Below are 57,671 nucleotides of genomic sequence, written 5' to 3'. Positions count from 1 at the left end.
TATAACAAAAACTGACTATATGTTACAACTACTAGCAGGTAGCCATACGTACAATACAGATTACGTTAGTTTTTATCGGCCAAGACAACTAAGTTTTATAGAGGGAAGTAAAGGAACATTTATTTACGGAGAGTTATGCACAAAAAGTTTTTCGGGTAGTTATGATGAGATATACTATTACCCGTATGCTGCACTTGGAGTAGTATTTGTAAAAAATACAACCAATGTGAACATAAATAAGACAATGGAATTTGTTGGATCATCGTATTCGAGTACGGAGTATGGGGGAGCAGGATTATTTGTGGGAACACCAGATAATACCAATTCTAATAAATCAAGTATTTCAAAAATAGTATGGAAAAATGTTTACCAATACACGAGTTCTGATAGCAAGTTAGCCGGATCTGGTAATGTGGAGATTCCAGCAGGAAAAACAGTTGCAATATTACTTTACACATCATCTTATCTGTATTCCAGAACACAAGTTAGTCAAGGTATGCTTGCATCAAATTATGTACACAACTATGGTCAATTTATTCAGTGGGGGATTTATAACATACGTAGCAATTTTCTCACCACAGGGCTTGAGGTAGATGTGGAAAGGACGCTCAGGGGTTGGCAATGTCCAGGATTATCTAACACGTATGAGATTTGGAGGTAACAAACAATGTCTATCTACATTAGATTTGAAAATGATAAACAAGTAGAAACAACAACACTTGAAAGCAAGCCAACTGAAAATGATTGGTATGAAGCACCAGAAGATTTTGATTGGCAAAAAAGCTATTGTTTAACAGAAGGAGGAAAAATTGCTCAGCGTACTAAAGAAGATATACAAAAGGAGTTACTGGATAATGCGAAGCTTTGTGCATTTGATAGTATGCGTTTCTATTATGATAATCATACTCACCAATATGCAGGTCATTCTCACCAAAAAGCTAAATCTTATGAGATTCAAGCGGAAGCCGCAAAAAGCATTCTAGCAGCACCAGAATCTATAGATGAAAAGGATAAAGAAATTATAGAACCTTTAGCAAAAGTCCGTGGTATTACGGTTATTGAAATGGCAAGAATAATTGAGGAAAAAGTGAAAAAAGCAGTAAAAGCAATAATTAAATGTGAAGAGCTTGAAGATTTAGCCAAAAGAAAGATTGAAGAAGCCAAAAGTGAAAATGAGCTACAGACTTTGCTAGATGATTTCAGGAAAAAAATACAAAGAAATGGCTGAAGAATTTTTACATGGCGTAAATGTTATTGAGGTAACCTCAGGAGCAAAGACAGTACGTACAGCTAAATCATCAGTGATAGGTGTAATTGGTACTGCACCTGAAGCTGATGAGCAAAAATTTCCACTGAATAAACCAGTACTGATAGCAGGAAGTTTAAAGGAAACAGCAAAGCTTGGAAAGAGTGGCAGTTTACCTTCTGCAATAAATGGAATATTTTCCCAAATTGGTGCAACAGTAGTAGTTATTCGAGTTGAAGAAAGTGAGAACAGCGATCCAAAATTAAAAAAAGAAGAAACGCTGAGAAATGTAATTGGAGGAGTTGATAAAGAAACCGGAGAATATCAGGGAATTGAGGCATTTCTCAGTAGTGAAAGTATAGTCCATGTTGCGCCAAGAATATTAATTGCACCTCAGTTTACTCATCAGTTACCTGAAATAGATGGAGTAAATTCAGTAGTGAGTGCTTTAATTTCCATAGCAGAAAAATTAAGAGCAATTATTGTTGCAGATGGACCAAATACCAATGATGAAGAAGCAATAAAGTGGAGAAAAAGTGTAGGCAGCTCAAGAGTTTACGTAGTTGATCCATGGGTGAAGGTACTTATTGAAGGAAAAGAAGAAATCTTGCCATCGAGTCCATTTGTAGCTGGTTTAATAGCTAAGATAGACAGCGAGCAAGGCTTCTGGCAGTCACCTTCAAATAAAGAGATAAACGGTATTGTTGGAACAAGCAGGCCTATTGATTTTAGCTTAGGTTATGCAAATTGCAGAGCAAACCACTTAAATGAAAATGAAGTAACAACGATAATTCATCAAAATGGCTATAGGCTTTGGGGCAATAGAACATGTTCAAATGACTCAAAATGGGCTTTTTTGTCAGTGAGAAGGACTGCAGATTTAATCAATGATAGTTTACTTCGAGCTCATTTATGGGCAGTTGATCGCAATATTACCAAAACTTATATAGATGATGTGATTGAGGGGGTGAATTCTTACCTTGCAAGTTTAAAAGCGCAAGGAGCTATTATCAGCGGAAAATGTTATGCAACACCAGAGCTCAATACACCGGCAAACATTGCAAGCGGGAAAGTGTATTTTGACTTCGAGTTTACACCACCATATCCGGCAGAACAGATTACTTTCAGGTCACATCTTGTGAGTGGTACAATATTATAAAAATGGGAGAAAGAGATGTTACCGAAGATTTTAAAGAATTTTAATGTATTCGTAGATGGTCGGGGTTATGCAGGAAAAATTGATGAGATAACGCTACCAAAGCTTACCATAAAAACAGAAGAGTACCGTGCTGGTGGTATGGATATTCCAGTAAATATTGATATGGGCATGGAAAAGATTGAAGCAGATTTCACTTTTTCTGAATACGATACAGAGCTCTTTCGGCTATTTGGTCTAATAAATGGGAATTCAGTAGCTTTGACGCTCCGTGGTGGAATGCAAGGTAGTGGAAGTAATGATATTGAAGCAGTAATCATCAACCTCAGAGGCATTTTTAAAGAGTTTGACTTTGGTAATTGGAAACCTGCTGAAAAAGCAACGCTAAAGTGTACTGTAGCTGCCCATTACTACAAACTTACTATAGGTGGTAATGAATTAATAGAAATCGATGCTGAAAATATGATTAGAAAGATAAATGGTGTTGATCAAATGGCCTTGCTGCAAACGGTTTTAGGAATATGAAAACTTACTTGAAATTTTATTTTTTAAGGAGAAGCATATTAAAATAACTTTAAAAGTGTAAAAATATTTTATTTTTTAGGAGAATTTTATGAAAACTATAACACTTAATAACCCAATAACAGTTGATGGAATTTCTGTCTCAGAACTTACCGTTAGACGTCCAAAAGTTAGGGATTATCTAGCTATTGAGAGACTTAATGGTAGTGATCTAAGTAAGGAAGTAACTTTGACTGCCAATTTGACATCAGTTGCAAAAGAAGCGATTGAAGAGTTAGATATTGCTGATTATGTGAAAGTACAAGAGGTATTAAAGGATTTTTTTTCACCAATTATTCAAAAGACTTGAGATTAGAAGTACTCGTGCTTAGCTCTATCATAGGTGGTGGAGTTGAGCACATTCTTGATATGGAATTTAACGAATTTATCTTATGGGCAGAAACAGCAAAGAGGTCTAAATGTCAACGTTATCTATAAAAATCGGAGCAGTCTTAGATGGCAGCTTTAATACTGTAATAAAAGGAAGTAGTAGTCAACTTACTCGTCTTGGTGAGAATATAAGAAAGCTTGATTCATCTTTAAAATCAGTATCAAAATTTAAACAGTTAGGTCATGATGTTTTGACTAGCAAGAGGTCATGGAAAGGTTTTGAAGATCAAGTAAAATCTTTAGCTAAACAAATGAAAGCGATGGAGAAACCGAGCAAAACTTTAAAAGCAGAATTTGACAAGGCCAAAACCTCCGCAATAAAAGCAAAAGAAGCATATTTGAAAAAGAGAGATGCTTTACATTCATTCAATGAAGAAGTAAGAAAAAGTGGCAGAAATATTAAGTCATTAGTAAGTGATCAATATAAACTTGGCTCTTCTATTGAAGTACTAAAAGGTAAGTATGGTAAGCTTGGGTCTGCAATACGTAGTCACCAAAGTTTTTTAGCAAGCAAAGCACATTTTAAGTCACAAATTATAGAGACTGTTGGACTAGGACTTTCACTTGCGGCACCAATTAAAGTTGCGATTGACTTTGAAAGTGCTATGGCTGATGTTAAGAAGGTAGTAAACTTTACTCAGAACACAAATGAGGCCGAAGAATTTGCTCAAAAATTAAAGAAGTTATCTCGTGAAATACCGCTATCAGCTGCAGAGTTAGCACAAATAGCTGCAAGTGGTGGTCAGCTTGGTATCGACAAAGATAAGCTACTTGAATTTACCACAACAGTAGCTAAAATGGCCACAGCATTTGACATGTCTGCTGAACAAGCTGGTGATTCTATTGCCAAACTCGCTAACATTTATGGAATCGCAGTAGAGAAGATGGAAGAAGTTGGTGATGTTATAAATTACCTATCAGATAATACTGCAGCTAAGGCGAACGATATGATTGAAGCACTCGCTAGAGTGGGTGGTAATGCAAAACAATTTGGTTTAGATATTAATCAGACAAGTAGTTTAGTAAATGCCTTCGTTAGTTTAGGTAAACAACCTGAAAAAGCAGCAACTGCTGTCAATGCTCTGCTTTCTAAACTTCAAACTGCTGAAGGGCAAGGAAAAGAGTTCAAAGCAGCATTGGAATCGATAGGTATCACTGCAGAGGAAATGTCACAAAAGGTTGCTGAAAACGGGCAAAACGCTCTACTTCATTTTTTTGAAATTTTAGAAAAAGTAGGACAGGAACGTTCACAAATCCTTCTCAATCTCTTTGGTCAAGAATATCAAGATGATATTGCATTGATAGTTGGGAGTTTGGAAGAATATAAAAAAGCAATAGATTTTGTGGCTGATAAAGAAAAGTATAATAAATCTATGCAAAAGGAATTTAATAACCGTGCAAGTACTACAGCAAATAATTTGCAGCTACTTAAAAATACAATAGCAGAGCTAGGAATGAACTTAGGGTCAGTTATGCTACCTCCTTTAAATTGGATAAGTAAGATTTTGAGGTCAATATCTACAGGTATAGCTTGGTTCGCAGAGAAGTGTCCAATTTTAACTACAGGAGTTATGAGCATAATTTCAGCTCTTATTATTGGCAAGATTGCAGTGGTAGGTTTTGGTTATGCATTTGCATTGGCTGGAGGTGGAATACTAACTTTTAAGGCTATTTTGCAGGGAACACTTTTGCCAGTATTAACTTCGTTATCAGCGCGAGTAATTCCAGCAGTAATCATGGGACTGAAAGCTTTAACGCTAACCAATCCTATAGGAGCTGCTATTGCTGGACTATCAGTTGGTGCAGCGCTTGTAATTGCTAATTGGCAAAAGGTAAAGGACTTTTTTTCAAGTCTCTGGAAATCAATTACAAAATCTATAGAAAATTGGATTGGTATAGGAAAATTTTTTAATGATAGTCCAATAAAAGCATTAGAGAAACCAGTAGAAGCAAAAATAGGCAGTGCAACTAGTGAAAATAATGTTTTTAGTAAAGGAAATCCTTTATTGAATAATAATGCTTTTAGTAGAATTTCGAATAGTAGAACGAATATTGAAAGTGTGATTACAGAAAAAAGTTCTGTAGCAGATAATTCAGAGAAAGTTTTAAAAGACTGTGAAAAGTGTGAACAAAAAATTTTCAATCAAACTTTTACATTTAATATAAGTATAAAAGCAGAACCTAACCAAGATGTACGTAGTCTTGCTGATGCAGTAATAAAAAGAATAAGGGAAAAATCTCGTGATGTTTTATTTGATTCAATAGAACCAATTTACTAATGCTATCACTTGGTCAACATAAGCTTTCTCCAACAAGTGTAAGGTATAGTAAAGAAAATCGTTGGAGTACAATTGAGTGCATTGGTAAAATACCTTCATTACAAAATATTGGTCAAGGTGCAGAAAATATAGACTTAGAAGGAGTAATTTATTTCCATAATCTGAATGATTTAAATCAATTAAAAAGTATGAAAGAAACTGAGAAAAATCATGAACCAAGTATCTTAGTAGACAATTTAGGGAATGTTTTGGGAAGATTTGTTATTGTGCGGTTAGAAGAAAAGCAAACGTCGTATTTTCCCTGTGGATTACCAAAAAAGGTTGAATTTAGCTTAAGTTTAAGGAGTTATGTATGACAGTACATTATATAACCCGAGAAAATGAAATGTTAGATTACATATGTTTTAAGCACTATGGATATAGCTCTGGAGCAGTAGAAATAGTATTGGAGGCTAATCCTGGTCTTGCAGAGTATGGAAGTTTTTTGCCTACAGGATTAAAGATCAGGTTACCTAGAATACAAGAGCAATTAAAAAAATCGAAGTTAAAAGTGTGGGAATAAATGAAACCTGAATTTAGCATTGAAGGAATAAAAGATCATGTAATATCGGTGCATCTTACTGATGAATCTGGTACTATAGATGATGTTGCAGAGGTATGCGTTGATTATGGCAATGAAAATGTGGAAGTTCCAAATGAATTGAACATAGCACTAGGTTATAAGGAATTTGGAATCTTTCCAATGGGTATATATACAGTCAACGAAGTGACTATACAGGGTCCACCTAAGACTCTACTAATCAAAGCTCATGCAACAAATTTAAGAATATCTTTGAAGGCAAAAGTATCAAAAGAATGGCGCCAAATTACCATAGAAAACTTAGTAAAAGAAATAGCCCAAAAACATGGATATGGACATAAAGTTGCTGAGGAATTTAAGAATGTATTAATACCCCACATTAATCAGGTAGATGAAAGTGATATAAGTCTGTTAACAAAGATCGCAACAGAGCGTGAAGCAATGGCCAAATTAGCTGGTGGGTATGTATTGTTTATTTCAAAAAATATGGCAAAATCAGCCACAGGAAAAGCTTTAGGAACAACAACTATTAGACCTCAAGACACAATTAATTGGAAAGTGCATTTTACCGTACGTGATAAGTATAATTCAGTAGTAGCAAAATGGCACAGCTATGAAAAGGGCGAAACTATTAAAGAAACAGTTGGTAGTAGCGAGCCAAGTTATATTATGCTGGAACTTTACTCTAATGCAGAGTCAGCGCTGAGTGCAGCAAATGCCAAGTTGAAACAATTGAAGCGTAACAATGAAACTTTAGATATAACTATGCCTGGTAATCCAGAGTTATTTGCAGAAGCTAAACTTAATCTTATAGGTTTTAATCAAGCGGTAGATGGTGAATGGATAGTTAACAGAGCGGAGCATACTTTAAATAGCTCGGGTTACCTTACTATGTTGTCAGCATCTTTGAGTAAGTAATGTTAAGAAAAAAATGAGTAATGATCTATTTAATATGAAGAAACTGTGTGCGAAATATGAAAAAAATAAAGTCTAATGAAAAATATAAGTTACATTTCGCATGGTTCGCACTATTAATAGTATGTCTTGTTATTACATATTGCTATCAAAAATCTAAAGCTACAGATAATTACAAAACAATCTTACGCATTGCTTCTGAAAATTGTAATCTAGATGTAGTAAAGTTTTCAGTAAAGAACCTATTGAGCATTAACACACAAATTCCTAGATTAACGGCGCTACATTGTGCAGCAGAAGGAAAATGTCTAGAATTAGTAAAATTTCTAGTGAATGAAGGAGTTGATATAAATGATACAGGTAGATATAAAGGATGGACAGTATTACATTCTGCCGCATACGGAGGCAATTTAGAGATAGTTAAGTTCTTATTAGAAAGAGGTGCTAATCCTAATACTAGAGATACAGATGGAAAAAACCCTCGGGATGTAGCTGTAATAGAATCAAGGCACAACAAAGATAAACCTTACAGAGAAATTATTAAGCTACTTGCAAATGCAGAGGAACAGCATAAATCAAAATAGTAGTTACTAAAGTAGCTATCCATAATAAATTCATACTTTAAATCATTATGCAAAATCAAAAAATCCCAATTACATTAATTATCACGTTATTAATCCAAACCGTAGCATTGATATGGTGGTTATCCAAGTTAGACTCAAGGGTACAATTTCACGATAAACTTATTGAATATGGTTTAATGGAAAAAGTGTTAGTACTTGAGGAAAGGGTGAAAAATCTTTCTGAGGAATTAGATGAATTCAAAGATAACTTAAAGTCTGGTGTATAATGCTTAGACTGCGATTGGCGATTTTTCCAATTTTTGACGTATTGTTCAACTAGTGGAGAATCTCCTGTTATGATCAGTAGGTTTTCAGCATTTCTTTGCTGAGCGGCATCTGAAAAGTTAAATGATCCGGTTATGATTTTTTGCTCATCAATAATAATTACCTTGCTATGAGCAATAGCGGGTTTAAAGTCAATCCATATCGGGATTTTGTGCTCAAATAATTCGTTAATTACACTATGTTTTGAACTAGTTTGTGATTCATCTAGAATAACCTTAATATCAACTCCACGCTTTTTAGCTTGAACCAAGGATTCAGCAATAGGCTTTGAGGTAAATTGGTATGCCTGAACCAACAAGGATTTTTTAGCATGACCCACGGAATCAATTATTAGGTTGGTGCAATTTTCTCCAGGCGTGAAGCAGACTGTGGCTTTTGGGCAGGAAACACATCCCGATAAAAGCGAACAAGTTAATAAAATCAATAAATACCTAACCATGGCAAAATACATCCTTTCAATTGACGGCGGAGGCATAAGAGGCATCATACCAGCCATTATTCTAGCAGAAATAGAAAAAAGAACAAGAAGAACTATAGCTGAAATCTTTGATCTAATGGCTGGTACTTCAACCGGTGGGATTGTTGTGGCAGGATTATGTAAAAAAGATAAACCTCAATATTCTGCTAATGATTTAGTCGAGTTCTATCGGGAATATGGACCATATATTTTTAAGTCTTCATTTTTGAGAAGATCAATATTATCTTGGTTTAACTGTACACAATACCCACATAAAAATATTGAGTATGTACTTCATAAATATTTTGGCGATGATGTCTTTAAAAACACTTTAAGTAATGTGTTGATTACGAGTTACGATATTCACAATAACTGCCCATTTTTCTTCAAAAGCTGGAAAGAGGATAGGAATTTTATTAAATTAAGGGATGTATTAAGAGCAGCAACTGCAGCACCTACTTACTTTGCACCTAAATATCTTAAAATTAACCAAAAGGAAATGGTATTAGTGGATGGAGGGGTTTTTGCCAATAATCCAGCGGCTTGTGCATATGCAAGTAGTAAAAGGTTATTTCCAAATGATGATATTGTACTGTTATCGATAGGTACTGGAAGAACAGATAGAAGCATAGAGTATGCCAATTCAAAGAGATTTGGAAAAATAGGCTGGGTAAAACCACTACTACATGTGATGTTTGCCTCAAGTTTAGATGCAGTAAATTACCAACTTGATCAAGTTATAGCTGATAAATATATACGCATACAATCGCAATTGAAAATAGCATCACCTGACATGGATAATATTACATCAAAAAATATCAAATCTCTTCAGCAAGAGGCAAAGGCAATGATAGAGAATAATCAAAAAGTAGTCGATAAATTTTGTAACATTGTGTCTTAATTTACATCAAGTAAAATATAAAGCTTTCATTGAGCCAGAAAAGTAAAATAAGCAAATTTGCCTTGTTGAGAAATCTTATTATCTTTGTGTACTACTTTCTTTTTCACTACTAAAAAATCCACGTAAATGGTTAAAAACCTTTTCAATAAAAAGCTCGCTTTCCTCTCCTGTAAAAGCTTCTTTTATTTCATGCAAACTACTTGTTACCTTATTGCTATTTTTTATGACTGAGTAGCTTTCAATAGCTTGGCAAGCAGACAAAATAGTTATTGCCCCTATTATAGTTGAAACAATTATGGCAATTAAAGGTGCTATTGTTGTAAGTACTGCTGCAATTAATGAGATGCCAACACAAAACGCAATAGCTGAAATGCAAAATGCTACTGTATGTTTCTTTTCATGACTAACCATACACACCTTCTTAATAAATCTGTTAAAAGGATAACTTATTTTTTTAGTACCGTCAATATTTTTAGAAAAATTGGCATACTCAAGATAATCATTTGTGATACCAATGAATTACATTAAGCAAATTCTAATTTAGTTAATTCACTTCAATCTATTTGAACATTATATATTAAACACAGAAGCACAAGAATTTCATTCAGTAATTTAGATATATTAAATATACAATTATTTTTATTGATATTTTAATGTATTATTTATGAGTAAGTAAACTACTGAAATCTTTAATCCAGGTTAAGTTTTGAAAGCATGATTTTCAAGCTCCTCAATAGAAATGTCCAGCATAAGTAGATTATTTGCAACCTTTATCTATATTAAGTATATAACTACTTTTACTTATATCTTTAACACAATTCAATTTTCACACTCATCAGTAGTTAGGCCACTTGCTCGCACAATAATATCAATAGCAACACCTGCCTTTGCTAGATTTTTCGCAACTTTGATCTTTTCTATTTTTTTAACTTTTTTCTTGCCATTTTTCATACTTTCAGATAGAGATTTGACTAGTGATTCTTGTTCTCCGTACTCATCCATTAAACTCAATAGCTTTTTGCTTTCTCTTGTTTTAGGTAGCAGAACTTTAATATTCACTGATAATCCTTCTGCTATTTGATATAATTTGTCAAATGATATGGCAGTGTATCCTATTTCATATTCGTGTATTTCCTTGAGTGTTAAACCAACTTTATCCGCCAAATCTTTTTGAGTATATCTTCTTATCAACCTCCATTCTCTTATTCTTTGCCCTATTCTGTAGTATATAGAATCAGTGCAGACTTCTTTCTCTGTATTATCATACTCGTAAATAGATAAGCCGGTTGCTTGGGAAATTATGTCAACTGAAACTCCTTCTTTAACTAGATTTTTTGCTACTTCTAATCTTGCCTCCTCTTGATTGATTTTCTCGCTAATATGAACAAACCTGATTAATGAAGGTACTATTTTGCCTAACTTTTGATTCTCATATATTTTTGTTAGATAGAGTATTTCTTCGTCTTCATCTTCATACTCTCTTACTGTTATTGGTTTAGGTAATAGATCTACAACATTAACTGACAGTACTCTTGCTATTACATATAGTACTTCAATCGGAATAGGAATATACCCATTTTCATAATTGGTTACTTCTTTATATGCTAATCCGATTTTACTTGCTAACTCTGCTTGAGTACACCTTTGCATTAATCTACAATCTTCTATTTTTTGCCCTATTTTGTAGTGTATAGAACTAACATCTCTTACAGAAACAAACATATATACCTTACTTAGAAATAAATTTTCATGCAATTTGATCAGCGGATAAACCAACTATTTGCAAAATAATATCAATAGAAATTCCCCCTTTTACTAAATCCTTTGCAACTTTGATCCTTTCCGCTTTTCTTACTTTTTCTTCACAAATCCGTATGCCTTCAAACAAAGATTTTATTAGTGCATTACGTAGTTCTTGACTTTCAATCTTTTTGTATTCTTCAATTAAATTCGGTAGTTCATTTTCTACTTTACTACCTTCCTCTATTAGCAGATCTGTAATATTAATCGATAATGTTTCTGCTATTACATATAATTTTCCCAGTGGAGTAGCTACACGTCCTTGTTCATAGTTGCTTATTTCGTGACGGGTTGTATTCATTTTCTTTCCTAAATCTTTTTGAGTATACTCTTTTACTAGCCTCCATTCTTTTATCTTCCTTCCTATTTGGCAGTAAATAGAACCAACTTTTTCTTCAACACATTCATCAGCAGAGAGACTGATTGTTTTTGCAATAACATCAACAGAAACTCCTGCTTCAACCAAACCCTTTGCAATTTTTACTTTCTCTGCTTTCCTACTACTTTTTTCACTAACTTGGACAAATTGGGTTAATAAACAAAACATCTTACGTAACTCCTGATCATTAATCTTTTTATATTCTCTTACTAGATTTAATATTTCTTCTTCCTCATCTTCAAGACAGATTTTTTCATTTGATACAGGAATAAGATCGGTAATACTGATTGATAGTGCCTCAGCTATAGCATATAACCTTTCAATTGAAATTCTACGATTCCCTTTCTCATATTGCAGTATTACCCAGTATTTTACACCAATTTTCTCAGCTAAATCTTTCTTCTTCCTCATCTTCAAGACAGATTTTTTCATTTGATACAGGAATAAGATCGGTAATACTGATTGATAGTGCCTCAGCTATAGCATATAACCTTTCAATTGAAATTCTACGATTCCCTTTCTCATATTGCAGTATTACCCAGTATTTTACACCAATTTTCTCAGCTAAATCTTTCTGAGTATACCCCCTCTCTAACCTCCAACTTTTCACTTTTTCCCCTACTTCATAGTCTAGAATTTTTTCCACGCAAAGAACCATACATATAATATTTTCTACTATAGCTCAAAGGCTCCAGATATAACGGTAGAAAAAACCTCTGGAACCTTAAAGTTTGCTGTAGACGCATTAAAGTTCCCTAAAGGTTTCTTTACTACCTCCACATACCCTATTTACCCATGAAGACAATACTTCATCATTGCTAATCTCTTTTATAGCATACTTTTCATTCCATATGCCACATCTAGTGAAATTACCTCTTTCTACCACTTCCTTAAGCTTCACTCCCCCAAAGAGGCAATTTTTTCCAATTTCTTCGCCTCTTTTTTGTAACTCAGCCCACATTTCCTTGTTTTCTACTCTGACTTGTACTTGATCATATTTTTTTACATCGTGGTACAATATAATATTTAGCTTACCAATGCTTGTAGGAAACTCTAATATAATAGAGCTTTCATCTGACATATCGATATAGTTTCTTATACCTCCCTTCTCACTTTTAACCTCAACTGCATCATTGCCAATTTTTAAAATATTAATTCCTAACTCTCTCAGTATTTTGGCTACCTCTACCTTGCTATCCCCAGAAAATTCTATATACGATGTTGTATTATCTATCTCAACATCTATTAATTCTCCTTCTTGCATAGCATTTTCGCCAGCTTTCTCTAGTTCTTCTAGTCTCTCATCTATCTGTGGCTGAACTTCTGGCTGTAGCTCATTATAGATTTCACCTATTAGTTTATTCTGCAATAAAGTATCATGAAAATCTGCACCACTTAGCATTAATTTACGCATTATCTTTTTTCGATCAGTCTTATCAAATTTATGAAAATGTGTACCCAATACTACATACTCTGCAATGCTCCATTCCCCATCGTTATATGCATTTATTCTTGCTCCAGAGGCTAGTACTTGGTCTATAGTTTTGTGCAATTCATTTACGTTTTTTGCCTCTACCACTTCACTTTTAAACCAGCTCAACTTTTCGCTTTCGCTTATACTTGGCTTTATTTTTTGCAAAGCTGAAGCAAATGGATTTAACCCTTCTGGATAATCTGCTTGATTACTCAAAGGTTTTGTGCCATAAATATAGTCAAATCCTTTCCCATAGTTGATTTGGTTTTCGCGAACTTCTCTACAAGGGAAAGGTACTACTTCTTTATCTCCAAGCTTTTTAGCATTATTAATTTTGCTTACAAAGGTGGATTGCTCCTTAGTACGACCAATTCCTACAATAGCATTTAACATCTCACCTTTTGATAATCTATCAAGATCAACGTTTAACTCGTAAACACCCCCCTCTTTATCACTAAAAGGTACAATTATTTTATTATTCATATTAGCCTCCGCTATTAAATATACTTTCTAAGTGTATAGTTATTATACACTGTATTACTTATTATAAATTATAGTGAGTAGATTTGCAAATACTTTCTGCTATAACAATCCGTTTTCTCTAAAGCTAAAATAGCCACCACTTGTGATGATAATGTGATCAAATAACCTAACGCTTACAGTACTACATGCTGCTGCTAAGCTCTTCGTTACTTCTTGATCTTCTTCTGATGGTTCTAAGCGTCCCCCAGGATGGTTGTGTGACATTATTACTAATGTTGCATTCTTTATTAATGCTTTTCTTATAATTTCCTTTATGTATACTGGTGCTTTTTCCATTTCACCAATATAGGATTCTTCTCCAATTAGTTGACGCCTTTTATTCAAGTACAGTATTTTTACACATTCCCTCTCTGCATGACCTATACTTACGTTTAAGTACTCTACTAGCCCTTGTAAGTCCATTATTGGCTCACTCTTAAGCTTTTCTTTCAGTACCCTTTCTAGTGTTTCCTTAACACACATAATCATTGCTACTGCAGAATCAGTTACTCCTTCTATAACTTTCAGGTCATCCATTTCTCGGCCTAAAATCCTTCCTACTCCCGTATAAGTGTTCACCAGATTTTTAGCAATTTCTTGAGCTTGTGGTCTTTCATGTACTGCACTTAAAAACGTTTCCATTATTTCACGATCAAGTAGTGCTTTGCCTTTGCTTTCTAATATTCTGAATTCGATTTCTTCTTTACTTTTATTCATATAATTTACCCTTCACTAACAACAAACTTTTTTTAAATATTTACTGCTGTTTTTTTATCAGCATTGGCATAGAGCCATAGCTTTCGAGTGAAGTCAAATCAATTTTTCAATCTTTTTTACTTGTTTTTTCATTAAGAAGTAAAAATATTAATATATAATGATTTTTTATTTTAAATTTGTTGAATTTCGTTCAAAGAGATGCCTACCGCTTGCAAAATAATATCAACAGAAATTCCTTCTTTTACTAAATCTTTTGCAATTTTGATTCTTTCTTCTTCTCTAATTTTCTCCTCACAAATTTGTATGCTTTCAAACAGAGATTTTATTAGCGCATAGCGTAATTCTTGACTCTCAATTTTTTTGTATTCTTTTATTAAATCAGGTAGCTCACTTTCTACTATCTCATCTTCCTCTATGAGCAGATCTGTAATGCTAATTGATAATGTTTCTGCTATTGCATATAATTTTTCCAGTGGAATGGCCACACGTCCTTGCTCATAGTTGCTTATTTCATCACGTGTTGTATCCATTTTCTCAGCCAAATCCTTTTGAGTATACTCCCGTACTGCCCTCCACTCCTTTATCTTTTTTCCTATTTGGTAGTAGATAGAACCCGTTTTTTCTTCAACACATTCATCAGCAGACAGACCAATTGTTTTTGAAACAGTATCAACAGAAACTCCTGCTTTAATAAGACCTTTTGCAATTTTTATTCTCTCCGTTTTTTTACTATTTTTCTCACTAACTTGAACAAATTTGGTTAGTAAACAAAACATTCTACGTAATTCCTGATCATTAATCTTTTTATATTCTCTTACTAGATTTAGTATTTCTTCTCCCTCATCTTCAAGACAGATTTTTTCATTTGATACAGGAATTAGGTCTACAATACCAATCGACAATATCTCTGCTATAGCATACAACTTTTCAATCGAAATTTTACGTGTTCCTTTTTCATATTGTAGTACTACTTGATACGTTACACTGACTTTCTTCGCTAAATCTTTTTGAGTATATCCTCGCTTTAACCTCCAGTTCCTTACTTTTTGTGCTATCTGATACCTTATTGAGATGTTTGCCATAAATATTATACATGTTAATACTACCAAACAAAGATATACAAAAACTTCTATGTTTGCATTTTAGTTGAATATTTCTTCAGAATTGTGTATAATTATTAATGCTTTTTAGGTACTCTTGCTATGGCTCTCTCGAAGTTTCTGGATCCCAAGAATGATGTCGCATTTCGCCGTATCTTTGGCACTGAAAAGAATAAAGACATCCTCATTCACTTTCTCAATGATATTCTGGGTTTTACTGGCAAAAATGAAATAAAGGATATAGAGTTTTTAAGTACTATTCAAGACCCTGATATTGCCTCTAAAAAGCAAAGCATTGTTGATGTATTATGTAGAGATTCCACGGGGGTGCAATGGATTATTGAAATGCAGGTCGCTAAAACCAAAGGCTTCGAGAAACGTGCCCAATACTATGCTGCTAAAGCCTATTCAAGACAAGCCGATAAAGGTGATCAATACCAGGACCTTAAGGAAATTATCTTTATTGCTATAGCAGATTGTATTTTATTTCCTGATAAGTCTGAGTACAAATCAAAGCATACTATTCGCGATGAAGATACTAATGAACGTGATCTAAAAGATTTTTACTTTATATTTATTGAGTTGCCTAAATTTCCAAAAACAAAAGAAGATCAGCTTTCAAGTATAGTTGAAAAATGGGTCTACTTCTTTAGATATGCAGATGAAACTAGTGAAGAAGAGCTAGAGAGAATAATAGGAAGTGATCTAATAATTAAAAGAGCGTATGAAGAATTAAATAGGTTCAACTGGTCAGAAAAAGAATTTATAGCCTATGAACAAGAGATAAAGCGTATTCGTGATGAACAGGCTGTCCTCGCTCAAAAACTCGATGATGCCACTCAAAAAGGTAGACAAGAAGGTAGACAAGAAGGCATCCAAATCGGCCATGAAAAAGGCAGAAAAGCAGAGAAAATTGAGGTTGCAAAGAATCTACTTAAAGCAGGAGTTTCTATTGACATTATAACTCAAACTACTGGTCTTTCTGTTGATTATATTGAGAAAATTCAAGAAAAGAAGTTTTAGCCATAACGTTTTTTTATTAAACCCTCTATTCTGGTAATTTTAATATTGCAATCCATTCTAATTTCTGTATAATGCCTTTTTTACATGACACTGTTAATACTTAATAGGGGGGATAATGCCAACACAGAAAGAGCTTCGGGCTACGATGTCCAAAAAATTACAGGAAGCTATTAAACATCCAGATCCAGCAGTTGTTGCCGGGAGGAAGTCAGCTATCAAGAGATGGGTGGGAGTCCTTCAAGATAACTTTATGGAGCACATAAAATACTTTAAGGGTGATAAGTTGAAGTTTTTGCACAATGTATTTCAAGATGAAGGTTGCTGGTCAGGTGTAAGGTTGGATAATGCTGCTTTAGGTCAAAGGTTTACTGAAGAAAAAATAGGTGGAATAGATAATCCACTTCGCAAATATGAGATGGCTTGTAGTTACTGTGTAGTGGATAAAATTCATCCTCTCTTTCAAAAAAGATTTGAATCTTATAGGAACAAGTTTCCTCCTGGTGCATTTGATGGTAAAACTGAAACTGAATTTGGCAAATACGTACGAAACTCGTTACTAGATAGCATAAAGAGGAAAGGTCCTGTATTTGATTTCTGGATCGATAGAGAATCTGGGGAATTAAAGAAGTATGATGCAGTAGAAGGTTTTGACAGTGCTGTAAAACTTAAGTGGAGTGAAGGGGTAGAGTATTTTTATAATCATTTAAAAGAAGAAGATAAGGAAAAGAAGCTCACAGAAGCTATTCTTGCTCTTTCTCGCGTTCAATCTGTTGAGAAAGACGCCCCTATTTTAGATTTTTGTGTAAATAAGATAGTCGATAAAGATACTCTTTTACAGAAATTATCACAGAAAGATAAAGGAGTATATTCCCTTTTTGCTGAATTAATAGAGTCATGTTTTTTTGATACGGTTCATGATTTGGTACAGTGCTGGTGTTATAAAGAAGTTTCAGCAAGAGGAGACTGTTCGGACAAAATATTCTCACAGCGAGACTATGAGCTTTTTCTTTCCTCTCTTTCAGATGTGATGTTGAAAAATCCTGAATCAAATGTTCAAGCTAGATCTCTTATTATGGAATTTTGGGAATGTGGTAGCTTGTATCAATACAGAAAAGCTGCTGTTAATACTTCTAATTATACAGTTCCTACAAGTGGTGTATTTGCAGAGTTAATAGTCAATTGGAGACGAGAAGACATTTATAAGACTGATGAAGAAAAAGAAATAGAGAAAAAAGAAATATTAGATATGATGTCATTTGCCAAAGATTGCTTTCCTGAAAAGTTTGAGCTCTTTAAAAAACTAATAATAAGAGACCTTAGATTATGCGGTAGGGAAGGTAAAAGAGTAAATGTAGATTACGGTCTGTTTGCAGAAGAATTATTCTCTGAGTTAGAGAAAACAATTTTACCACCTGGTCCTGTAGGTGATGGTCCTTGCAGTAATTTGCGATCACGATCTAAAGCTCATGGTAGTAAGAAAACAACTTTGCCAGTTGATGATAGTCCGCAGTCTGAGCTTGGAACTCCTAGTGTAAGTGGTGTTTCTTCTTATAAGAAAAAAAGCGTCTTTACGCTTAGTGGTAATAAGTAATCCACTTATGAACTCTTGGTGTTTCTGGTCGTAGTAAATAAGGGGTATTTTGTATGAGTAATGGTGATGGACTTATTAGGAGTTTGGTGGATGGAGATCTTGAAGGATTCAGACAAGGATTTGAATCTTTTTTAGATCAATGTCCATCTTTCTTGTATCATGTAAGTGCAGGTCGTTTCCTTCCTGTATTCTTTTTTAGTATGTTTTCTACTGCACATGATGCTAATATCTTAAATGCAAATGAGAGAGTCTATTTTCGTTTTGATAACCATGGTGTTAATCCACGTAATGGTGAAAATCGAAATACGGCAAACCTAAAAGTTGCTGTTTATCGTGACGGACAGCAAGTTGTCAGATGCTACAGTATTTCTGATCGTCCTAATAGTGATGGGTTGAGGTTCAGTACAAGGGAGAGAAATGCTCTAGTACAAGAGATTAGACGGCAAAATCCAAATTTAAGGGAAGAAGACCTAAATTTTGAGCAATACAAAGTATGCATGCACGGAAAGGGCAAGAGTCAGGGAGAGGCAATTGCAACGGTATTCGAGGTAATTCGTGAAAAAGATCGTCAAGGTAGGGATAAATTTGCCAAATATTCAGCATCTGAAATCAATCTTATTAGACGGCTCTTAGGAGATCACAGACTAACAATTAAGGAAATAGAAGGAAGACAACTCAATCAAAATCAGCGTAGACAACTTGGTAGGTTGGTCAATTTTGCGCAAGTAGCACAGGGTCAACAAGGAATTGATAATTTTATGGAAATGCTAGCGAGTGATAGAAGACAAGATGTAAGAGATAGAATACGCAGAGAAATTTTGCCATACATAACTGACATCTATAATAATTACAGACAAGTACTGGAAAATAATATTGAAAATCGCAATCAAAGATTTGAGGGTCACGGGTTTTTATTAGGTTTCTTAGCAAATTTTAGTCATCGCTACACAATAGGCATCGATCTTGATTTATCTCCTAGAAACACACATGTTGCATTTCTTGTACGTCATCAAGCAGAAAGAGAAAATATTCCTATTGTTATTAATCTTGCTATATTTGACACACCGTCAGATGTTACATTAAACTGTGCCATAGGCTACGCTGGAAGGTTACACACTTCTTCATTTATACCTATCCATACTGAATCAAGAAATACTGTCTGTGTTGGATTAAATTTTAATTTAGATCTAGATCCTTTTAGTGTTGATACAGTAGAACTTCAACAGGATAGATTTCCTTTAGTACAAAGATTATTTGAGTGTTTGGAGAATGAAGGCATTAGAGAAAATGTTAGAGATTTCTTGCTTCACCATCTTCCTGCTGAAATACCAAGAAATGCAGAGAATTATAATAGAATATTTGATTGCATAACTGGCTTTGCTTTTGGAAGTAGTGCTTTTGATAGGCACCCTTTAGAACTAGAAGAGGAAGACGAAGCACCTATAACAAAGTACATATTTAGACATGGTGATGAGGGTTTAAGATGTTTAACTATGGTCTTTCATGCTGAAGGTTCTGATATAGTTATACTTCATATTAGAGCTCACGATGCGCAACAACAAGGAGCCATCAATTTACAGACTCTTAATGTTAATGGAAATGATGTTCATGTGTGGGAAGTTTCATGCACACTTAATAATCAACTTGAACTAGATATTGATCTACCAAATGACCTTGGTTTATATCACGATTACCAAAATAATAATGCAAATAATTTTCTTGCTGGTGATCTTGTACAAGTGCCCAATACTGAAAATGTACATAATACTTTAAATCAAGTTGTGAATGATGGCTGGAAAAATATAGCTCAGCATAGAGGATTATTTCAAGAGATCTCTGGAGCATTGATGCCGCTTGTGGATACAATAAATGTTAATAGTGAGGATAAGTTCCGTTCTATACTACATGGTACATTTTATGCTAGTGATAATCCTTATAAAGTGCTTGCTATGTATAAAGTTGGTCAAACATATAGTTTAAAAAGGGGGCAGGAAGAAGAAGGAGAAAGGGTAATACTCACAAGAATTACAGAACAGAGATTAGATCTTTTATTATTAAGACAACCTAGAGAGAATGACCTAGATACTCACCCAATTGGATATGTGTTAAGACTTGCTAATAATGCAGAAGAAGTAGGACAACAGCAAAATGATGCGAGACAAGAAATCGGAAGACTTAAGAAACAACACAGAGGATTTATACCTATTACTTCTGGAAATGAGGTGGTTTTGTTTCCTATTGTGTTTAATAGAGATGCACGCGAAGCAGGTAATCTTATACTTTTCCCAGAAGGGATAGGAAGAGAAGAGTATGTACACAAGCTTGATCGTCATGTTCGCGGTTCAAGACCAGGAGGATTAGTGGGACCTGAAAGTGTTATTGATGAGAATCCACCAGAAGGTCTATTATCAGATCAGACTCGTGAAAACTTTAGGCGTTTTTACGAAGAAAAAGCACCAGGACAAAATTCGATTTTTTTGCTTGATATAGGCGACAATCTACATGTTCCGTTTAGTTACTTGCAAGGTACTAGAGCACAGGTAATAGAAACATTAAAGTCAAGAATAAGGGGAGGTGGTACTCCTACAGCACAAGGAATATTACAACAAATAAATGCTATCCTTCGTAGAAACAACGCTCGTGAGATAGAAGATGTGCATGATCTACTTGCACTAGACTTTGCAACAGATAATCAAAATTATCGTTATTGGCTACAAACTCATGACATGTTTTTCGCTGCACAACAATATACTTTCTATGATGATCGATCTAATCCAACTAATAATCGTCATGATTTTACAATAACTTCAGTAGGAGTCGATGGAAATCAAAATGATCCAACAGGTAGGGGCTTATTAAGTAGTCACATAGCTAACTTTAAACAAAAAGTAGATTCGGGTGAAAAAGATAGATTAATTGCTATTATTAATGTAGGTAATCGTCATTGGGTTACATTAGTTATTGTACACCAAAATGGAAATTATTATGGGTATTATGCTGATTCACTTGGTCCAGATAGTGGTATTGACAATAATATTCGAGGAGCTTTAAGAGAATGTGATATTAACGATGATAATGTCCATAATGTTTCCGTTCATCAGCAAACAGATGGCCATAATTGTGGCATATGGGTATACGAAAATGCTAGGGATATTAACCAAGCTATTGATCAAGCTTTACAGGGAAATAATAACTTTGGAGAGAAAGGTGAGGGTATTATAGGTTATATACGTGGTCTTCTTAGTGTAGGCATTGGAAATGACACTAGACAATCTCAAAGAAATGAACAATACTTTAAAAATCGGAGAAGAAATATTTCACAATTATTCCAAAATGATCCTCTATCTTCTCCTAGGGGTAGACTGATTCAAGATCATCCAGGAATTCAACATGAAATTGATCCATTACTATTACAATTTTTAGGACTCCAATACCCACAGCGTGGAGGTGGAGGAGCATTACAATTAGGCGGAGAAAGAGTGATATCAATTGATTTTGGTAACCCGCAGTCTGCATTAGATAAAATTGATGGAGTGAGTAGAGTTTATAACCATAGCAATAGTAGAGGTAGTAGGTAGAAGTTAATAGGTGGATGAAGTTTTCTTTACTCTATATTTACGCATTGGTTGTAATCGGTCTTCTAGGTTGTTTCTGCATATTTTATCTTACTATTACCCACAAATATAAATGTTTGTTGCGTAGCTCTTAATGGCATAACTTTTGCTTGAAATAACTGTTTATATGGTGCAATTTACAGCTTTTAGTTGCTAAAATTATAACTCTTAGTTTAATAATTTTAATCCAATAAGCTTTCAGGTTAATAAAATTAAATTATTTGAGTAAATACAATACTATGTTTTTATTTGTGGGTAATAGTAAGATATTTTATGGTGGTGTTTATTAACAATAATATAGAAGACTATTATTAAGACTCTTGTCCGTAAAGCACCTTCATTTGCTCCTCTCATGAGAGTGATATTTCCTTCAAATCAGCTAGTTTTAGATGCTGAGGTTGTGTGCCGTTTAAAATGGCTTCCTTAATTTTGGGTATCAAATAATTTAAACGTAAGACCCATTGTAAAAGATAAGATTTAATTTGAAAGAAAAATTGATGTGGTTAAAACTTGACCTTGCGCAGTATAGGAATATTTTTTATAAAAAGAACAATATCGATTTGAAATGTAAAATTATCATAAATTTTTCTTTTTATTCTCAAATGAATTACTATTAATTCAGTAAACTATATTATTAATATCTCAAGTAAATCAACCATTTTCAGCGCTCAAAACCAAGTGCGGTGAGAACAAGTTTTTTTGGTATGGATTGGACTACCATGTGTACCCTACGAACTTTTTTATATGGTAATTTCACTGTAAGCTAAAACCAGCTATATTGGATCACTTTCGCTAAATCTACGTACGAACTGGTTTGCCTAATTTTGTTGTAACAATTTCAAGCTTTTATTTTTACAACCCTATTTTTACGCAACGCGTTCTCGTAAATATACGTACTATTTTTGTGTTTTTGGGGAAAGTAAATAATTAAATCCTTTACGACGCTAATTCGCAGTATGTTTCTAATGCTATTTTCACTGCTTCAAATATAATTGACATTATATTTAAAACATATTAGACTTAGTTATATAATAATAGAATTTATATATATGATATCTGTAGAAATTAATAATTTAAATCAAGGATGGCGTTGGCGTAAATAATTTTACATCAATTTTAGGCTTTGTTTGAATTGTAGTTTTTATAGGGTATCACGATGTTGTTTTCCGTCATTTTTAAAGCTTTCTATTATAAGAAGTATCTTTTAGCGTTTCTATCTGTCCTGTTTTTTACTGTTGCAGTTTATGCTAATCATAAAAATATTGGTATTATTGTACCTCTTGAACATGAAGCAATGACTCAGATTGTTAATGGAATTAAAGAATCGTTGCAAGACCAGAGTGTTAAAATTACAGTTAAAAATGCTCATGGGGATCCTAATGTTTTACTCACAATAATTAAGCAAATGCAGCAGCAAGACATACTCATGCCTATTGGTTCTTCTACCTCTCTAATGACTATTTCTCATATAAAAAATAAACCTATCGTTTGTGTAGCTGCAGCAATAAATAACAAAAATCATCCCTTGGTGACCGGGGTTAATGATGAAATATCGATAATAAAGTTAGTTGATAAACTACCATCGTTGTATGATATAACATTATTATATAGTAGTAGTGAAAAAGTAGCACCTGCAGTAAAAGAATTAAAATTATATGCAGAAAAAAATAATATTGTTCTCCATAAAATGATGATAAATAACTTGACTGATCTCCCGCTAGCGGTAAAAAATAGCCCTAAAAATACGCAAGCTTTTCTAATCTTAAAGGATCATTTACTAGCAAGTGGCATAAATATCTTAAAACAAGAAGCGGATAATAGATCAATTCCTATAATTGCTTCAGATGAAGGGTCAGTAATTGACGGTGCAACTATAGCAATAGGGGTACGAGAAAAGGAAATTGGAGTTAATAGTGGATTAATTGCCAAAGATGTTTTAAACGGCATTCTCCCTAAAAATATTCCTTTTAAGCTTATGGATAGTTTAATGCTCTTTATTAATTCTAAATCATTTTCTAGACAAAAGATTCTAACTAAACTTGAAATATCTTCTTTACCATTTCAGCGTATAGAAATTGAGTAACAAATAATGGACATACTATTTATAGCGTTAGAACAGTCCTTTTTAATACTACCTCTTATTTTGGGGATGTATATAAGTTATGAAATTATGAAAATTACAGATTTAACTGTTGATGGTACTTATGTTTTAGGGGCCGGTATATTTGCCCGTACCATTGATTTTGGGCTATTTCCAGCATTAATATTTAGTATGCTTGCAGGTATGATAGTTGGAAGCATAGTTAGTTTTATGCAAAAAAATGACCGTATTGATAGTTTAATAGCCGGAATACTTGCAAGCTTTATGCTATATTCGGTTAATCTGCGAATACTTAGACGCCATAATATATCAATATTAGGAACGCCAACGATCTTATCATTATTTAATTTAGAAAATTGGTTGATTCCACTAACTATAATCAATTGTATTATCATTATATCACTAGTATTTTTACTAAATGGAAGGTTAGGATTATTACTTCGAGCATTTGGCTATAATAAAAATTTATTGGGTATTTTAGGGAAAAGACCGGAAGTTTATCGAACTATAGGTCTTGCATTAAGTAATGGATTCGCGGCTCTAACAGGTGCGCTTGCTGCTCAAGTAAATGGATTTGCGGATATTAATATGGGAATAGGACTTGCGCTTACTAGTGTTGGAGCTATTGTCATCGGATTACATATTTTTAGAGGTAATCCTCAGTATTTTCATATTTTTATGCAAGTAATTGCATGTTTTGTCGGAATATTTTTTTACTTTGTAAGCCTTAGCAGCATATTGCATATAGGAATTGATCCTGTAAATTTGAAGCTTGTTTTAGGGGTAATATTATTTATATCCTTGCAACGCAATAGGAATTATGGATAAAGAAAAAATATGGAATCTTATTTATATGCTAAAGAAATTGAGTTTAAAGTAACGAACCGTGATAAACCAATAATTTATGATACTACCCTTAATATTGACAAAGGTGAATTTGTAGTGTTACTTGGGGCCAATGGAAGCGGTAAATCTACCTTAGCTAAAATACTAGCCGGCTATCTTGCACCAACGAAAGGAGAAGTATTTTTAAATCAATTACCTATTGATAAAATCTTACCTATCCAAAAGGCTTTTATGGTTGTTACTTTAACCCAAAAAGCTGAAGATAGATTATTTACTGAATTAACTCTGGAAGAAAATATTCTTCTATGGGAAAGTAGGTTCCCAAAGAATGAGCGTTTTACAAGTAAAGAAGTAATTTCTAAAACCTATGCCCCTAAAAAATTTTTATCTCTTTTAAATCAACCGATAAATAATTTTTCTGGAGGAGAGAAACAAGCTATTTTATTAGCCCTTGCAATTAGTCATCCACCTCAAATTTTATTTCTGGATGAACATACAGCAAGTTTAGATCCGAAAGCTTCTAAAGAAATTATTGCGATAACAGCTAAAGTAATAGAAGAACATAACATCACTTCAGTAATGATAACTCATAATTTAGAGGATGCTGTAAATTATGGCAAAAGGATTATAGTATTGGATAATGGGCGAATAGTAATAGATAAAGTAAAATCTTTTAATTTTTACTTAAAAGAGTTAAAAGAAATTTTGAACTCTCTATAACAAAATTGATTTATTAGTAAGTATGGTTGTAGCTTTACTTTTGGAATATTCAAAAAAGCATACGCGTCAAGTTAAGGAAAAGTAGCTGATAAAAAGGGGCAAATGCTTTTAAGTAGAGTATCATCTCTTTGCATTTGATGGCGGTAAATAGGCACAATGTTGTTACTGGCAGGTGTAGCTAATTAAAAGTAGAAGCATCAATGTCAGTGAAGTTTAAAAAATACAAAAGTTAGAAAAATTATGCTTGCATTGGTTTTCTATCTACTATACATAATATTTCTATAAGCTGGGGAAAGCGTATTAAGTGAAGGTATTTTAAAACTTGAGCATGGTTATGGTAAGGCAGAAGTAAACAATCAAAAAAGCCAGAGAAGAGTAATAGTTTTAATGCGGTGGGCTAAGAATGGGGCTTTGTTATGGTGTTTGTCTATATAATATTTGGTGTACTTTTTATTGTTATCTTCTCTAATTTGTTAGACTCTTAATAAATGGAGTAGAATGTTAAAGGCTCCATAAGCTCAAATTAAGAAAAAATGACAGTGGGGCTAAGGTAAGTGATATTAGGTTAATAATTTAAGAGATTTTTTAGAGAAGTTATCTTGGCACTTATGGTTTTTGAGTATACGCTGGATTTAAAGAAGACTGAATATCTTCCACTTTCTCGAGCTGGGTATTGGGCTTTATAGCATTATACAGGGCAAAACCCATACAAACCAACCCAATAATCCCGCCAATTACCGCTATAACGTGTACTTTGGAATATTCAATCAGTAGATAAGATGCAACACAACTTACCAATAATACCGCACCAACAACACCAGCCAGGATTGCTTGTCTTTGCTGCGTTGTTTTTGTTGATGATTTCTCTTCCACAGCATCACATGGCTTTATTTCATTTGAAGGAAAGTCATTGGGTACATTGGACGTCTCTATTGGAGCATCTTGAATCTTTTCGCTGGTTTCACATGTAGGCTGAGATATATTAATATTATCACTATTTTTATTGATATTTTTACATAGCTGAGTGTCAATTTCTGCAGCTTTATCAGCATTAGCGATCTCTTTTACCTCAACTTCTTCTGGAATATTAGAGTTCCTTGATTCCTCTATGACAGCTTCTTTTGCAGTAGTGGTATCTTTTCTATTTTTTAACTTTCTGGTAATACCTCTCCATATTTTCTTCGGTGTTCTCATGATGTTTTTCTCCTTGTTACTTTTATAAACGTTACATCGCTAATCCATAAAATTTTTCTACCTGCTCACTCCACAGCATCGGTATTTCCCTCAAGTCAGCTAACTTTAAACCCCTTCGCTGTCTCCCATTTACTATATCTTCTTTAATCTTTGGTGCTAAATAATTCAACCTTAAAACTTGCTGTATTCGTCTTGTACCTATATTAATTTTGGCACTCAGTTCCTTCACACTTCTATATTTTCCTTCTTCTAGTTGACGTTTCCAGGAATGGGCTCTTACCACTGCTTTAAGTAACGCATTGTTTGTTTTTCCTTCTGGCTCTACTACTGTGCATTTGTTTCCTTTCTTTTTTAACCACATTGGTATAAATTCCACCTTATCCTCTAAACTCACCTCTATTCCATCTTCTTTTACCATTACTCCTTTTATTAACTTTTTTACTACTTCTTTCTGCTTTCCAAAACTTAAATTTTTCCATTCTTCCGCTTTTTCTCCCCATTTTTCATATAAATCTTCTGCTCTCTTTATTACCTCTTTTTCCACTTCTCCAGCAACTATTATTCGATTTATTGATTCACAATTCTTTCCCCTTAAGTGATTATTACATATGTAGTATCGATACCTTTTATTCTCTTTTTTTGAGTACGTTAGCGTCATATTTACATCACAGCTCTTGCACTTAATTATTCCCTTTAACAGTGCTTCCTCATATTTTGCTTTTCTATATGGTTGATTCCTTATTAATTCTTGTGCTTTTTTCCACTTTTCCTCTTCTATTATTGCTTCATGCTTTCCTTCATACTCTTTCTCATAATGCCTGATTTTTCCCATATATATTGGATTTGTTATTATTCTTCTCACCGTCGCTTTTTTAAAGATATCTGCTTTCGTTCTGTAACCTTGACTATTCAATTCCCTTGCCAGTTCTGCCATTGACTTCAGCTCCAAATATCTTTCAAATATATGCTTTACTGTTTTTGCTTCTTTCTCATTTATTATTAATTCTTTATCTTTTACATCATACCCTAGCGGCAAAGTTCCTCCCATCCATAACCCTTGCTCTTTTGATGTTGCTATTTTATTTTTTACCCTTTCTACGATCATCTCCCTTTCTAATTGTGCTGCTCCTGATAATACCGTTTGTACAAATTTTCCCATTGGCGTATTATTGTCAAATATTTGTGTTACTGCTACAAAATTTACTCGGTGCCTTCTAAAAAATGACGTCACTTCTATGCTATCTTTTGTTTCCCTTGATAGTCTGTCTAGTGTGTACACTACTACACAATCTACTTCTCCTCCTTTAACATCTTCAAATAATTCCTTTATCGCTGGTCTTTCTAAATTTTTCCCTGAATATCCGCCATCATCGTACCTTTTGGCCAATGCTACCCAGCCTTCTCTGCTCTTTATGTACTTTTCACATGCTACTCGCTGGGCATCAAGACTGTTAAACTTTTGTTCTAGTCCGTCTTCATTTGATTTTCTCGTATATATCGCACATCTTACTTCTTTTAGCATTTTCAACTTCCATTTTTATCACGCATCCCAAATAATAAAGGTCCGTTGTAGCTCATTCCCATTATTTTTCCGGCTACTGCTGATAATGATGTGTAAAATTCTTCTCTGTAGATTAAACCCTTATCTGTTACCATTACCGCATGCGTTTCCTCACCTCTCTCTAGTATTAATTCTGTACCTTCTACTGGTAATTTATCGCTACTTATTCTTTTTCCCTTCTCTATCCGATCTGCCAGATACTCTAGTCTTTTTGTCCCCTTTCTTGACATTTCTCCATACGCTTTTTCCTGCATTCTATAAGCTAATCTTGGTATCAGATATTTCTTTGAGTATCTAGGCGCTTCTTCTCCATATACCTTCTTCCATATTTTCCTCAGCCCTTCTAATGACTCTTTCTCTAAATTCATTACTTTCTTTTCTGTTTCTTTTTCCATATCTTTAGCCTCTCATAGAAGGTTTTCCTCTTTGCTACCTTTGCTTTTTAAAAAACTTTTCAATTCTCTTTATTTCTTTCTTTAACACCTCGGTTATCTCTTTACTATTTTTCGCATAATCCATTGCTGTCATTCCGAACTTATCTTCTTGCTCTATTTCTCCTCCTGCTTCCACTAGTTCCTCCACTATTTCTTTTTCTCCTACCATACATGCAAGGTGTAGCGGCGTGCATTTATTTCCATATTCTTCAGCATTTACGTCTGCTCCTGATTTTATCAATTCTCTCACGGTTTCTAGACGTTTTTCCCCTACCGCTAGGTGCAGTGCCGTATATCCTTTCACATCTGCTGCATTCACATTCGCTCCTTTTTCGACTAATAACCTCACTGTTTTTGCGTCTACTGCATAATGTAGAACTGTTCTTCCATTCTCGTCTCTTTCATAAATATTTTTACATGAGTTCTCTAATAATTCTTTTGCTGACTTCTCTTTCTCTTTTTTACTCATAATTTACCTCACCTTTTCTTTAAATTTAAACCCCTAAGCCTTCCTTCTCACCACCTCATCTATCATTTCATTCACTTGGCTCATTATCTTGCTCGCTAAATTTTTACACTCTTCCCTTATTAGCCCCTTATCTCTCTTTCTTATTTCTTCTATCTCTATTATTTTTAACTCAGGTAAATAGCTCCTATCCAACATATCTGCTATTTCTCCCACTAGACCCTCTATTCCATAGCACGTCAGTTTTCTACTTTTTGTTATTCCACCTTGCTTTCCCAGAAATTTCCTCGCCTTTTCATTCTCTCCATTATCCCATAGGCCATACCTTTCACTCTCCCATATATAATACATTGGTGTTGCACCATATTTATCCAGTTGATTAACTGCAGCTCCCGCTTTTACTAGCTCTTTTATTATTGCAATACCTGCCCCTAGCCTACATGCAGAGTGCAGTGGCGTACATCCGTTGATATATTTAGTGGCATTTATTTCTCCTCCTCCCCTTATCAGCACTTTTACATTTTCTAAACTTCTCGCAAATACTGCGCAGTGCAGTGGTGTATAACCCTTTTTATCTCTTGCATTGATGTCCGCTCCTTTTGTTATTAATAACTTCACTGTTTTGCAATCGGAGATTTCTACTGCATGGTGCAATACTGTTTCCCCTTTTTCATCTTTTTCATTAATATTCTTAAACGAGTTCTCTAATAATTCATAAAATGACTTATTAAAAGCTTCTCTCTTTTCCTTGCTAAACCTCATTACATACCTCACTATAAAAACATACGCCAATTTCGCTCTCTTTAGTGCAAGATCAATTTTTTTTGTTTACTTGCTACTATTTAAGTTATGTGCGTTTTGGCATGAAAAAGCAAGTCTTTTTCTGTTTATTTCATACACTTTAACCTATTATTAATATAATATATGAGGATATAAATATAAGTACTTAACTTATTATAGATATTACTTGGCTATTTTTCCAACTTCTGTTCAAATGTCGATGTTCGTGCCACTTCAGTACTCCTGGGTAAAATACTAAAATGTAATTTTCTAATTCGTGTATCGAATCTTTTTGCTCTGAATTTAATTCGCTTTCATAATGAACATTATGTTCTGCTAAACCAAATCTTATAACTTTCTGGTTGGTAAAATCTTCTACCTTGTAGTGGTGAGTAACGCTAAACCTTTCTAAAATTGGCTTATACTTTAAGTTCCACAGTTCTTCAGATAATTTGCTATCCCCTAGTAAAAATTTATTTCCTTTTTCTTCTACGCTACTTACTGGAAAGCACGCATTTATTTCTCCCAAATTCCAACTGTCCGATAATATAACTTGCGCTTTCGCAAACTTTATTTCTGGTAATAAACTTTGTGGTAATGGATATAGTGCTTTTAAATTGTACCACTGATGACTCCTTTCATAGATGCCTTTGTAATCTTTTGTATGAGTTTCTGTTTCCCCAAGTACTGCTACATCTAATCGATATATGTCATTACTAAATGCTTGCTCATAATGAATCCGAAAAGTGCTAAACTTAAAATTTGGATTTAAGCTTTTTAGCTCAAATGTGTTCTTTCTACCAAATGACAGTACTGGTCCAGCTTTTTCAATTTTTATTCCTGAGTAATCTGATAACAAACTTCCAAAAAAGCTTTCATCTAAAATAAACCTATCAACGTTGTAGTGATTATTGAAAATCCTCATTAGCCGCGATCTTGCTGGTAACGATAGTTTTGCAAGTTCTACTACTGCATCCACAAAAAAGTTATTTGGAACATCTTTTATCCCTATCTGCAGTTCAAAAAAATGTTTACCAGGTGGTTCTTCGATAATTTTAATATCTTCTATATTTGCCCATTTTAGTGCTATTTTTAGTGATGCTGGAGTTCCTCTCAGTCTTTGAAATTTTACTCCTTCTACTACGGCTTTTCTTTTATCCTTTATCCAACGTAGTATTTCCCCCAATTCATATTCCTCAATCAACCACAGCAATGTTTCTTCTTTAAGATTAAACTTAAATCCTTTGATACAGCTTAGATCAACCTTATAATCTATTGCATCAACCAGTGCTTGCTCTTGCTTTGTTGCGTTTGGCGGTAATAAACTTTTCATTTGTCTTTTCTTTCAAGTTGCTTTAATTCCCTTTATTTAGGTAGCTTATGAGTAAGCAAGAGATCATTCCAGAACTGATCAAAAATAAAGATGTTCTTAATATCAAAAACACTTTCCTTAATATTTGACCATATTATCCATACTTTAAAAAACAAATTACAACTTCTGGAAGAAAATCAATACTTTCCTCTCCCTAACATTGGATCCAGTAAACCTTAAACCACTTATTGCACGCAATCCCCTCACTGGTACGATTCCACAAAACAAAAAAATACGTTTTAAATCCTATCTAACTTGACGTAGCCAAGCACTGCACACTCATTCCCCAGAACCACAACATCCTCTCTTGGCTCGATTAATTCTACGTTTTCTACACCCTCTACAAACAAATTTGCTATTGCAACCAATTACTGTTACTGTATCTGTTAAAACCCTTATATCATCTCTAGTAACCTGCTTTTTTACAATTTCTAGTAGCTCTTCTGACACTATGCCAGTTGTGGATAATTGTGTTGATAAGATTGAAATTTGTACTTTCCCTGGTATAGGTGATTCCACTAGTGCATCTTTTACTCTACTATCTGCTGACAGTGCATAATACCTATAATACTCCTTGCTTCCACACGTGCTTGAGCCTACTATCTTTGCTTTAATTCTTTTTCTAAATCGTTCATCATCTTCCCCTTTTTCCCTTTCTACACCATAAAACTCAGCTAAATTATCAAGATCTTCTCCCATTGCAAACTTCAGTACATTACTTTTTACTGCCTCATTTATTCTTTGTCTTAGTAACAATTCCCTCCATGCTGCTACCTCCAGAACTTTCATTGCTGGATCCGATTCTACTAATCCTGAAAAGGTTTCATCTCTACGGACCAATTCTTCCTTCATTCTTGAAAAGATTTCTTCATAACTCAGCTTTTCAATAATATTTAGCTGCTGCATCTTTAAACTACAATTTCATCAAAATGAATGTTTTTCCCGCTTGGTAAGTATAATCCTTCTAGATCAAGCGTTACTTTTCCTTCTTTCACCTCTGTCATTTTTACTTTTTCTAGCTTAAATCTTTCCTCCCACCTTTGTAGAGCTTCTGCTACTGCTGAATAGATTTCCAAAGTTAAATCTCTATTTATTGGCTTATCTACTAATTCAAATAGTCTTGACCCATAATCTCTCCTCATTACTCTACTGTTAATAGGAGTGGTCAGTATATCAATTATTGATTGTTTCAGATGTTCTATTCCTTCTAATTCTTTTCCTGTTTTGGAGTCCATCCCTTTCATTTTTAGCCTGCAAACACGTTTTCACTGCCTTTTATTACTTTAAACCCACATGAAACTATATCTCCTACTCTTCCCGCTCCAAACCCATTTGCAAACACTGTTTTTGATCCTTGAACCATTACTTCTCCTTCACTAAAACTTTCTCCTTGTCTGCACATTGGCTTACCATTTACAAAAACATTGTTACTACCACTAATGCAAAAATGCGGTGTTACTTCTACACAATAATCTCCTACTCGTACAACCGATTTATTCATTTAATTAAGGTTTATTCTATCTGCTTTCAGTTTTATTTCGCTCTTCGTCATCTCTATGCTCGATTCCCCAGCTTTCAGTGTTATTTTGTCTACTACTTCAATCTCTAAATGATGCTTCTCTTTATCATATAACAATCTTGTTCCATCCTGAAACTTCACACTATTTATTTCTTTTTTATTCTCTGGTGCAGCATACTTCTGTTGATATATTCCAGCTAGTACTACTCCTAATGATAACTCTCCCAATGGTGACAATATTACTACCTGTTCATTTATGCTTGGTGGTAGCCAGCTTCTTTCCTCTCCTGCTCTAGAAGTTATCCATGGAAGAAAATCTGTTAAAAGTTCTCCTATCTTCACTCTTACTTTTGCTTTCTCATAATCTACTTCTTTTACAACTCCTATTCGTACAATGTTTGCTAACTTTCTTTGCAGCTCTGAAATAGCAAAATTACTCTCTAACATTTTCTTCTATTATAATCGTATGTGGCTTAATCTTATTTTCTGTCCATATCGATTTACCTAAATGAAGCTGATGACTCCAATCAACCATCCACACCAAATATGCATCTAATTCGGGTCTAAATCCGTCAATTTCTGCAGAGATAAATTCTCCTGGTGAAACATTTTTTATATTCCATGTATTTTTGTTTACAACTTTTGCCACCTCAGCAGCTAATGTTCTGACAATAATAGCTGCATTTTCTATTGTGCTATCAATCACAATTCGTGCTTCAAATCTTGCTTTCAGTGCTAATTCTTCTGTTCCTGGATCTTTTCCCGATTCTAAACTCACAAGCTCTACAAATAACGCTGGTGCTAATAATTCTTTCCTTATCGATGGATAAATTTCACAAGTTTGAATTGCTGGTATTTCTTTCTTCAGCGTAGTGCAGATTGCGTTATGCAAATCTTTAAAATTCATATATTTCTTGTAATATCACGTTCAAAGAACTTTTCAAACACTTCCTCAACCTCATAATTAACAAGATTCCCTATTATCCTTGAAGCCTCAGGTTCGAGTGACAATTTAACTTCCTTTATTGGCAATGCTGCTCTTCCTTCACGTTTAAACATACCGCTATTTCCTTTTGGCATAACTGCTGCAAATCCTCCTATAAACTCATGCTTTCCTACTTTCGATCCTCTTCTTGTTTTTTGTATTTTGCCAATTGTCGATGCTCTAATGTCGTAGAGATTTGCTCTAATTAACACTTCTAATCTGCTTGTTTTTGCTTTAAAAATTCTTAATCTCTTTCTTATCAAACTTAATTTTATCTTCTTTTCCTCACTGATTTCCTTAGCTGCTTGCGCTTTTAACCATAGTGCTGTTCTATTTAGTGCTTTTATAGCTGCCAGTTTTACTTTCTGCTCTTTTTCGTCAATATTGTAGACTATTTCATTAATATTGTTACTAATTTTAATATCAAACATTTTCTATTGCCTCAATTTTCCATATTTCACTCGAAGAATCTTTTAACGGTGGTTCAAAAATCTTGTAGAACCTTTTTTCAATCTTGATATAATCACCTATGCTAAAGGAAGTAACGTCCTGATCACGTATTTCTATAGAAGCAATTTGCTGAGTTAATGCTCCATCTGCACCTAGAGAGTACGTAGTCTCAGGACGTTTAATTGTATCCGTTCAGGAGAGTGGTTTAAGAAACAATAGATAGGAGATTTTGGAAAGGATTGAGACTCCTTTGTTTCCAAGTTAAGTATAATGAAATTATCCGCTCAAGGAATGTATTTCCCCGCTTTGATTGTGTAAAATATGAGTTTTTGCGATAAACGACATAATGCCGAATTTGCCGTTCAGCGTGGTTATTTGTCAGCGGAATATTTTCTGGGTCATCTAAAAATTTCCACATCATTCTTTCAGATCTCAGAACATTTTTTGCAACTCGAGAGGCTCCAATTGCTTCAGGTAAACGAGATATCTCCTTCAAGTAATACTTTGTACGTTTTCTTAATTTTCTGGCACGTCTGACAAACCTCAAAACATCTATCTCACTTTTTAGTAAAGCTTTTTTTAGTGCAAATAATTCAGTGGCCACGTTTCTCAAGTAACAACCCAGAACTTTAACTTCAATATTCCAACTATGTGCTAATCTTTCAAAATCTCTTGATAAATGTGCCCAACAGATTTGCCTGTTTTTATCGGCAAAATAATTGTATGCTGCATACCTGTCAGTTATTACCAAGCTATTGCGATTGCAGAATTTACTATTTTGTAAAACTTTCATTCCTCTTGACTCTGTAAATTTTACAAAACTTGCCGTATTGCTTGCAAACATCCAACACCAAGCGAGTTTACCTTTGTTATAATGGCTCGTTTCATCAATATGTAGAACTTTACTCCTACTTATCTCTTGTTCGATCTGCTCATACATTTTTTTGCATTTTGAAGCAACTCTATGTTCACTATTTGATATGCTACCGACGCTTATGTTCAAATTGAAGATATCATTTACGACACTCGCTATTTCGCGTTTTGAATTTTTGTAGAATCCGCTGAACGCTGCAATTATTGACTTAACCCTTGGACCAAATGTATCTGGCGTAACACCTTCCGGTAACTTGCTACTTCTTCTCTTTCCGCATCTCCGACAACGGCCATGTTCTAACTGATATTCCACTACATAAGGCTTGATTTCTGGAAGATCAACTTTCTGATGAATATATGGTTTTTCACATATTGCAATTTCTCCTCCGCATTCGCAAGTATTAGGCAACTCTATCTTTACTACTTTATCTGCATCCATGTTGGCGCGAAAACTTCCTTTATGACCAACCTGACCGCCAATATTCCTTTCGCTTTTCGGCTTATTCTTTTTTATTTTATACAACTCTTTGGAACTTGGTATTGATGAATTTTTTGAGCTTAAACCGAGTCTTTCTCTTAACTCAGCATTTTCTATCTTTAAAGCCTTATTTTCTGCTTTTAAACTTTCATTCTCTTTTTCCAATCTTTCTATTTTTGCTTCTAACCTTTCTATTTTTTGCTGTAAATTTTTGCAAAGTTCTAAAAGGTTTACCATATTATTTCACTTTTGCTCTATGATTATCTTTTTAGATCACCTTGTCTACCTTATTCTGCCACTCCGCTGAACGGATACGTTTAATTAGCACTTTTATTCTACGAATGCCCTCCTTATTTTTATTACAATATGTGGCTTCCACTCCTAAATGCTCAAAACAATCTTCCAATAATTTTCCTATATTCATCAACTAGAACTAATTTTTACCAAAACTCCCGGACGATGGCACATTGGCAATGGATTCGACTGCGTATGTAAATCAGTTCCTCTATCAAATCTTCTTGGCTCTTGTTTTGCATAGAGTGGCTGTCCAAGAGTATTCACTGTTTCATTAAAATCTGCTGGTGCAAAATATGTTGTAAATGTGCTTGCTGTTCCTACTGGAAAACAGTGCCCTGTATCTTTCTCAATAAATCTTCTTACGGTTCCTTCAGGGTCAGTTGCTTGCCCTCTATATTCCTCAAATGTTATGCCACAGAACGTAAATCCTGACCTCATATCATTTCGAAGTGCTGCTCCTTCTTGCCATCTTTCATATGCTTCTTTTACTTTAGCATGAGAAGTTAATGCATCAAAAAACTCAGGGCTTACCAAGGCATGAATTCCTGTCATATATTCACCACTTAGATTATCTTCTATGTGCCGGAGTACTTCCAGACACTTACGTTTTACGTCAGTTGTTGCTGTTCCAAGGGCAAAATTTACTACTTTTGGTGTTATTTCAAATTCGTTGTACAGATTTAATAATTCTGACCCATCAGCATCTAAAATTATTCCTTTCAGTGCTCCCATTCTCAAATGTTCTAATGTTATTGCGTGTTTGTTCCTCATCAATTGCAAATGATCCGTTATTACATCTGCCAGTGCTTTAAGTTCACTTTCTGATCCAAATGCCCTTATTCCTTGCACTTCTTCTGGCAGCACTACATCATCATGAGGAATATGTGGAATCGTAAATGTCCTTATTTTCCTCTTTTCACGTTTTCCCACTGTTGCTGGTGCTCCTGGAATTTGCGTTGGCAATAGACTTAAAACTCCATTATGTTCTTCTATTGTAATATGTCTAAATCTTACTGATCTACTTGGAAACAAATTTAAATTTTCAACACGTCCATAATTTATCGGCAATATATTCATCGCATTTGTTAGTGCCGTCATGCTAAATGCTGTATTTGTAAATGGATTTTGCATTCTTTTTCCCCTTATTAATTTAAGTTAAACTCCCTTGCGGATAATGATACCTCGTCCTTCAAGTTGCCTTATTGCTGTAGCTTTTTGCTCTTCAGTGATATTTGCTGGCCATACAACTGCATGATCTGCTAGCATTGCTATTCGAGTAACGATTACTGCTTTAGCATTTTCTATTGCATTCACATCACTTACTATTGCACCTATTGCTGTTTGTGTACCATCTGTGGCTGTTGGATTTATTATCTTAATCATGTTGTCTTTATCACTACCAACAACTGTCCCTAGCTTCAGATTTTGACCCTTTACTACCGTTATTTGGTCTCTTGAATATAGACTTGATGCCTCATACTTTAATAAGTCACCTAGATTATTTTGTTCGATTATACAACTCATAAAATTTCCTCATTTATTTTCCCCTTTAGTTTTACCGCCATGTTTGTAATTGTTGTACGCGGCGGTTATAAAAAAACTTAAATACTTGATTGCGCTCTAGTCCTTGCTACCTCCATCATCAACTCTTCTCCTGAATTCTGCGGTATTGCACTCAGTATCTCTGTCTTTTTCGTTCTCTCTGCAAGTAATTCCATTAAAACTTCCCTGGCTTGCTCAATACTTACGCCTTGCTCTATAAATTCTTCTATTTTCTCTGGCATTCGTGATAAGTTACATAAACGTATTAATTCAAGAACTTCAGTACGATACTTAGTTAAATTATCAGTTTCTAGGTCAGTTGTAGTTTGTTCATTCATAGTAATACTCCTGTTTTTATTAATAGATGAAAGAATTGTAACTCCATCTGCAAGACCTATTTCTATTGCTCTCTCGCCAAAATATAGCCCTGCCTCCGTTGATCGAATCTTTTCAATTGAAAGACCTCTGTTCCTCGCTATTAGCTGCACAAACATTTCATATAGTCGGTCTACTTCTTTTTGTAAGCTTTCCAGACTTTCAGACGTCATTGGCTCATGTGGATTTAAATCATTTTTTCTACTTCCTGCAAATACTGTGGTATATTTTATTCCACATTTTTCATTAAATCCACTTTGATCTATATGACTTGCAATTACCCCTATGCTTCCTACTCCTGAGGTTCTGCTCACAAATACCTTTTCAGCGCTAGAGGCTATAGCGTACGCAGCAGAATATGCATCATCATTTGCTATCGCTATTATCCTCTTTTTTGCTCTTGATTCATAAATAAAGTCAGCTAGGTCAAATATACCGTTTACCTCTCCTCCGGGGCTATCTATTTCCAGTATAATTGTCTCTATGCTACTATCTGCTAATGCTTGTGTAATTTGTTCTTCTATTTGCTCATATGATGTCATTCCGAGCATTTCATCAAATGCACCAGGTTTTTTAGTTAAAATGCCATGTATCGGTATTATTCCTCTTTCACTATTTCTTACTGCATGTTTTATATTTTGAAAGATAGGCTGCTTTCCTGTTTGTAGTGACAGTAACTCAAAACTCCTTGGTTCTACCATTACACATCTGTTTAGCCATTGTTGTTTCATATCACCTCTTGATTTGCAGTAACCTCAGAATCAAAACTTAAGCCCAGTTCGCTTGCACGTCTTTGATCTTCTGCTATTTCTTGGTCAATTTCTTCAACATCGTAACCCATTTCTGATACTACTTCCGATCGACTCTTAAATCCATTTCTTACTGCCATTTGTTGTGCTTGCTGATCTTTCAGTGGATCCACCCAATCAAATCCCTGTGGTATCCATTTTACTTCTTCTTTCGCTGCTTTTACTACTTTTTCATCTATACTCAGTTCTCCACAAAGCACTGCTAATTCTAGCCATCTATTCCAAATAGGTCTACAAAACTGGAACACTATCACGTTATGCTGTAACATTGCACACCTTCTGCGAAACTCTATCAGCCCTGCTCGAATGGATGAATAATTAACGCCGGTTAAATCTCCTGTTAGTTGCTCGTATGTTATTCCTGTTCCTATTGCTATTGCCCTCAGTTGCTGTCTTATAAACGCTTCATAACTTCCTCCAACATCTGACGGTTCTGAAAATTTTATGTCTTCTCCTGGGTCTAAAAGCTGCATTGTTCCTGGCTCTAAACCTGATAATGCTACTCCTTGCTCATTCGCTTCGCCTTCTCCTAAAATATTTGCCTCAGGATCAAGTCTTGTAATAAACCCTGCAAACATTGCTGCTGTCTTTTTTCTCACTAATTCTGCATCATCGTATTGATCAAGCTCATAAAGTTTCAGAAGTATACTCGAAAGCCAAGGCTCCCCTCTAATTTGCCCAGGTCTTAGTGGTCTATAGATATGTAAAACATCGTTTGCTGGTACTCTCACTGACTCTCCAAACGAACCTTCTCCTGGATGTTCTCTAAATAAGTAATATGCCTCTCTTTGCCCAAGCTTGTTAAACTCAATCCCGTTTCTTATTACATTACCATTTCCTAAAGTTTGATTTGTTTTATTATCTAAATGTTCAGACTCAAGTACTTGCAGTTGTAATGGCACAGAAAATCTATCTTCCAGCTTTCTCGTTCTTAAACGTACAAAACATTCTCCTCCCTCTATCATACTTCTGCATACTAGAGCTTGTAATCCATAAAAATCACTTATTCCACAGCTATCTGCTTCATCTGTCCATCTTAGCCATAATTCTTGCACCTTCTTTCGAAATTCTCCATCTCTTGCCTTTGATTGTGGTTTTATTCCTGTTCCAATCGAGTTACTTACTATTGTATCAATTATATTTGCTGCATATGGATTTTTTCTTACCATATCACGTGATCTACTACGCAAAGTTTCAAGGCTTTGAGAGAGTAAATTGTTTATACTTCCTGTTTCCCCCTGCCAATACATTACTCTTCTTCCTGAGCCTGCTGCATCCCAAGCAGAACTTTTGATTTTTGGCTTACTAAATAGTTGTTTGAAATTTTTCAGCATCATACTAACCAAAATTCTCTTAATTCTTTCAAAGTTCCGTTAAATTTATTTCTGTCACATTTTCCGATTCCTTCTACTTCATGTGGCTCTGGATTTGTTTTACCGTCAGTATATTGCCATAAAATCCAATCATTCCAGCCTTTTGGTAATGTGAGCTCTTTTCTCCAGCCTGCTATCCATAATGGACATTTTGTCAAAGTTGGCGTGGCAAAATCCTTAAGAAAATAGCTACTGCCATAAATTAGGGGTAATCTTCCTGTTACTTCTTCAACTCTCTTTACAAATTCCTCAGCTTGCTTAACTGCAATATTTTTGCCACTTTTGTTTTCTTCAATATCCAGCGCAAGTATGGTATTTTTGCTTTCACCTACCGTTTTTAGAAAATGATCAGCTTGATTCTTGCCGTTTCCTTCTGTGCCAAAATGATATGCTCCCCAGAGTAATCCTTCTTCTTCAGCTTTCTTTCTTCTCTTCGCATACTTTGAATCCACATATTTTAGCCCTTGTGTTGCCTTGTGAATTACTCCAACTATACCATTCTCTTTGTCTAGCTTAAAATTCACATTTTCTTGCCAATGTGACAAATCTATTATTCCATTTACTGGACTCTCTCTATTCTCCCATAGTTTTATAAAAGTTTTTAATTGCTCTAAAAATTCAGAATATTCCTCTTTTACAACTTTTCTCAGAAAATTTTCCCTCATATAACTCCTTTATTTGTTGCAAAAATAATCTTTCGTTTAGGCTTCATTCCAGCAATCTTTAGTTCACCTTTAATTCGTTGTCTTAAGCTTAGTAAATCATTTATATCTACTTCAGCATATCTTACAACATGGTCACCATATGCAATTGATACTACTCGCTCTCCGTTTTGTAGTTTCTTTATCGCTTCTTCGACTTGAATTAGATAATCTTCGTTATACATTTACTACTCGCTGATCCATTTGCTTTTCACTATTTTCTTTGATTTTTTACTTTCTGGTTTTTCACTTAAACTATTCCATTTACTCTCTGGCCAACGATCGATTCCAAGCGCAATAGATGCTGCTCTTGCATAAATCCTACAGTCTAATACTTCATTTCTTTCTCTTACCTTTTGCCACTCTTGTTTGGTATAACCTTTTACTACTTTGCTGACTAATTGCTCTGCCGTTAGCTGCTTAAAATATTCAGGTGCATACTCGGGAAAATGACAGTATCCTGCTGGAGCTTCTTCACCGTCCTTTAAAACATTAAGTAATTGAAAAAGTTCTGACTTTAAAATCGATACTCCCACTGGCCAGAGCTTTATTCCTCTTTTTAGCTTTTGACCACCAACTGTTATATCTACTCTACTTGGGCTGCTAAGTGGTACTAGAGCTTTATTTACACCTTTCACTGCCATTACTCTTCCAGAGCCTTGATGACCTCTTACCCAATTGTATACTTCTTGTGTCGCATACCCAGCATCAACCGCCATCATACTTATCATGTATTCAAGACCATTTTCACCGATAAAATGATGATTTAAGAGCTCAGAGAGTTTTCCCCATACTTCTCCTCTTCCAGTATCACCTTCAAATACTCGGTATTCTATTGACCAACTTTCGCGGCTTTTTCCCCATGCTACAACTTCTACTTCTAAACGATCTTTTTGGACATCTACTCCTGCAGTAAGCACCACTTCTCTCCTAGGTACTGTGCCTACGGGAAAAAATTCTCTCCTGTTAAATAATTGCTTCCAATCTGGTACTTCTCCTTTGTCTACCCAGGTTTCTCCAAGCGTAGTATTTATCCATACTTTTAGTAATTGTTCACTTTCTTTTGCATGAAGAAAATCTTCTACTGCTTGAGTCCAGCTATACCAGCCTACTGGACTATAAAGACTTGAAAGATGAAATCCTTTTTTCTCACCTTTTACTCTATTAGTAGGTCTCCATTCTCCACGCTCAAGCATCTCTGTCTTTTGATGATTTTCTATTTTGCCGCTACATTCAGTGCAGACATAATGTGCTGTTCTTGAGTCGTTGTTTTCCCATTTAATTTGTGACCATTTTAGAACTTGATAGTAATTACAATACGGACATGGTACAAAAAAGTACTGCTTATCTGTTGCTTCAAATTCTTTCTCAATTCTGCTTATTCCATGAATCGTTGGTGTTGATACTAAAAAAATCTTTCGCCGTGCAAATGTATTAGTTCGAGCAATACTGAGCAGCACTGGATCTCCTTCACCACCTGAATCTCCTGGATAGGCGTCTATTTCATCAAGAAAGAGATATTTTACTGGCATAGATCTCAGTGCTACACTGCTATTTGCTCCGGTTATTACTACTATTCCACCTGGAAATTCCTTACTTTGTACAGTATTGCCTGAGTCTCTTGACCTTGGGTCTTTTACTTTACTCTTTAAACATGGCGTACTCTCTATTAACGGCGCAAATCTTCCTTTTGACCAACGCTTTCCCATTTCAACTGTTGGCTGCACAACTAACATTGGACCAGGAGTCTGATCTATAATATAGCCTATCCAATTGTTACCAGCTTCTGTTCCTCCAATCTGCGCTCCTTTCATGAATACTACTTTTTCTGCTGGTGAGGACGGAGAAAGTGAATCCATGATTTCTTTTAAATAAGGAGTTCTTTCTGTTCTCCATTTACCTGGCTCTGATGCTGCAGTTGGCGCTAAAACTCGATACTCATTCGCCCACTCTGACACTTTAAGTAGTGGATCTGGCTTTAAACCTTCAGAAAAAGATGTAGCATATATCATATCGCTAGCTCTTCACCATCATTAGATGATACCTCAACATCACTTAAAATAGAACTGCACTCACTTGTTTTCTCACTTTCGAGTTCAATAAACATTTTCTTTTCAAGTGCTTCTTCTATGTACTTCTGAGTTAAATTACTCATTGCTATTGCAGCTATGAGCGCAACTATTCCCACCATTACCGCAGCTATAATGTTAGGGTAAATTCCCACTATCACTATTGCACATACTGTTATAGAAACACAGACGATATTGATATATTTCTTTATTTTTTTGTCTGCTATTTTCCTTTCTTCAAAATATTTATTGCTCAATAAATGAAATGTTGGAAAGTTCTTCTGTCTTCCAAATAACACTATTTCCTTCTCTTTGCTCAGTAATTTTATTAATTTTGCGTTGTTCGTTATTATTGCATACTGAAAAACATCCGTGGCATCTGCTCCTCTCTTTAGCAACAACTTTACTACGTTAAAGTGACCATGCTTTACAGCAACATAAATTCCCGTTTTTCCACTCTCATCTACAGCATCTATTTCAACTCCTTCACCAAGAATACCGTCTATTAGGTCTTCATATCCTTTTCTGGCAGCTAAATGAAGCAAACTGTTTTTATCAGCTCCGTATCTATTACTTGCTAAAATCTTTACTATATCTAATCTATTTGCTTCTTTTGCATAACAAAATGGTGTCTTGCCATTATCATCCTTAATTAAAGGATCTATATCTTCTCGCGTTAGTAAAACTTCTATTGTTTTCAGCCTTTCAGCATAATGTAGTGGCGTTTTATTTTCATAATCTTGTAAGTTAACCCCAGCATTAGGAACATTTATTAAGCATCTTACAATATCTAAACATAAGTCCCTTTCGTCGTAATTACTACTACTTATAGCTACGTGCAAAGAAGATAATTTCATTGCATTTCTGCCGCTGCCAACTACATTAACATTCGCACCAAGATTTGAAAGTAATTTTACTACTCCTAGCTTCTTGTTGTTTACTGCATAATGAATTGCTGCATGATTTCTCGCATCAAGAACATCTTTGTCCGCATTTCCTTCTCTAATTAAAATTTCTACTATTTGTTCATGCCCAGCTCCTGCCGCTAAGTGTAACGGTGTATGTAGTAAAGCATTCTGCTCATTAACATTAGTCCCTTTGTCGAGTAAAAACCTTACAGCATTTGCTTCATTCAACATCGCAGCTAAGTGAAGTAAGCTATCTTTCTCCAATCCATATTTGTGATTGATTAGTGCTTGTAATATCTCTTCTCTTGCACAATCCAGCGCACTTTTACCATTATCATCAGTGATCAGTGGATTAATATTTTTCCTATTTAGTAAGAGAGCAACCATACTAAGCTCGTTAATTTCTACTGCATAATGTAGTGGGGTTTTCCCATTTAATCCTCTAACATTTACATCCACTCCTGGTTGATTAATAAGACACTTTATTAATTCTAAACTTAAGTTAGCAGACATTATTTAAAACTTAATATTAGATAATTCTTGTAATGAGTTTGTAATCTCTTCGGTTAGCGCCATATGAATCTTTTCAGTGTCACTCAGTGATGCAAGCAGTGCTGAAACTCTATTTGGAATATTAAGCAAATTATTACGTACAACTCTTGCTACATTAAATGCATCGCGCTTTACTTCCTCTACTGCTACAAGTTCACCAATCTCAGCCTTAGCTTTCGCCTCAAGAAGTTTACCTCGTTCCATTTCATTTTTTATTCGAGTTTTTAGCAACATCGTGGAAAGGTTACTTGTATTTTCGTTTTCTGGATTTTTCCTCCTAAGTGGCTGACTTGGATCTCTTATTGCCGCTACTGCTTCATTTGCTTGTTCTCTATTTACCAAACCATTCTCCAACTCAATTATTCCTTTTTTTACTAAATAACAGACATATTGCTTTGAAACTCCTATCTCTCTTGCCCATTCCGTTTGTGTGATCTTTTCCACTTCTTTTGCCCCTTTATTGCTGTTTTTCTTCTTGAATTTGTGCAAAAGTTTTGCCAGTACCAGAAAGAATTGCTTCCCTACCTGTGTATACTTGCCAACGTTTTATCGTTACATCTACAAATTTTGAATCTAGCTCTATTGTTCTGCAAATTCTTCCTGTTCTCTCACATGCAATCAGTGTGCTGCCAGAACCGCTAAATGGATCAAGTACAGTATCCCCAGGTCTGCTGCTATTAACTATTGCTTTCTCCATTAGCTCTACTGGCTTCATTGTTGGGTGCAGTGAGTTATGTATTGGCTTATCATAAAACCATAGATCACTTTGATTTCTACCTCCATGCCACTCACGTTTATTGCCGCTTTTCCATCCATAGAGCATTGCTTCGTATTGTCTTTGATAATCAGACCTGCCTAGCGTAAAATGATTCTTTGCCCAAATGATAAATGTTGACCATTTTCCTCCTGCTTCCTCAAATGCTTTTTGCAGCGTTGAAAACTCTGATGATGATATGCATATGTAAATTGCTCCTTTCGTATATGCTAAAATATTGGAACAGATGTCGTAGAGAAAAAGCTCATACTTTTCACCTTGATTATCATTCAATATTTTTTTATCTTCTCTCTCCTGGCTACTACCATAATCAACGTTATATGGAGGATCACAAACAGTAATATCTGCCATTTTATCATCTAATACTGCTTTAAATGATTCAACTACGCAGCTATCACCGCAATAGATTCTATGATCACCTAAAATCCATAAATCCCCTGGTTTTGCTATTTCTACCTTTTTATCAATTAACTCCAAAACTCCTCTTTCTACTTCTTCTTTTCCATCAAAATCATCGAGAAAACGTTGAACTTTTTCCAATTCAAATCCAGTCATTTTAAGATCAAACTGCAAATCTTCTAACTCTTGAATTTCCACTTTCAAAAGCTCATCGTCCCACTTTGCCCAGTTAGCTGATTGATTTGCCAGTAACCGAAAAGCTTTAGTTTGTGGTTCATTTAAATTATCACTTAAGACCACTGGAATACTCTCCATACCAAGTTTTCTTGCTGCTTTAAGTCTTAAATGACCATCAACCACAGTTCCATCGCTTTTTGCAACTATTGGTATACGAAAGCCAAATTCCCTGATTGAAGCACACATTCTATTTACTACATCATCATTTTTACGAGGATTACGCTTATATTCGACGAGGTTTTCAACAGGATAGTAGTGGATTGCTAAATTCATATAATTTAAATCCTTAATAATTAAAAAGTTAATATTCAAAATATCTCTGACGCTAAAGAAGGCCTGGGGTTGAACCCACCAAATCCGCCATTCTGGCTGAAAGGACCCACTTTTTATGGATTTTTCGTCTTATTAATATCTTTACTAATATAGAACATTAATGCCAAAGCATCGGCCTCATTATCATCTCTAGGTGAAAAACTTTTTTCACGTATCGCTTCAATAACTTCACTCTTACTTGCATTGCCTTTGCCTGCTATAAAGCGTTTTATAGTTTTAACATTAACACCTTGGTAGGGAATATTGTTCTCTTCACACCAAGCAGACAGCACTGCAAGAAACCCACCGTAGCAATGGGCTGCATCAGTTCCTAAATGTCTTCTCACCTCCTCAAAGTACACTGCAGAAATGTCTTTCAAAGAATTGAGCCAATTGCAAAAGTTTAAGAAACACATTCCACCTCCGCTGAAACGACTACCATGAAAGCTTTTGCTCCCACTTTCAATTATTCCATCTGTTAGAATTGCCCAGCCTGTTTGCTTGCCGAGATCTAGCGTTAAGATTGACGTACAAAAACTCCTTTGTGTAATTAAAGTTCAATGCCCTGTATAATATATATGTACGATGACTCGCAAATTCGTCCGCAATTTTGAAAAAAAATTAAAAAAAATTTCATATCCTGCCATTTGAGTTTTTACTTATCTTAATAACTATTTTACATAACTTATATTACGCCAATATTTATATTATTATATATTATATTTTACCTGTATTTAAATATATATATAATATATATAAGACTTCAGTAATCCGTAAATCCTCTTCACTGGCCGATTTTAGCCACTTAACTTTAGAAACGGCTTTTAGGAATAGAACATAAAAAAGACAATATTATCAATAACTTAACGATTACTGCTTTCTGAAATACTAATTAGTAATTCAGAAATTAGGTACGAAATTGGTAGTTTTTTACCTATGAAAAAGTAGCTTCAGTAGTGTATCAAAACGTTTAAATCTTATTTTAACTTTTAAAGATTTTATTCTTTTAGATAAAAAAATTATTACTACTTTTTTATAATAAATTAGTCATACAAGATCTTGGTAAAAATCTCTATTCATGAAACTTTTGGAGTTTTTATGAAGAATTCTTATCAAGGAATCGATTCTACAATTGTTAAACATGTGAGATTTCAAGCTTCGCGCCTTAAATCCAAAAGCTGTTTTATTAACGAAAGTCTCGAAGATATAGAACAAGAGCTTTTTTGTCAGGTTTGGCAATATCTTAACCAGCACGATGAGAAAAGAAGTAGTTTTAGTACTTTCGTTGCTAGATTAGCTAATTATTGTGCTCGCAATATGTTACGCAATCAGTTATGTCTAAAACGTAATATAACTTTTGATGATATAAACGACGATATTCCAGATCATAGGAACTCGGAAATCGAAGCGATAATTCGCACTGATATAAATAATATAATTTCAACTTTGTCTGAAAAAGATAGTAATTTATGTCAATTACTTAAGGTATTTACTATTACTGAAGTTTCTGTAATAACCAAAATACCAAAGACAACTATCTATCGCACACTAGAACGAATACGCGATAAATTCTCAGTTTTAGAGAAGTTATAAGCTCTCGATTATATTTGCTCAAAATTTTTTTTTGCAAATTGCGGACGAATTGCCTAGGTCATCGTACATATATATTTAGGTACTGGGAGAAAAATGAAAATAATGAACAGCAATGAACGGCTAAAAGTTCAAACAGGTATAAAAATGGTCATCTTTGGTCCTTATGGTATAGGTAAAACTAGTCTCTTAAAGACCATAAATGAACCAACACTTTGTCTTGATTTTGAGGCAGGTTTACTTGCTGTTCAAGATTGGCAAGGGGATTCTGTAAGTATTCGTACTTGGAATGAGGCAAGAGATATTGCATGTCTCATAGGTGGTCCTAATCCTGCGTTAAAATCTGACTCAGCATATAGCCAAAGACACTATGAGCATGTATCCAGTAAATACAAAGAGCTTGCTTCGGAGTTTCTCAAGTATCGATGTGTTTTTATCGATAGTATTACAGTAGCCTCGCGTTTATGTCTTTTATGGTCAAAAATGCAACCTGAAGCTTTTTCTGAAAGATCAGGAAAACAAGATATGAGAGCTGCTTACGGGTTACTTGCTCAAGAGATGATGGCTTGGCTCAATCAGTTTCAACATATTCCAAATAAAGACATCATTACAGTTGGAACTCTTGGGCAATACCTTGATGATTTCAATCGCTCAACTTGGCTACCTCAATGTGAAGGAGCTAAAACTGCAAGTGAAATTCCTGGGATAGTTGACGAAGTAATCAGTATGGTTGGAATCAAGAAAGATGATGGTACAGAGGTTCGTTCATTTGTCTGTCAGACAATTAATTCTTGGGGATATCCTGCTAAAGATCGAAGTGGATGCCTGAATATGGTTGAAGAACCGCATCTAGGAAAACTTCTTACAAAGATTAAAACCAAAGCTTTTGCAATTCAACCTATCACGCACAACATATAGGAGGTTATTATATGCTACAAAACTTTTTAACTATTGGTCAAAAAATTCCTTTTTTCAGTGTGAAAGAATACTTGGATGATCAATCGCCAATACCAGAAGATATAATCTCACCAAGAATTTTAACAAAAAGAGGCTTATTGGTACTGGGTGGCCCACCTAAAATCGGCAAGAGTGACTTTTTGATCTCTTGGCTTGTCCACATGGCCGCTGGTAGATCATTTCTCGGTATGACACCAAGTAGACCTTTGAAAATTTTCTACATGCAAACTGAAATTGAATATGAATATATGAAAGAACGTTTGCAACAACTTGATAATGAACTTTTGAATGTAGCTGCTAACAACTTAATCATTACGCCAAAAGTGCACTTATCATTTAATCATGATGAAATAAGTGAAATCAAGGAAATTGTGAATGAACGCTTTAAACCTGATGTTTTGGCCATAGATCCATTACGTAACATCTTTAGCAGTGAATATGGAAATGAAAATGATAATAGTGCTATGCTGTTTTTTCTGCAAAAGACTCTTGAAAAGCTACGCAGTGCTATCAATCCAGATGCTTGTATTGTACTTACTCATCATACAAAAAAATTATCAAAAAAGATGCTCGAAGAAGATCCATTTCAAGGCCTAAGTGGTGCTGGATCTTTACGTGGATTTTACAGTACTGGTATGGTGATGTTTGCTCATGATGAAGAAAGTAGTGCACGCCAGATAGTATTTGAGCTTCGCAATGGTGAACGCGTGCAAAATAAACTTGTCGATAAGATAAATGGTCATTGGCAGCTAATGGAATAGCTAATTTTCACTTTAAAATCAACTTATAGGAGAGCGTATGCTACAAGATTTTTTAACTGATTTTAATAATGCAAAACTGCAGAGCAGTTTAATACCGAAAGGTACAATAGTCAAGGTAAAAATGGCAATAAAGCCTGGAGGTTATGAAAATTGGTTCACTAAAAACTACACTACTGGCAGCATCTATTTAAACACTGAATTTACTGTCACTGAAGGTCCATATGCAAAACGCAAGATTTTTCAGATTATAGGTATCAAAAATAGCAAAGCAGAAGGTGAAGAAGACATCTGGGGAGAATCTGGACGTTCTATGCTGCGTAGTATTTTGGAATCATCCAGAAATATTCATGCAAATGACACTTCAGAGAAAGCAGTTACTGCTAGAAAAATCAACTCTATAGCTGATTTCAACGATTTAGAGTTTACAGCGAAAGTAGGCGTTGAAACTAATAATACGTACGGAGATAGAAATAGGATTACTACAGTTATTACTCCAGAATTACAAAAAAGTTTTCAAGATGATTGGTTGCCATTTTGAAGTATGACGAAGGAAAGTTGTGGGCTGCTGTTATTACTAGAGCTATTCAGGATGCAGCAGGAAAAAACCCTAAACTTAAAAAAGAGGCTTGTCAATGGATTCGCTCACGATCTTTTGAAACTGTTTGTGAGCTGGCTAATCTTGACTTTAAACGTCTAAAAAATATGTTGAACAAATTTGGAATAAACAAGGAGAATTTTATGGATTTTTCATCTAAAAATGCTTTAAAAATAAAATCATTATTAATTAATAATATCAAAGATTGTTTATCTTATTTGTTACCTGAAGGCAAATCTTACCAAAATAAATTCTATATTGGCAGTAGAAATGGAAATAAGATAATAGTTGAAATGGAAGGAGAAAATGCAGGAAATTGGTACAACCTGATCGAAGAAAAGAAAGGAAATATAATAGACCTTTGGACTTTAGTTAAAGGTAATATAGATTCTGCTGAAACATGGTTGAACAGTAAAGATGAAAGAAGTTCCATATTACAAGAAAAACAAAACGAAGGAAAAGCATTTTCTGTAAACCATTACTTAAATGACAAATCACCAATGCCACAAGATATAATAGGCCCAAGAATTTTGACACCAGGTGGTCTTTTGGTCATAGGTGGTACTCCAAAGATTGGCAAAAGTCATTTTCTTCTTTCTCTATTAGTACATCTGGCAGCAGGAAGATCATTTCTTGGCATGAAGCCTACAAGACCGCTAAAAATATTCTATCTACAAAACGAAATGGAATATGATTACATTAGAGAACGTATACAACAACTCAACAAACTTCCTCATTTAGCAACAGAAAACTTAATTGTGACGAACAAGATGAATTTGACCTTAAATGAAGAAGGTATAGAAAAAATAAAAAATATGGTAGAGGAAAAGTTTGATTTAGTTGTGATTGATTCTCCTTATAATTCCGTTAACTATGGTCTGCAGCATGCAATAGAAAAACTACGTTCCAAGATTAATCCTATGGCTGGAATAATCATCACAAATCACACCAAAAAAGTACCTACCTCTATATTGGAAAAGAATCCATTTCAAGCTCTCGTTGGTGCTAACGCTTTAAGAAGTTTTTATACATCTGGAATAGTAATATTTCAACCCAATAAACGTACAAATATCTTGCAAGTAGTATATGAACTTAGAAACGGTAGATCTATACCAACAAAATTCATCAACAAGATTAATGGATGTTGGAAATCTGCTAACGTTATAGCTAGAACATAAAAATTCTTCAGGTAGGTATGGATATTTATTGTTCACAAAGAAATGGACATTATAAATTCTTAGGGAAGAAAGAACAGTTAAGAACTCAACTCCTATCAAATATAAGGTCATGTCTTTCTTATTTACTGCCAAGAGGAACTTTTCGTGGTGATAAGTTCTATGTAGGTGATCTAAAAGGCAATCAAGGAAAAAGTATGATAGTGGAGTTAACTGGCAGTAAAGCCGGATTATGGCATGATTTTTCTACCGGAGAAGGAGGAGATATTTTTGATCTTTGGGCTGCTGTTACTGGAAAAAATCAATTTACTGATACGATAGAAGATATTGCTAAGTGGATTGGTTATTCGGAAAAAAATAACACTCTGGGGCAACCAACGGCATCATGGAACTATTACGATGAAAGTGATCAAGTGATTGTTACAGTTTATCGTTATAACACTGATTCAGGAAAAAGATATCTTCCTTTTGATGTAAAAAGGTCTAGTTTTACTCTACCAGAGACCAGGCCTTTATATAATATTCCAGGTATCATGAAATCTGATAAGGTGATTTTAGTTGAAGGTGAAAAGTGTGCAGATGCTCTGATAGAGCAAGGTATGACTGCCACAACTGCAATGTTAGGAGCAAATGCACCAATAGAAAAAACAGACTGGTCACCACTTAAGGGCAAGCATGTTATTATTTGGCCAGACAATGATGAACCAGGTAAACAATATGCTGAGAAAGTTGTGAAAAAGCTTACTTTTCTTGGTGTTTTATCACTTACTCTTCTTGAAATACCGGAGAATAAACCAAAGGGATGGGATTCAGCTGATGGTATAGAAGAAAAGATGAATATTCCTGAATTCATTGAAAATAACTCGAAAAAAATCATCGTTAAGCAATTGCTTAATATTCAAGAATGGAGCGTAGAACGTTTTATAGGTCCAGTACCGGAGCAAAAGTTTCTTGTTGAAGGGTTATTTCCTTTAGGAGTGACATCTATTCTAGCTGCAATGGGAGATACTGGTAAAGGTATGCTTCTACTTGATTTAGCACTGAAAGTTGCGAGTAGAAAAGATCAGCCATGTGGTTTTGGCCCACTTGTTACTGAGCATGGATCTGTGGTAATATTCTCTGCAGAAGATGATATGAGTGAAATACATCGTCGTTTAGAGCGTCTTGATTCGCAATGCGAGAGATTAAAATATAAGGATAGGCTCTTTATTGTACCATTACCAAATGTTAGTGGATCACTTACAATCATAAAGAGTGTTTCAGGTAAAGTTATAGAGACTTCTCCTGAATTTGAATTGATAACAAAACAACTTAATAAAATAAAAAACTTAAAATTAATCGTATTTGATCCACTTGCATCATTTGTGCACGCTGATTTAAATACTGACCCAGCCGTAGGCGATTATTTGATGTCTTTATTATCTGATTTAGCAGGTAGCACTGGAGCATCAATAATTACTGCTCATCATATGAGAAAGCCAAAAAGTGAAAAACCTATATCGACTGTTGAGCAAGCACGTGATGCCATTAGAGGTACATCTGCTCTTGTTAATGGTGTTAGGTGTTCATACGCTTTTTGGTCTGTGGAAGATACAGCTAAACCGACAATTTTTAAATCAATAGGAGAATCTGTAAGACAGAACGCATTATTTTATGGAGCAATTGTTAAAGCAAACGGTTTGGCTGATCGCACTTTACGCACTTATTTAAGAAATGAAGAAACAGGATTGTTAGAGGACATAACTGAAAGATTAAGAATAAAAAATATGAACGAAAAAGATTCAAAGCAGCATCTTATAACTGCAATTACACGAGCAGCAATTTCTGGACATCCATTTACCCATACAGGAAGTACAGGAGTGTATAAACAGCGGCATAGACTACCTGAGGAGTTTCACAGTATAGGAAGAGATAGAATGGAGCGTATAGTTCAAGAGCTGTTACAAACACGGAAGCTGGTTAAGGGAATGGCTACTGGTTCAAAAGAAGATAAATGGCTTGACATTCCTAGCGGACCATTTGCTCGCGGCGTTGGAAAGTTTAGCTGTGGAGCTGAGCTATTCTCCTAAAAAATTTTTCTGATATAAAAAAATATTTTGATTTTTGCGGACGAATTTTGAACTCACCGTACATATATAATATAGGGGGCTTAATTAAAAATGTCAATACTCACACAGTCAGGAAGAGCAGCAATAGCAGCCAGCATCAAAAAGCAATCTATCCATCTTGCTTGGGGAACAGGTGATTCAAGCTCTGGAAGTAGCCACAAAGTAGAAAAAACTTTCGTTAAGGGTGAAATAAAATTTGATCATCAACCTATTTTTGATCGTCAACCTATTAAAGATGTGAAGGTTTTTACAGGGCAAACAACTTATCAGCCAAGTATTGACTATACAGTTAATGGCAGTACTGGTGTAATAAAACTTACGGAAAATAGCTCTATTCCAGTAAGTGATAAAGTTACTGTAGAGTATAGTGAAAGCACACCACCAGAGCTGATAACTTCTGAAAAGCTGCTCAATGAACTTGGCAGACGTACTGCAGACGAAGTGCTATTCTGCACAGGTGATGAAAACGGTGAACTTATAACTCCATCTGGAAGGTTTAGGCCCTCAAATGTACCAACTAATAATCTCTATCTCAAATTTACTTTCGATTTCACAAACGCAGCAAATCAAGTTATACGGGAATTAGGGGTTATGGTTGGTACTAAAGTAAAAGAAGAATTACCTATAGGACAGAGGTATTTTGAACCACAAGATATAGAAGACCCAGGGATCTTATTAGTTTTAGAACACACTGTACCACTTATCAGAACATCTGCAACTCGGGAAACTTTTTCATTTGTTGTAACCTTTTAGAATAAAATGACTTTAAACGCCTATTATAACCGCTTTAATCCTGACAAAGAGTACGAAAAAAGTTTGTTCCTTGCAGGAAGAGGTCTACAGTCTGCAGAATTAAATGAGACTCAGGAGTATGCTCTTTCTAAGCTTAAAGGCATAGGTGATGCAATATTTCGTGATGGTGATGTTATAACGGGAAGCAATTGTATTATAGATGCAAAAACTGGTAAAGCTACACTTGAGGGAGGAAAAATCTATCTGCGCGGTGCAGTTAGAAAAGTTGAAAAAGAAGAATTTGTTATTCCACTGAGTACCACAGTTCGCATAGGTGTTTATTATGTAGAATCTACGATTACAGAACTTGAGGATGAAAACCTTCGTGATCCTGCTATTGGTACAAGAAACTATCAGGAAGTAGGAGCTGCAAGGCTTAAAGTTTCCACCATTTGGGGTTATCAAGCAGAAGGTCTTTCTCCACGTTTTTCTGAAGGAGAGTTTTATCCAATCTATAACATTGAAAATGGAGTATTAATAGAACATTCACCACCTCCACAAGCAAACATAGTAACTACTGCTCTTGCTCGTTATGACAAAGAAGCAAATGGTTCCTACGTCGTAAATGGTCTTGAAGTAATGTTCCTGCAAAAGGAAGAGGGAGAAGGAGGAAAAAAAATATTTGTGATTAATGAGGGCAAAGCTCATGTTGATGGCTATGAGATTGAACTTCCTCACAGTATTCGTGTTTCTTTTGATGAAGATCCAGATATAAAAGCAGTTGAATCAGAACCACATACTTTTCAGCCAAATAGCCAAAGAGTAATGGAACTTAAAGTTAATGATTTTCCAATAAGTGAAATTAAAAAAGTAGATATAACTGTTCAGAAAACCATTACTGTTACTCATGGTTCATACTCTGGAGCTATTGATCCGATACCTGACTCTGCAGTACTTGAGATTATTCAAGTTAAACAAGGCAATGTTATTTATGAAAATAGTATAGATTACAAATTAAACGCAGGAAACGTTGATTGGTCATTACCAGGTAAAGAACCAGCTCCTGGAAGTAGTTATCAAATAACCTACCGCTGTCGTACTCATGTAAGCCCTGAAGATATAAGTGAACAGGGATGCAAAGTAAAAGGAGCAGTTGATAACAGCTTGGTTCTGATTGATTACACCTGGAAAATGCCCCGCTATGATTTAATTACTATCGATAGCAAAGGAGTGGTAAGAAGAATAAAAGGAATTTCTCACCCTTGGCGACCATCAATGCCTAGAGCGCCTAGTGGACAACTTTTGCTCTGCTACATTCATCAGACGTGGAAAAAAGGCGAAGGGGTAAAAATAGTGAATAATGCTATTCATGCTGTACCGATGAATGAGCTTGAAGCAATGAAAAAAGGAATAAATGATCTTTATGCGCTGGTTGCAGAGGAACGTCTACGCAATGATGCAAATTCAAGAGAACCTACCACCAAAAAAGGAGTATTTGTTGATTCATTCTTTGATGATGATATGCGCGATCAAGGAATTTTGCAGTCTGCAGCAATAGTAAATAAGGAACTAATTTTACCAATAGATGTAACGATTGCTGATATTGATGGAGGAGAAAAAACTTATTTGTTGCCATATGAACTTGAACCGGTACTGGAGCAGCTTTTACAGACTAAAGGAGAAAAGATCAATCCATATCAAGCTTTTGATCCAGTCCCGGCACAAATTACTCTAAATAAAAATATAGATCACTGGACGGAGGTTACCACGAATTGGAAAAGTCCAGTAACCAGAGTGTTTAATGTTAAAGAAACAACAGAGCTGCTGTCAAGTACCTCATACGAAACTGAATTTATGCGAGAAGCAACTCAAAATTTTGAGATTGAAGGTTTTGCAACTGGTGAAAAGCTTAAGGAAGTAAAATTTGATGGCATAAGCATTCAACCTCAAGCATAGAAAATATTTGAAAGAAAAACATGATCGCAACATTTATTGCTGATAACAGAGGAAAAATAAAAGGAAGATTTACTGTACCAAGAAACATTCCTGCTGGGACTAAGTTAGTACAGTTCTTCGGTGATAAAGGAAGTTATGGAGAAGCAACGTATACTGGTAAAAAAACAATTACCATAGAGGAAAGAAGAAGAGTTATCGCAGCAAGAAGAGTTGATCCTTTAGCGCAAACATTTACTCTAAATGAAAGTAGGCACATAGGAGGCGTGGAACTATGGTTTGTAAATAAAGGCAAAAAACGTGTTGTTGTGCAGATTAGAGAAACAGCAGTGGGAGTGCCCTCGCAAACTGTCATTGCTGAAAGCTATATTGAGCCAAAAGATATAAAGATAGATGGCACAGCAACACGTATAGAGTGGTCACCAGTGTTTTGCCATGCAGGAGAGGAGTATGCAATAGTACTACTTACTGATGATGCAGATACTGCAGTAAAAATAGCAGAACTTGGCAAATATGATGCAGTAAATAGCCGTTGGGTAACAAGCCAGCCATATCAAGTAGGAGTATTACTGTCATCAAGCAATGCAAGCACCTGGACTCCACATCAAAATTTAGATTTAACGTTTCGGCTTTTGGCTGCAAAATTTAGCGAAAATTCTCACGTTATTGATCTGGGAAAAGTTACAGCAACCAATACTTCAGATTTAATTGTTTTGACGAACGTCGAAAAAGTAGCATTTGATACCAATGTGGAATTTATCTTAACAGATGAAGAGGGAAAAGAGAACTTTTTGTCTGATAATTTGCCACTTGCACTGCGTGAAAGACTATCTGGAGAGCTAACAGTAAAGGCAAGCCTAAAAGGAGGGCGAGAAAAAAGTCCAGTGCTATATCCTGGGTTACAGCTAGTTATGGGTAATATAGGGGAAAAAGGAGATTATGTTACAAGAAGTATTACAGCAGGAGCTAATACTAAAATCACCATAACGTACGATGCGCTGATACCTGGCACTGCAGATGTTAAAGCGTATGTGCAAAAAAACGTGGATTGGCAATTAGTAAATTTAACATCAGGAAAACCAATAGGGGAAAACTGGGTAGAGAGAACTCATGTGCTAACAAACTTTAATGGTAATGAGACAAGGGTAAAATTAGCTTTGAGTGGAACGGTTGTTTATCGCCCTAAAGTCAAAAATCTACGAATCATTATCACTTAGCAGAATGTCAGATGATAAAACAAGCAGAGGGTATCCACTACCACATCCAGAAAATATTGCTGTGCAGGATGTTGTTCGTATCCGTACCACAATTAAGAAAATAGATGAAGATATTACCGAAAGAGAAGATGAGCATAATCAACTTAAGAGTAATTTTGAGCGGTTTAATTTTGAGACTTTTTTAAATTTTTGGAAATGAAAGAAGCAATATACCAAAGGATAAAGGATTTAGCAGCAAATAGCACACCTGATCAACTGGCATATCTTGCAAAATCGCTGGAATTGATAGCAGATAAAAAAGCTATTTCTGATATTGCGCAAATGACTAAAGTAAAAGAAATAATTGATGCACTACAAAAGAGGCTTAAGGATTTAGCAGAAAACAGTACACCAGATCAATTAGCATATCTTGCTAAAGCATTGGAATCAATAATCGACAAAAGTGCAGTTTCTGAAATTGTACAGATGACAGATGGTAAGCTAAAAGAACTTCTTGATAGTGCAAAAAAACACTTAACTGATCTGGATAATAAAAAAGCTAGTTCTTTAGCAGTGATCTCTGAATCAGAGAAGCAGTTATTAAAGAGAATTGATGAAAAAGGAACAACAAATTTATCGCTACTTGATACGAGAAAGAATGCCAATATTGCAGCAATAAATAGCATTAGTAACAGTCATAAAGATGGTCTTAAAGGTTTAGTGAATAACTTCCGTACTGTTAATGATGTGCCAAGTGGCTCATCAATTATTAGGGAAATAGAAACTCGAATTGAAAACATCCTGAATGAGGTAAAAACTCGGGATGAACAGTTAAAAGCGTCTCTTATAAATGAAATAAGAAA

At 34.8% G+C, this 57,671-nt stretch carries 57 protein-coding genes and 4 pseudogenes (2 of these 61 running past the window's edge); 29 read left to right on the top strand and 32 right to left on the bottom strand.

Annotated features, from left to right (window positions below; all coding sequences use genetic code 11):
* From AAGD51_RS07305 to AAGD51_RS05765, 11 genes and pseudogenes are all read left to right on the top strand, one after another.
* A pseudogene (locus tag AAGD51_RS07305) lies at positions 1 to 661 on the top strand (hypothetical protein) (it extends 807 nt beyond the left edge of the window).
* Between the two features lie 6 nt (positions 662 to 667).
* Positions 668 to 1,228 carry a hypothetical protein gene (locus AAGD51_RS05810; RefSeq protein WP_155968663.1) on the top strand — a complete coding sequence of 187 codons (561 nt, stop codon included), beginning with the start codon at positions 668 to 670 and terminating at the stop codon, positions 1,226 to 1,228.
* Positions 1,221 to 2,405, top strand: a complete 1,185-nt coding sequence (locus AAGD51_RS05805) for a phage tail sheath subtilisin-like domain-containing protein (RefSeq protein WP_341810423.1) — start codon at positions 1,221 to 1,223, stop codon at positions 2,403 to 2,405. The genes AAGD51_RS05810 and AAGD51_RS05805 overlap by 8 nt, the downstream gene beginning before the upstream one ends.
* A 15-nt stretch (positions 2,406 to 2,420) precedes the next feature.
* Positions 2,421 to 2,927: a phage major tail tube protein gene (locus AAGD51_RS05800; protein ID WP_264337297.1), complete on the top strand. Its 507-nt coding sequence runs from the start codon at positions 2,421 to 2,423 to the stop codon at positions 2,925 to 2,927.
* 88 nt (positions 2,928 to 3,015) lie between these two features.
* Entirely contained in the window at positions 3,016 to 3,273 is a 258-nt protein-coding gene (locus AAGD51_RS05795) for a phage tail assembly protein (protein ID WP_264331026.1), read from the top strand.
* A gap of 109 nt (positions 3,274 to 3,382) precedes the next feature.
* Complete coding sequence (locus AAGD51_RS05790) at positions 3,383 to 5,632, top strand: phage tail tape measure protein (RefSeq protein ID WP_341810422.1); 2,250 nt, start codon at positions 3,383 to 3,385, stop codon at positions 5,630 to 5,632.
* On the top strand, positions 5,632 to 5,988 hold the full coding sequence (locus tag AAGD51_RS05785) for a phage tail protein (protein WP_038536970.1): 357 nt from the start codon (positions 5,632 to 5,634) through the stop codon (positions 5,986 to 5,988). Before AAGD51_RS05790 ends, AAGD51_RS05785 begins: the two co-directional genes overlap by 1 nt.
* Positions 5,985 to 6,194, top strand: coding sequence for a tail protein X (locus AAGD51_RS05780; RefSeq protein ID WP_038536967.1), 210 nt, complete (start codon positions 5,985 to 5,987; stop codon positions 6,192 to 6,194). The genes AAGD51_RS05785 and AAGD51_RS05780 overlap by 4 nt, the downstream gene beginning before the upstream one ends.
* On the top strand, positions 6,195 to 7,130 hold the full coding sequence (locus AAGD51_RS05775; protein WP_264331024.1) for a phage late control D family protein: 936 nt from the start codon (positions 6,195 to 6,197) through the stop codon (positions 7,128 to 7,130).
* A 56-nt stretch (positions 7,131 to 7,186) separates the two neighbouring features.
* Positions 7,187 to 7,711 carry an ankyrin repeat domain-containing protein gene (locus AAGD51_RS05770; protein WP_007301895.1) on the top strand — a complete coding sequence of 175 codons (525 nt, stop codon included), beginning with the start codon at positions 7,187 to 7,189 and terminating at the stop codon, positions 7,709 to 7,711.
* Between the two features lie 47 nt (positions 7,712 to 7,758).
* A complete protein-coding gene (locus tag AAGD51_RS05765) occupies positions 7,759 to 7,977 on the top strand; it encodes a hypothetical protein (RefSeq protein WP_264331023.1) in 219 nt (72 codons plus the stop codon).
* Here the strand turns inward: AAGD51_RS05765 and AAGD51_RS05760 are convergent.
* Positions 7,968 to 8,474 (bottom strand): annotated as a pseudogene (locus AAGD51_RS05760) (phospholipase D family protein); the annotation flags it as partial. The gene AAGD51_RS05765 and the pseudogene AAGD51_RS05760 sit on opposite strands and share 10 nt — an antisense overlap.
* On the opposite strand from AAGD51_RS05760, the gene AAGD51_RS05755 reads away from it, so the two are divergent.
* Complete coding sequence (locus AAGD51_RS05755) at positions 8,473 to 9,393, top strand: patatin-like phospholipase family protein (RefSeq protein ID WP_264330454.1); 921 nt, start codon at positions 8,473 to 8,475, stop codon at positions 9,391 to 9,393. The pseudogene AAGD51_RS05760 and the gene AAGD51_RS05755 overlap by 2 nt on opposite strands.
* A gap of 78 nt (positions 9,394 to 9,471) precedes the next feature.
* On the opposite strand, the gene AAGD51_RS05750 is transcribed toward AAGD51_RS05755, so the two are convergent.
* The 7 genes and pseudogenes from AAGD51_RS05750 to AAGD51_RS05720 all read right to left on the bottom strand — a co-directional run bounded on the left by AAGD51_RS05750 (position 9,472) and on the right by AAGD51_RS05720 (position 15,367).
* Positions 9,472 to 9,804, bottom strand: coding sequence for a hypothetical protein (locus AAGD51_RS05750; protein ID WP_264330455.1), 333 nt, complete (start codon positions 9,802 to 9,804; stop codon positions 9,472 to 9,474).
* A 408-nt stretch (positions 9,805 to 10,212) separates the two neighbouring features.
* Positions 10,213 to 11,115: a helix-turn-helix domain-containing protein gene (locus AAGD51_RS05745; protein ID WP_264337295.1), complete on the bottom strand. Its 903-nt coding sequence runs from the start codon at positions 11,113 to 11,115 to the stop codon at positions 10,213 to 10,215.
* Positions 11,116 to 11,140: 25 nt separating this feature from the next.
* Positions 11,141 to 12,004 carry a helix-turn-helix transcriptional regulator gene (locus AAGD51_RS05740; RefSeq protein ID WP_341810420.1) on the bottom strand — a complete coding sequence of 288 codons (864 nt, stop codon included), beginning with the start codon at positions 12,002 to 12,004 and terminating at the stop codon, positions 11,141 to 11,143.
* A pseudogene (locus AAGD51_RS05735) lies at positions 11,982 to 12,230 on the bottom strand (helix-turn-helix domain-containing protein); the annotation flags it as partial. The pseudogene AAGD51_RS05735 and the gene AAGD51_RS05740, both read right to left, overlap by 23 nt.
* Before the next feature lie 87 nt (positions 12,231 to 12,317).
* The gene (locus AAGD51_RS05730) at positions 12,318 to 13,529 is read right to left on the bottom strand and encodes a hypothetical protein (protein ID WP_264330458.1); all 1,212 of its coding nucleotides are present in this window, start codon (positions 13,527 to 13,529) and stop codon (positions 12,318 to 12,320) included.
* A 99-nt stretch (positions 13,530 to 13,628) separates the two neighbouring features.
* Positions 13,629 to 14,285 carry a RadC family protein gene (locus AAGD51_RS05725; protein ID WP_264330402.1) on the bottom strand — a complete coding sequence of 219 codons (657 nt, stop codon included), beginning with the start codon at positions 14,283 to 14,285 and terminating at the stop codon, positions 13,629 to 13,631.
* A 170-nt stretch (positions 14,286 to 14,455) separates the two neighbouring features.
* Entirely contained in the window at positions 14,456 to 15,367 is a 912-nt protein-coding gene (locus AAGD51_RS05720; protein WP_264330403.1) for a helix-turn-helix domain-containing protein, read from the bottom strand.
* 120 nt (positions 15,368 to 15,487) lie between these two features.
* Between AAGD51_RS05720 and AAGD51_RS05715 the strand changes: the two genes are divergently transcribed.
* From AAGD51_RS05715 to AAGD51_RS05690, 6 genes are all read left to right on the top strand, one after another.
* A complete protein-coding gene (locus AAGD51_RS05715) occupies positions 15,488 to 16,408 on the top strand; it encodes an Rpn family recombination-promoting nuclease/putative transposase (RefSeq protein WP_264337290.1) in 921 nt (306 codons plus the stop codon).
* 145 nt (positions 16,409 to 16,553) lie between these two features.
* Entirely contained in the window at positions 16,554 to 17,999 is a 1,446-nt protein-coding gene (locus AAGD51_RS05710) for a cytoplasmic incompatibility factor CifA (protein WP_319606848.1), read from the top strand.
* Between the two features lie 53 nt (positions 18,000 to 18,052).
* Entirely contained in the window at positions 18,053 to 21,577 is a 3,525-nt protein-coding gene (locus AAGD51_RS05705) for a cytoplasmic incompatibility factor CifB (protein ID WP_019236548.1), read from the top strand.
* A gap of 1,192 nt (positions 21,578 to 22,769) precedes the next feature.
* The gene (locus tag AAGD51_RS05700) at positions 22,770 to 23,696 is read left to right on the top strand and encodes an ABC transporter substrate binding protein (protein ID WP_208571533.1); all 927 of its coding nucleotides are present in this window, start codon (positions 22,770 to 22,772) and stop codon (positions 23,694 to 23,696) included.
* Between the two features lie 6 nt (positions 23,697 to 23,702).
* On the top strand, positions 23,703 to 24,542 hold the full coding sequence (locus AAGD51_RS05695; RefSeq protein ID WP_208571534.1) for an ABC transporter permease: 840 nt from the start codon (positions 23,703 to 23,705) through the stop codon (positions 24,540 to 24,542).
* 9 nt (positions 24,543 to 24,551) lie between these two features.
* On the top strand, positions 24,552 to 25,280 hold the full coding sequence (locus AAGD51_RS05690) for an ATP-binding cassette domain-containing protein (protein ID WP_208571703.1): 729 nt from the start codon (positions 24,552 to 24,554) through the stop codon (positions 25,278 to 25,280).
* A gap of 606 nt (positions 25,281 to 25,886) precedes the next feature.
* Here AAGD51_RS05690 and AAGD51_RS05685 read toward each other — a convergent pair.
* The 24 genes and pseudogenes from AAGD51_RS05685 to AAGD51_RS05570 all read right to left on the bottom strand — a co-directional run bounded on the left by AAGD51_RS05685 (position 25,887) and on the right by AAGD51_RS05570 (position 46,265).
* Positions 25,887 to 26,474 carry a hypothetical protein gene (locus tag AAGD51_RS05685; protein ID WP_341810418.1) on the bottom strand — a complete coding sequence of 196 codons (588 nt, stop codon included), beginning with the start codon at positions 26,472 to 26,474 and terminating at the stop codon, positions 25,887 to 25,889.
* Between the two features lie 31 nt (positions 26,475 to 26,505).
* Positions 26,506 to 27,996, bottom strand: coding sequence for a recombinase family protein (locus AAGD51_RS05680; protein ID WP_341810417.1), 1,491 nt, complete (start codon positions 27,994 to 27,996; stop codon positions 26,506 to 26,508).
* Positions 27,997 to 27,998: 2 nt separating this feature from the next.
* Complete coding sequence (locus AAGD51_RS05675; protein WP_341810416.1) at positions 27,999 to 28,430, bottom strand: DUF2924 domain-containing protein; 432 nt, start codon at positions 28,428 to 28,430, stop codon at positions 27,999 to 28,001.
* A 34-nt stretch (positions 28,431 to 28,464) separates the two neighbouring features.
* The gene (locus AAGD51_RS05670; RefSeq protein WP_341810415.1) at positions 28,465 to 28,938 is read right to left on the bottom strand and encodes an ankyrin repeat domain-containing protein; all 474 of its coding nucleotides are present in this window, start codon (positions 28,936 to 28,938) and stop codon (positions 28,465 to 28,467) included.
* Positions 28,939 to 28,971: 33 nt separating this feature from the next.
* On the bottom strand, positions 28,972 to 29,697 hold the full coding sequence (locus AAGD51_RS05665; protein ID WP_341810414.1) for an ankyrin repeat domain-containing protein: 726 nt from the start codon (positions 29,695 to 29,697) through the stop codon (positions 28,972 to 28,974).
* A gap of 184 nt (positions 29,698 to 29,881) precedes the next feature.
* Positions 29,882 to 31,048: a phage tail protein gene (locus AAGD51_RS05660; RefSeq protein WP_341810413.1), complete on the bottom strand. Its 1,167-nt coding sequence runs from the start codon at positions 31,046 to 31,048 to the stop codon at positions 29,882 to 29,884.
* Positions 31,049 to 31,326: 278 nt separating this feature from the next.
* Positions 31,327 to 31,993, bottom strand: a pseudogene (locus AAGD51_RS05655) (baseplate J/gp47 family protein).
* Positions 31,994 to 31,995: 2 nt separating this feature from the next.
* The gene (locus AAGD51_RS05650) at positions 31,996 to 32,331 is read right to left on the bottom strand and encodes a GPW/gp25 family protein (RefSeq protein WP_213863527.1); all 336 of its coding nucleotides are present in this window, start codon (positions 32,329 to 32,331) and stop codon (positions 31,996 to 31,998) included.
* Positions 32,332 to 32,333: 2 nt separating this feature from the next.
* Positions 32,334 to 32,588: a PAAR domain-containing protein gene (locus AAGD51_RS05645; protein ID WP_213863528.1), complete on the bottom strand. Its 255-nt coding sequence runs from the start codon at positions 32,586 to 32,588 to the stop codon at positions 32,334 to 32,336.
* Positions 32,589 to 33,053, bottom strand: coding sequence for a phage baseplate assembly protein V (locus tag AAGD51_RS05640; RefSeq protein WP_208571542.1), 465 nt, complete (start codon positions 33,051 to 33,053; stop codon positions 32,589 to 32,591).
* On the bottom strand, positions 33,040 to 33,513 hold the full coding sequence (locus tag AAGD51_RS05635; protein WP_138265010.1) for a hypothetical protein: 474 nt from the start codon (positions 33,511 to 33,513) through the stop codon (positions 33,040 to 33,042). Before AAGD51_RS05635 ends, AAGD51_RS05640 begins: the two co-directional genes overlap by 14 nt.
* Entirely contained in the window at positions 33,510 to 34,022 is a 513-nt protein-coding gene (locus tag AAGD51_RS05630; RefSeq protein ID WP_213863530.1) for a phage tail protein, read from the bottom strand. Before AAGD51_RS05630 ends, AAGD51_RS05635 begins: the two co-directional genes overlap by 4 nt.
* Positions 34,023 to 34,246: 224 nt before the next feature.
* Positions 34,247 to 35,629, bottom strand: a complete 1,383-nt coding sequence (locus AAGD51_RS05625; protein ID WP_341810389.1) for an IS66-like element ISWen3 family transposase — start codon at positions 35,627 to 35,629, stop codon at positions 34,247 to 34,249.
* A 186-nt stretch (positions 35,630 to 35,815) separates the two neighbouring features.
* Positions 35,816 to 36,820 carry a major capsid protein gene (locus AAGD51_RS05620; RefSeq protein ID WP_341810412.1) on the bottom strand — a complete coding sequence of 335 codons (1,005 nt, stop codon included), beginning with the start codon at positions 36,818 to 36,820 and terminating at the stop codon, positions 35,816 to 35,818.
* 24 nt (positions 36,821 to 36,844) lie between these two features.
* Positions 36,845 to 37,213, bottom strand: coding sequence for a head decoration protein (locus AAGD51_RS05615; RefSeq protein WP_341810411.1), 369 nt, complete (start codon positions 37,211 to 37,213; stop codon positions 36,845 to 36,847).
* A 77-nt stretch (positions 37,214 to 37,290) separates the two neighbouring features.
* A complete protein-coding gene (locus tag AAGD51_RS05610) occupies positions 37,291 to 38,337 on the bottom strand; it encodes a S49 family peptidase (RefSeq protein ID WP_341810410.1) in 1,047 nt (348 codons plus the stop codon).
* Positions 38,334 to 39,752, bottom strand: coding sequence for a phage portal protein (locus AAGD51_RS05605; RefSeq protein WP_213863533.1), 1,419 nt, complete (start codon positions 39,750 to 39,752; stop codon positions 38,334 to 38,336). Before AAGD51_RS05605 ends, AAGD51_RS05610 begins: the two co-directional genes overlap by 4 nt.
* Positions 39,749 to 40,453, bottom strand: a complete 705-nt coding sequence (locus AAGD51_RS05600) for a glycoside hydrolase family 25 protein (RefSeq protein WP_341810409.1) — start codon at positions 40,451 to 40,453, stop codon at positions 39,749 to 39,751. Before AAGD51_RS05600 ends, AAGD51_RS05605 begins: the two co-directional genes overlap by 4 nt.
* On the bottom strand, positions 40,450 to 40,674 hold the full coding sequence (locus tag AAGD51_RS05595; protein WP_341810408.1) for a gpW family head-tail joining protein: 225 nt from the start codon (positions 40,672 to 40,674) through the stop codon (positions 40,450 to 40,452). Before AAGD51_RS05595 ends, AAGD51_RS05600 begins: the two co-directional genes overlap by 4 nt.
* Before the next feature lie 3 nt (positions 40,675 to 40,677).
* Positions 40,678 to 42,501 (bottom strand): phage terminase large subunit family protein, encoded by a 1,824-nt coding sequence (locus AAGD51_RS05590; protein ID WP_012673198.1) that lies wholly within the window; start codon positions 42,499 to 42,501, stop codon positions 40,678 to 40,680.
* Positions 42,498 to 43,979: an ankyrin repeat domain-containing protein gene (locus AAGD51_RS05585; RefSeq protein ID WP_010082188.1), complete on the bottom strand. Its 1,482-nt coding sequence runs from the start codon at positions 43,977 to 43,979 to the stop codon at positions 42,498 to 42,500. Before AAGD51_RS05585 ends, AAGD51_RS05590 begins: the two co-directional genes overlap by 4 nt.
* 3 nt (positions 43,980 to 43,982) lie before the next feature.
* Positions 43,983 to 44,462, bottom strand: coding sequence for a hypothetical protein (locus AAGD51_RS05580; protein WP_006280180.1), 480 nt, complete (start codon positions 44,460 to 44,462; stop codon positions 43,983 to 43,985).
* 13 nt (positions 44,463 to 44,475) lie between these two features.
* A complete protein-coding gene (locus AAGD51_RS05575; protein ID WP_138344575.1) occupies positions 44,476 to 45,702 on the bottom strand; it encodes a DNA modification methylase in 1,227 nt (408 codons plus the stop codon).
* A 113-nt stretch (positions 45,703 to 45,815) separates the two neighbouring features.
* Positions 45,816 to 46,265 carry a crossover junction endodeoxyribonuclease RuvC gene (locus AAGD51_RS05570; RefSeq protein ID WP_038228276.1) on the bottom strand — a complete coding sequence of 150 codons (450 nt, stop codon included), beginning with the start codon at positions 46,263 to 46,265 and terminating at the stop codon, positions 45,816 to 45,818.
* 574 nt (positions 46,266 to 46,839) lie between these two features.
* Here AAGD51_RS05570 and AAGD51_RS05565 point away from each other — a divergent pair.
* From AAGD51_RS05565 to AAGD51_RS05515, 11 genes are all read left to right on the top strand, one after another.
* Positions 46,840 to 47,334: a sigma-70 family RNA polymerase sigma factor gene (locus AAGD51_RS05565; RefSeq protein WP_019236463.1), complete on the top strand. Its 495-nt coding sequence runs from the start codon at positions 46,840 to 46,842 to the stop codon at positions 47,332 to 47,334.
* A 93-nt stretch (positions 47,335 to 47,427) separates the two neighbouring features.
* A complete protein-coding gene (locus AAGD51_RS05560) occupies positions 47,428 to 48,249 on the top strand; it encodes an ATP-binding protein (RefSeq protein ID WP_213863537.1) in 822 nt (273 codons plus the stop codon).
* A gap of 11 nt (positions 48,250 to 48,260) precedes the next feature.
* A complete protein-coding gene (locus AAGD51_RS05555; RefSeq protein WP_213863538.1) occupies positions 48,261 to 49,049 on the top strand; it encodes an AAA family ATPase in 789 nt (262 codons plus the stop codon).
* Between the two features lie 37 nt (positions 49,050 to 49,086).
* Complete coding sequence (locus AAGD51_RS05550) at positions 49,087 to 49,587, top strand: hypothetical protein (RefSeq protein WP_341810407.1); 501 nt, start codon at positions 49,087 to 49,089, stop codon at positions 49,585 to 49,587.
* Positions 49,584 to 50,822, top strand: a complete 1,239-nt coding sequence (locus tag AAGD51_RS05545) for an AAA family ATPase (RefSeq protein WP_341810405.1) — start codon at positions 49,584 to 49,586, stop codon at positions 50,820 to 50,822. Before AAGD51_RS05550 ends, AAGD51_RS05545 begins: the two co-directional genes overlap by 4 nt.
* Before the next feature lie 17 nt (positions 50,823 to 50,839).
* The gene (locus AAGD51_RS05540) at positions 50,840 to 52,888 is read left to right on the top strand and encodes an AAA family ATPase (RefSeq protein ID WP_341810404.1); all 2,049 of its coding nucleotides are present in this window, start codon (positions 50,840 to 50,842) and stop codon (positions 52,886 to 52,888) included.
* A gap of 90 nt (positions 52,889 to 52,978) precedes the next feature.
* Positions 52,979 to 53,680 (top strand): hypothetical protein, encoded by a 702-nt coding sequence (locus tag AAGD51_RS05535; protein WP_264378231.1) that lies wholly within the window; start codon positions 52,979 to 52,981, stop codon positions 53,678 to 53,680.
* A gap of 6 nt (positions 53,681 to 53,686) precedes the next feature.
* Positions 53,687 to 55,615 (top strand): DUF4815 domain-containing protein, encoded by a 1,929-nt coding sequence (locus AAGD51_RS05530; RefSeq protein WP_341810403.1) that lies wholly within the window; start codon positions 53,687 to 53,689, stop codon positions 55,613 to 55,615.
* Between the two features lie 20 nt (positions 55,616 to 55,635).
* Complete coding sequence (locus AAGD51_RS05525) at positions 55,636 to 56,829, top strand: hypothetical protein (RefSeq protein WP_341810402.1); 1,194 nt, start codon at positions 55,636 to 55,638, stop codon at positions 56,827 to 56,829.
* 4 nt (positions 56,830 to 56,833) lie between these two features.
* Positions 56,834 to 57,028, top strand: a complete 195-nt coding sequence (locus AAGD51_RS05520; protein WP_141457048.1) for a hypothetical protein — start codon at positions 56,834 to 56,836, stop codon at positions 57,026 to 57,028.
* Positions 57,025 to 57,671 carry the 5' end (the start) of a hypothetical protein gene (locus AAGD51_RS05515; RefSeq protein ID WP_174515984.1) on the top strand. It continues 775 nt past the right edge of the window, so only the first 647 of its 1,422 coding nucleotides appear in the window; it begins with the start codon at positions 57,025 to 57,027; its stop codon lies beyond the right edge, outside the window. The genes AAGD51_RS05520 and AAGD51_RS05515 overlap by 4 nt, the downstream gene beginning before the upstream one ends.

It is taken from the genome of Wolbachia endosymbiont (group A) of Volucella bombylans, assembly GCF_964026965.1.
Lineage (GTDB): Bacteria > Pseudomonadota > Alphaproteobacteria > Rickettsiales > Anaplasmataceae > Wolbachia > Wolbachia pipientis.
This window is presented reverse-complemented; position numbering and strand designations above follow the sequence as displayed.

What these genes read in the sequence shown, in the direction of transcription:
- AAGD51_RS05650 (WP_213863527.1), bottom strand. Translation starts at nt 32,331, where the DNA reads ATGAAAGGGATGGACTCCAAAACAGGAAAAGAATTAGAAGGAATAGAA.
- AAGD51_RS05530 (WP_341810403.1), top strand. Translation starts at nt 53,687, where the DNA reads ATGACTTTAAACGCCTATTATAACCGCTTTAATCCTGACAAAGAGTAC.
- AAGD51_RS05660 (WP_341810413.1), bottom strand. Translation starts at nt 31,048, where the DNA reads ATGAAAAGTTTATTACCGCCAAACGCAACAAAGCAAGAGCAAGCACTG.
- AAGD51_RS05575 (WP_138344575.1), bottom strand. Translation starts at nt 45,702, where the DNA reads ATGAATTTAGCAATCCACTACTATCCTGTTGAAAACCTCGTCGAATAT.
- AAGD51_RS05565 (WP_019236463.1), top strand. Translation starts at nt 46,840, where the DNA reads ATGAAGAATTCTTATCAAGGAATCGATTCTACAATTGTTAAACATGTG.
- AAGD51_RS05620 (WP_341810412.1), bottom strand. Translation starts at nt 36,820, where the DNA reads ATGCAAAATCCATTTACAAATACAGCATTTAGCATGACGGCACTAACA.
- AAGD51_RS05670 (WP_341810415.1), bottom strand. Translation starts at nt 28,938, where the DNA reads ATGAGTAAAAAAGAGAAAGAGAAGTCAGCAAAAGAATTATTAGAGAAC.
- AAGD51_RS05770 (WP_007301895.1), top strand. Translation starts at nt 7,187, where the DNA reads ATGAAAAAAATAAAGTCTAATGAAAAATATAAGTTACATTTCGCATGG.
- AAGD51_RS05695 (WP_208571534.1), top strand. Translation starts at nt 23,703, where the DNA reads ATGGACATACTATTTATAGCGTTAGAACAGTCCTTTTTAATACTACCT.
- AAGD51_RS05640 (WP_208571542.1), bottom strand. Translation starts at nt 33,053, where the DNA reads ATGTTAGAGAGTAATTTTGCTATTTCAGAGCTGCAAAGAAAGTTAGCA.
- AAGD51_RS05700 (WP_208571533.1), top strand. Translation starts at nt 22,770, where the DNA reads ATGTTGTTTTCCGTCATTTTTAAAGCTTTCTATTATAAGAAGTATCTT.
- AAGD51_RS05755 (WP_264330454.1), top strand. Translation starts at nt 8,473, where the DNA reads ATGGCAAAATACATCCTTTCAATTGACGGCGGAGGCATAAGAGGCATC.
- AAGD51_RS05585 (WP_010082188.1), bottom strand. Translation starts at nt 43,979, where the DNA reads ATGTCTGCTAACTTAAGTTTAGAATTAATAAAGTGTCTTATTAATCAA.
- AAGD51_RS05730 (WP_264330458.1), bottom strand. Translation starts at nt 13,529, where the DNA reads ATGAATAATAAAATAATTGTACCTTTTAGTGATAAAGAGGGGGGTGTT.
- AAGD51_RS05630 (WP_213863530.1), bottom strand. Translation starts at nt 34,022, where the DNA reads ATGTTTGATATTAAAATTAGTAACAATATTAATGAAATAGTCTACAAT.
- AAGD51_RS05590 (WP_012673198.1), bottom strand. Translation starts at nt 42,501, where the DNA reads ATGATATATGCTACATCTTTTTCTGAAGGTTTAAAGCCAGATCCACTA.
- AAGD51_RS05665 (WP_341810414.1), bottom strand. Translation starts at nt 29,697, where the DNA reads ATGAGGTTTAGCAAGGAAAAGAGAGAAGCTTTTAATAAGTCATTTTAT.
- AAGD51_RS05705 (WP_019236548.1), top strand. Translation starts at nt 18,053, where the DNA reads ATGAGTAATGGTGATGGACTTATTAGGAGTTTGGTGGATGGAGATCTT.
- AAGD51_RS05795 (WP_264331026.1), top strand. Translation starts at nt 3,016, where the DNA reads ATGAAAACTATAACACTTAATAACCCAATAACAGTTGATGGAATTTCT.
- AAGD51_RS05785 (WP_038536970.1), top strand. Translation starts at nt 5,632, where the DNA reads ATGCTATCACTTGGTCAACATAAGCTTTCTCCAACAAGTGTAAGGTAT.
- AAGD51_RS05645 (WP_213863528.1), bottom strand. Translation starts at nt 32,588, where the DNA reads ATGAATAAATCGGTTGTACGAGTAGGAGATTATTGTGTAGAAGTAACA.
- AAGD51_RS05715 (WP_264337290.1), top strand. Translation starts at nt 15,488, where the DNA reads ATGGCTCTCTCGAAGTTTCTGGATCCCAAGAATGATGTCGCATTTCGC.
- AAGD51_RS05625 (WP_341810389.1), bottom strand. Translation starts at nt 35,629, where the DNA reads ATGGTAAACCTTTTAGAACTTTGCAAAAATTTACAGCAAAAAATAGAA.
- AAGD51_RS05750 (WP_264330455.1), bottom strand. Translation starts at nt 9,804, where the DNA reads ATGGTTAGTCATGAAAAGAAACATACAGTAGCATTTTGCATTTCAGCT.
- AAGD51_RS05680 (WP_341810417.1), bottom strand. Translation starts at nt 27,996, where the DNA reads ATGCTAAAAGAAGTAAGATGTGCGATATATACGAGAAAATCAAATGAA.
- AAGD51_RS05720 (WP_264330403.1), bottom strand. Translation starts at nt 15,367, where the DNA reads ATGGCAAACATCTCAATAAGGTATCAGATAGCACAAAAAGTAAGGAAC.
- AAGD51_RS05690 (WP_208571703.1), top strand. Translation starts at nt 24,552, where the DNA reads ATGGAATCTTATTTATATGCTAAAGAAATTGAGTTTAAAGTAACGAAC.
- AAGD51_RS05740 (WP_341810420.1), bottom strand. Translation starts at nt 12,004, where the DNA reads ATGAAAAAATCTGTCTTGAAGATGAGGAAGAAGAAAGATTTAGCTGAG.
- AAGD51_RS05745 (WP_264337295.1), bottom strand. Translation starts at nt 11,115, where the DNA reads ATGTTTGTTTCTGTAAGAGATGTTAGTTCTATACACTACAAAATAGGG.
- AAGD51_RS05615 (WP_341810411.1), bottom strand. Translation starts at nt 37,213, where the DNA reads ATGAGTTGTATAATCGAACAAAATAATCTAGGTGACTTATTAAAGTAT.
- AAGD51_RS05710 (WP_319606848.1), top strand. Translation starts at nt 16,554, where the DNA reads ATGTCCAAAAAATTACAGGAAGCTATTAAACATCCAGATCCAGCAGTT.
- AAGD51_RS05780 (WP_038536967.1), top strand. Translation starts at nt 5,985, where the DNA reads ATGACAGTACATTATATAACCCGAGAAAATGAAATGTTAGATTACATA.
- AAGD51_RS05555 (WP_213863538.1), top strand. Translation starts at nt 48,261, where the DNA reads ATGCTACAAAACTTTTTAACTATTGGTCAAAAAATTCCTTTTTTCAGT.
- AAGD51_RS05595 (WP_341810408.1), bottom strand. Translation starts at nt 40,674, where the DNA reads ATGTATAACGAAGATTATCTAATTCAAGTCGAAGAAGCGATAAAGAAA.
- AAGD51_RS05765 (WP_264331023.1), top strand. Translation starts at nt 7,759, where the DNA reads ATGCAAAATCAAAAAATCCCAATTACATTAATTATCACGTTATTAATC.
- AAGD51_RS05600 (WP_341810409.1), bottom strand. Translation starts at nt 40,453, where the DNA reads ATGAGGGAAAATTTTCTGAGAAAAGTTGTAAAAGAGGAATATTCTGAA.
- AAGD51_RS05805 (WP_341810423.1), top strand. Translation starts at nt 1,221, where the DNA reads ATGGCTGAAGAATTTTTACATGGCGTAAATGTTATTGAGGTAACCTCA.
- AAGD51_RS05635 (WP_138265010.1), bottom strand. Translation starts at nt 33,513, where the DNA reads ATGAATTTTAAAGATTTGCATAACGCAATCTGCACTACGCTGAAGAAA.
- AAGD51_RS05560 (WP_213863537.1), top strand. Translation starts at nt 47,428, where the DNA reads ATGAAAATAATGAACAGCAATGAACGGCTAAAAGTTCAAACAGGTATA.
- AAGD51_RS05525 (WP_341810402.1), top strand. Translation starts at nt 55,636, where the DNA reads ATGATCGCAACATTTATTGCTGATAACAGAGGAAAAATAAAAGGAAGA.
- AAGD51_RS05775 (WP_264331024.1), top strand. Translation starts at nt 6,195, where the DNA reads ATGAAACCTGAATTTAGCATTGAAGGAATAAAAGATCATGTAATATCG.
- AAGD51_RS05685 (WP_341810418.1), bottom strand. Translation starts at nt 26,474, where the DNA reads ATGAGAACACCGAAGAAAATATGGAGAGGTATTACCAGAAAGTTAAAA.
- AAGD51_RS05675 (WP_341810416.1), bottom strand. Translation starts at nt 28,430, where the DNA reads ATGGAAAAAGAAACAGAAAAGAAAGTAATGAATTTAGAGAAAGAGTCA.
- AAGD51_RS05790 (WP_341810422.1), top strand. Translation starts at nt 3,383, where the DNA reads ATGTCAACGTTATCTATAAAAATCGGAGCAGTCTTAGATGGCAGCTTT.
- AAGD51_RS05520 (WP_141457048.1), top strand. Translation starts at nt 56,834, where the DNA reads ATGTCAGATGATAAAACAAGCAGAGGGTATCCACTACCACATCCAGAA.
- AAGD51_RS05550 (WP_341810407.1), top strand. Translation starts at nt 49,087, where the DNA reads ATGCTACAAGATTTTTTAACTGATTTTAATAATGCAAAACTGCAGAGC.
- AAGD51_RS05605 (WP_213863533.1), bottom strand. Translation starts at nt 39,752, where the DNA reads ATGATGCTGAAAAATTTCAAACAACTATTTAGTAAGCCAAAAATCAAA.
- AAGD51_RS05810 (WP_155968663.1), top strand. Translation starts at nt 668, where the DNA reads ATGTCTATCTACATTAGATTTGAAAATGATAAACAAGTAGAAACAACA.
- AAGD51_RS05725 (WP_264330402.1), bottom strand. Translation starts at nt 14,285, where the DNA reads ATGAATAAAAGTAAAGAAGAAATCGAATTCAGAATATTAGAAAGCAAA.
- AAGD51_RS05800 (WP_264337297.1), top strand. Translation starts at nt 2,421, where the DNA reads ATGTTACCGAAGATTTTAAAGAATTTTAATGTATTCGTAGATGGTCGG.
- AAGD51_RS05610 (WP_341810410.1), bottom strand. Translation starts at nt 38,337, where the DNA reads ATGAAACAACAATGGCTAAACAGATGTGTAATGGTAGAACCAAGGAGT.
- AAGD51_RS05535 (WP_264378231.1), top strand. Translation starts at nt 52,979, where the DNA reads ATGTCAATACTCACACAGTCAGGAAGAGCAGCAATAGCAGCCAGCATC.
- AAGD51_RS05540 (WP_341810404.1), top strand. Translation starts at nt 50,840, where the DNA reads ATGGATATTTATTGTTCACAAAGAAATGGACATTATAAATTCTTAGGG.